Source organism: Sinorhizobium sp. CB7, from assembly GCF_041357635.1.
GTDB lineage: Bacteria > Pseudomonadota > Alphaproteobacteria > Rhizobiales > Rhizobiaceae > Rhizobium.
Map to the genome: position 1 here is coordinate 1 of NZ_JAULLL010000025.1, position 55838 is coordinate 55838.

56 protein-coding genes and 2 pseudogenes (1 of these 58 running past the window's edge) are annotated in these 55838 nt (G+C 61.5%); 20 read left to right on the plus strand and 38 right to left on the minus strand.

The window, feature by feature from the left end; translation table 11 throughout:
* Window positions 1-478: 478 nt before the first annotated feature.
* The 4 genes from AAE029_RS31945 to AAE029_RS31960 all read left to right on the plus strand — a co-directional run bounded on the left by AAE029_RS31945 (window position 479) and on the right by AAE029_RS31960 (window position 3208).
* Window positions 479-928, plus strand: coding sequence for an ester cyclase (locus tag AAE029_RS31945; RefSeq protein WP_371076951.1), 450 nt, complete (start codon window positions 479-481; stop codon window positions 926-928).
* Between the two features lie 176 nt (window positions 929-1104).
* Window positions 1105-2196, plus strand: coding sequence for a bifunctional DNA-binding transcriptional regulator/O6-methylguanine-DNA methyltransferase Ada (gene ada, locus AAE029_RS31950; protein WP_371076952.1), 1092 nt, complete (start codon window positions 1105-1107; stop codon window positions 2194-2196).
* A 66-nt stretch (window positions 2197-2262) separates the two neighbouring features.
* Window positions 2263-2514, plus strand: a complete 252-nt coding sequence (locus AAE029_RS31955; RefSeq protein WP_371076953.1) for a hypothetical protein — start codon at window positions 2263-2265, stop codon at window positions 2512-2514.
* 175 nt (window positions 2515-2689) lie between these two features.
* Window positions 2690-3208: a methylated-DNA--[protein]-cysteine S-methyltransferase gene (locus AAE029_RS31960; protein ID WP_371076954.1), complete on the plus strand. Its 519-nt coding sequence runs from the start codon at window positions 2690-2692 to the stop codon at window positions 3206-3208.
* A 188-nt stretch (window positions 3209-3396) separates the two neighbouring features.
* On the opposite strand, the gene AAE029_RS31965 is transcribed toward AAE029_RS31960, so the two are convergent.
* The 9 genes from AAE029_RS31965 to AAE029_RS32005 form a co-directional block, all read right to left on the minus strand.
* Window positions 3397-3663: a hypothetical protein gene (locus tag AAE029_RS31965; RefSeq protein WP_371076955.1), complete on the minus strand. Its 267-nt coding sequence runs from the start codon at window positions 3661-3663 to the stop codon at window positions 3397-3399.
* 18 nt (window positions 3664-3681) lie between these two features.
* The gene (locus AAE029_RS31970; protein ID WP_371076956.1) at window positions 3682-4377 is read right to left on the minus strand and encodes a hypothetical protein; all 696 of its coding nucleotides are present in this window, start codon (window positions 4375-4377) and stop codon (window positions 3682-3684) included.
* Between the two features lie 55 nt (window positions 4378-4432).
* Window positions 4433-5830, minus strand: coding sequence for an APC family permease (locus AAE029_RS31975; protein ID WP_371076957.1), 1398 nt, complete (start codon window positions 5828-5830; stop codon window positions 4433-4435).
* 10 nt (window positions 5831-5840) lie between these two features.
* Entirely contained in the window at window positions 5841-6008 is a 168-nt protein-coding gene (locus AAE029_RS31980; RefSeq protein ID WP_371077041.1) for a hypothetical protein, read from the minus strand.
* A 9-nt stretch (window positions 6009-6017) separates the two neighbouring features.
* Window positions 6018-6398, minus strand: a complete 381-nt coding sequence (locus AAE029_RS31985; RefSeq protein WP_371076958.1) for a hypothetical protein — start codon at window positions 6396-6398, stop codon at window positions 6018-6020.
* A 14-nt stretch (window positions 6399-6412) separates the two neighbouring features.
* Entirely contained in the window at window positions 6413-6724 is a 312-nt protein-coding gene (locus tag AAE029_RS31990; RefSeq protein WP_371076959.1) for a hypothetical protein, read from the minus strand.
* Window positions 6725-6864: 140 nt separating this feature from the next.
* A complete protein-coding gene (locus AAE029_RS31995; protein WP_371077034.1) occupies window positions 6865-7704 on the minus strand; it encodes a DUF3313 domain-containing protein in 840 nt (279 codons plus the stop codon).
* A gap of 345 nt (window positions 7705-8049) precedes the next feature.
* Entirely contained in the window at window positions 8050-9387 is a 1338-nt protein-coding gene (locus AAE029_RS32000; RefSeq protein WP_371076960.1) for a sensor histidine kinase, read from the minus strand.
* On the minus strand, window positions 9387-10058 hold the full coding sequence (locus AAE029_RS32005) for a response regulator transcription factor (RefSeq protein ID WP_371076961.1): 672 nt from the start codon (window positions 10056-10058) through the stop codon (window positions 9387-9389). Before AAE029_RS32005 ends, AAE029_RS32000 begins: the two co-directional genes overlap by 1 nt.
* Window positions 10059-10928: 870 nt before the next feature.
* On the opposite strand from AAE029_RS32005, the gene AAE029_RS32010 reads away from it, so the two are divergent.
* Window positions 10929-11105: a hypothetical protein gene (locus AAE029_RS32010; RefSeq protein ID WP_371076962.1), complete on the plus strand. Its 177-nt coding sequence runs from the start codon at window positions 10929-10931 to the stop codon at window positions 11103-11105.
* A gap of 64 nt (window positions 11106-11169) precedes the next feature.
* Window positions 11170-11544 (plus strand): VOC family protein, encoded by a 375-nt coding sequence (locus AAE029_RS32015; RefSeq protein ID WP_371076963.1) that lies wholly within the window; start codon window positions 11170-11172, stop codon window positions 11542-11544.
* A gap of 290 nt (window positions 11545-11834) precedes the next feature.
* On the opposite strand, the gene AAE029_RS32020 is transcribed toward AAE029_RS32015, so the two are convergent.
* A complete protein-coding gene (locus AAE029_RS32020) occupies window positions 11835-14234 on the minus strand; it encodes a PIG-L family deacetylase (protein WP_371076964.1) in 2400 nt (799 codons plus the stop codon).
* Window positions 14235-14325: 91 nt separating this feature from the next.
* Complete coding sequence (locus AAE029_RS32025; RefSeq protein WP_371076965.1) at window positions 14326-15546, minus strand: ROK family protein; 1221 nt, start codon at window positions 15544-15546, stop codon at window positions 14326-14328.
* Window positions 15547-15819: 273 nt separating this feature from the next.
* On the opposite strand from AAE029_RS32025, the gene AAE029_RS32030 reads away from it, so the two are divergent.
* The 6 genes from AAE029_RS32030 (at window position 15820) to AAE029_RS32055 (ending at window position 22145) form a co-directional block, all read left to right on the plus strand.
* The gene (locus tag AAE029_RS32030) at window positions 15820-17076 is read left to right on the plus strand and encodes an extracellular solute-binding protein (RefSeq protein WP_371076966.1); all 1257 of its coding nucleotides are present in this window, start codon (window positions 15820-15822) and stop codon (window positions 17074-17076) included.
* An 83-nt stretch (window positions 17077-17159) separates the two neighbouring features.
* On the plus strand, window positions 17160-18032 hold the full coding sequence (locus AAE029_RS32035) for a carbohydrate ABC transporter permease (RefSeq protein ID WP_371077035.1): 873 nt from the start codon (window positions 17160-17162) through the stop codon (window positions 18030-18032).
* A gap of 5 nt (window positions 18033-18037) precedes the next feature.
* A complete protein-coding gene (locus tag AAE029_RS32040) occupies window positions 18038-18883 on the plus strand; it encodes a carbohydrate ABC transporter permease (protein WP_371077036.1) in 846 nt (281 codons plus the stop codon).
* Between the two features lie 4 nt (window positions 18884-18887).
* On the plus strand, window positions 18888-20402 hold the full coding sequence (gene argH, locus AAE029_RS32045) for an argininosuccinate lyase (RefSeq protein WP_371076967.1): 1515 nt from the start codon (window positions 18888-18890) through the stop codon (window positions 20400-20402).
* The gene (locus tag AAE029_RS32050) at window positions 20402-21436 is read left to right on the plus strand and encodes an ABC transporter ATP-binding protein (protein ID WP_371076968.1); all 1035 of its coding nucleotides are present in this window, start codon (window positions 20402-20404) and stop codon (window positions 21434-21436) included. Before argH ends, AAE029_RS32050 begins: the two co-directional genes overlap by 1 nt.
* A 133-nt stretch (window positions 21437-21569) precedes the next feature.
* The gene (locus tag AAE029_RS32055) at window positions 21570-22145 is read left to right on the plus strand and encodes a DNA-3-methyladenine glycosylase I (protein WP_371076969.1); all 576 of its coding nucleotides are present in this window, start codon (window positions 21570-21572) and stop codon (window positions 22143-22145) included.
* Window positions 22146-22206: 61 nt separating this feature from the next.
* On the opposite strand, the gene glmM is transcribed toward AAE029_RS32055, so the two are convergent.
* From glmM to ybgC, 10 genes are all read right to left on the minus strand, one after another.
* Complete coding sequence (gene glmM, locus AAE029_RS32060) at window positions 22207-23559, minus strand: phosphoglucosamine mutase (protein WP_371076970.1); 1353 nt, start codon at window positions 23557-23559, stop codon at window positions 22207-22209.
* A 234-nt stretch (window positions 23560-23793) separates the two neighbouring features.
* Window positions 23794-25734, minus strand: coding sequence for an ATP-dependent zinc metalloprotease FtsH (gene ftsH / locus AAE029_RS32065; RefSeq protein WP_371076971.1), 1941 nt, complete (start codon window positions 25732-25734; stop codon window positions 23794-23796).
* Between the two features lie 125 nt (window positions 25735-25859).
* On the minus strand, window positions 25860-27188 hold the full coding sequence (tilS, locus tag AAE029_RS32070) for a tRNA lysidine(34) synthetase TilS (RefSeq protein WP_371076972.1): 1329 nt from the start codon (window positions 27186-27188) through the stop codon (window positions 25860-25862).
* 10 nt (window positions 27189-27198) lie between these two features.
* Window positions 27199-28230 carry a tol-pal system protein YbgF gene (gene ybgF, locus AAE029_RS32075; RefSeq protein ID WP_371076973.1) on the minus strand — a complete coding sequence of 344 codons (1032 nt, stop codon included), beginning with the start codon at window positions 28228-28230 and terminating at the stop codon, window positions 27199-27201.
* Window positions 28231-28389: 159 nt separating this feature from the next.
* Window positions 28390-28893 (minus strand): peptidoglycan-associated lipoprotein Pal, encoded by a 504-nt coding sequence (gene pal, locus AAE029_RS32080; RefSeq protein ID WP_371077037.1) that lies wholly within the window; start codon window positions 28891-28893, stop codon window positions 28390-28392.
* Between the two features lie 194 nt (window positions 28894-29087).
* Entirely contained in the window at window positions 29088-30398 is a 1311-nt protein-coding gene (tolB, locus tag AAE029_RS32085; protein WP_371076974.1) for a Tol-Pal system beta propeller repeat protein TolB, read from the minus strand.
* 20 nt (window positions 30399-30418) lie between these two features.
* Window positions 30419-31540 carry a hypothetical protein gene (locus tag AAE029_RS32090; protein ID WP_371076975.1) on the minus strand — a complete coding sequence of 374 codons (1122 nt, stop codon included), beginning with the start codon at window positions 31538-31540 and terminating at the stop codon, window positions 30419-30421.
* Between the two features lie 9 nt (window positions 31541-31549).
* Window positions 31550-31999, minus strand: a complete 450-nt coding sequence (gene tolR / locus AAE029_RS32095) for a protein TolR (RefSeq protein ID WP_371076976.1) — start codon at window positions 31997-31999, stop codon at window positions 31550-31552.
* A 27-nt stretch (window positions 32000-32026) separates the two neighbouring features.
* Window positions 32027-32746: a protein TolQ gene (gene tolQ, locus AAE029_RS32100; protein ID WP_371076977.1), complete on the minus strand. Its 720-nt coding sequence runs from the start codon at window positions 32744-32746 to the stop codon at window positions 32027-32029.
* Window positions 32747-33306: 560 nt separating this feature from the next.
* Window positions 33307-33765: a tol-pal system-associated acyl-CoA thioesterase gene (gene ybgC, locus AAE029_RS32105; RefSeq protein ID WP_371076978.1), complete on the minus strand. Its 459-nt coding sequence runs from the start codon at window positions 33763-33765 to the stop codon at window positions 33307-33309.
* 116 nt (window positions 33766-33881) lie between these two features.
* On the opposite strand from ybgC, the gene AAE029_RS32110 reads away from it, so the two are divergent.
* Genes AAE029_RS32110 through AAE029_RS32120 form a run of 3 tightly spaced genes read left to right on the plus strand, consistent with a single transcriptional unit; the run spans window position 33882 to window position 36852 of the window.
* A complete protein-coding gene (locus AAE029_RS32110) occupies window positions 33882-35102 on the plus strand; it encodes an NAD-dependent epimerase/dehydratase family protein (protein WP_371076979.1) in 1221 nt (406 codons plus the stop codon).
* Complete coding sequence (locus AAE029_RS32115) at window positions 35102-35965, plus strand: glycosyltransferase (RefSeq protein WP_371077038.1); 864 nt, start codon at window positions 35102-35104, stop codon at window positions 35963-35965. Before AAE029_RS32110 ends, AAE029_RS32115 begins: the two co-directional genes overlap by 1 nt.
* Complete coding sequence (locus AAE029_RS32120; RefSeq protein ID WP_371076980.1) at window positions 35962-36852, plus strand: NAD-dependent epimerase/dehydratase family protein; 891 nt, start codon at window positions 35962-35964, stop codon at window positions 36850-36852. Before AAE029_RS32115 ends, AAE029_RS32120 begins: the two co-directional genes overlap by 4 nt.
* A 234-nt stretch (window positions 36853-37086) precedes the next feature.
* On the opposite strand, the gene AAE029_RS32125 is transcribed toward AAE029_RS32120, so the two are convergent.
* Window positions 37087-37647, minus strand: a complete 561-nt coding sequence (locus AAE029_RS32125; RefSeq protein WP_371076981.1) for a DinB family protein — start codon at window positions 37645-37647, stop codon at window positions 37087-37089.
* A gap of 157 nt (window positions 37648-37804) precedes the next feature.
* Here AAE029_RS32125 and AAE029_RS32130 point away from each other — a divergent pair, with 157 nt between their 5' ends.
* The gene (locus AAE029_RS32130) at window positions 37805-38698 is read left to right on the plus strand and encodes a LysR family transcriptional regulator (protein WP_371076982.1); all 894 of its coding nucleotides are present in this window, start codon (window positions 37805-37807) and stop codon (window positions 38696-38698) included.
* Here AAE029_RS32130 and AAE029_RS32135 read toward each other — a convergent pair whose 3' ends face one another.
* The 3 genes and pseudogenes from AAE029_RS32135 to AAE029_RS32145 form a co-directional block, all read right to left on the minus strand.
* Window positions 38699-39436, minus strand: coding sequence for an SDR family oxidoreductase (locus tag AAE029_RS32135; RefSeq protein WP_371076983.1), 738 nt, complete (start codon window positions 39434-39436; stop codon window positions 38699-38701). It lies immediately after the preceding gene.
* Between the two features lie 223 nt (window positions 39437-39659).
* Entirely contained in the window at window positions 39660-40076 is a 417-nt protein-coding gene (locus AAE029_RS32140; protein WP_371076984.1) for a nuclear transport factor 2 family protein, read from the minus strand.
* A 155-nt stretch (window positions 40077-40231) separates the two neighbouring features.
* A pseudogene (locus tag AAE029_RS32145) lies at window positions 40232-41124 on the minus strand (alanine--tRNA ligase-related protein).
* A gap of 255 nt (window positions 41125-41379) precedes the next feature.
* On the opposite strand from AAE029_RS32145, the gene AAE029_RS32150 reads away from it, so the two are divergent.
* Window positions 41380-42231, plus strand: coding sequence for a class I SAM-dependent methyltransferase (locus AAE029_RS32150; RefSeq protein WP_371076985.1), 852 nt, complete (start codon window positions 41380-41382; stop codon window positions 42229-42231).
* A gap of 44 nt (window positions 42232-42275) precedes the next feature.
* On the opposite strand, the gene AAE029_RS32155 is transcribed toward AAE029_RS32150, so the two are convergent.
* The 9 genes and pseudogenes from AAE029_RS32155 to ruvC all read right to left on the minus strand — a co-directional run bounded on the left by AAE029_RS32155 (window position 42276) and on the right by ruvC (window position 47129).
* Entirely contained in the window at window positions 42276-42848 is a 573-nt protein-coding gene (locus AAE029_RS32155; protein ID WP_371076986.1) for a DUF1643 domain-containing protein, read from the minus strand.
* 6 nt (window positions 42849-42854) lie between these two features.
* A pseudogene (locus AAE029_RS32160) lies at window positions 42855-43756 on the minus strand (metallophosphoesterase).
* Entirely contained in the window at window positions 43757-44797 is a 1041-nt protein-coding gene (gene ruvB, locus AAE029_RS32165) for a Holliday junction branch migration DNA helicase RuvB (RefSeq protein WP_371076987.1), read from the minus strand.
* Entirely contained in the window at window positions 44794-44964 is a 171-nt protein-coding gene (locus AAE029_RS32170) for a hypothetical protein (RefSeq protein ID WP_371076988.1), read from the minus strand. Before AAE029_RS32170 ends, ruvB begins: the two co-directional genes overlap by 4 nt.
* The gene (locus AAE029_RS32175; protein WP_371076989.1) at window positions 44961-45221 is read right to left on the minus strand and encodes an AbrB/MazE/SpoVT family DNA-binding domain-containing protein; all 261 of its coding nucleotides are present in this window, start codon (window positions 45219-45221) and stop codon (window positions 44961-44963) included. The genes AAE029_RS32170 and AAE029_RS32175 overlap by 4 nt, the downstream gene beginning before the upstream one ends.
* Window positions 45222-45275: 54 nt before the next feature.
* Window positions 45276-45890: a Holliday junction branch migration protein RuvA gene (gene ruvA, locus AAE029_RS32180; protein ID WP_371076990.1), complete on the minus strand. Its 615-nt coding sequence runs from the start codon at window positions 45888-45890 to the stop codon at window positions 45276-45278.
* A gap of 12 nt (window positions 45891-45902) precedes the next feature.
* Window positions 45903-46316: a type II toxin-antitoxin system VapC family toxin gene (locus tag AAE029_RS32185; protein WP_371076991.1), complete on the minus strand. Its 414-nt coding sequence runs from the start codon at window positions 46314-46316 to the stop codon at window positions 45903-45905.
* Window positions 46316-46564: an AbrB/MazE/SpoVT family DNA-binding domain-containing protein gene (locus AAE029_RS32190; RefSeq protein WP_371076992.1), complete on the minus strand. Its 249-nt coding sequence runs from the start codon at window positions 46562-46564 to the stop codon at window positions 46316-46318. Before AAE029_RS32190 ends, AAE029_RS32185 begins: the two co-directional genes overlap by 1 nt.
* Window positions 46565-46619: 55 nt before the next feature.
* Complete coding sequence (ruvC, locus tag AAE029_RS32195; protein ID WP_371076993.1) at window positions 46620-47129, minus strand: crossover junction endodeoxyribonuclease RuvC; 510 nt, start codon at window positions 47127-47129, stop codon at window positions 46620-46622.
* A gap of 180 nt (window positions 47130-47309) precedes the next feature.
* Between ruvC and AAE029_RS32200 the strand changes: the two genes are divergently transcribed.
* Window positions 47310-49625: a methyl-accepting chemotaxis protein gene (locus tag AAE029_RS32200; RefSeq protein ID WP_371076994.1), complete on the plus strand. Its 2316-nt coding sequence runs from the start codon at window positions 47310-47312 to the stop codon at window positions 49623-49625.
* A gap of 56 nt (window positions 49626-49681) precedes the next feature.
* Here the strand turns inward: AAE029_RS32200 and AAE029_RS32205 are convergent, their stop codons facing one another.
* Window positions 49682-50524 carry an oxidoreductase gene (locus tag AAE029_RS32205; protein WP_371076995.1) on the minus strand — a complete coding sequence of 281 codons (843 nt, stop codon included), beginning with the start codon at window positions 50522-50524 and terminating at the stop codon, window positions 49682-49684.
* An 88-nt stretch (window positions 50525-50612) separates the two neighbouring features.
* Here AAE029_RS32205 and AAE029_RS32210 point away from each other — a divergent pair, with 88 nt between their 5' ends.
* Both AAE029_RS32210 and AAE029_RS32215 read left to right on the plus strand, forming a co-directional pair.
* On the plus strand, window positions 50613-51014 hold the full coding sequence (locus AAE029_RS32210; RefSeq protein WP_371076996.1) for a winged helix-turn-helix transcriptional regulator: 402 nt from the start codon (window positions 50613-50615) through the stop codon (window positions 51012-51014).
* A 90-nt stretch (window positions 51015-51104) separates the two neighbouring features.
* Window positions 51105-52103, plus strand: coding sequence for an LLM class flavin-dependent oxidoreductase (locus tag AAE029_RS32215; RefSeq protein WP_371076997.1), 999 nt, complete (start codon window positions 51105-51107; stop codon window positions 52101-52103).
* A 267-nt stretch (window positions 52104-52370) separates the two neighbouring features.
* Here AAE029_RS32215 and AAE029_RS32220 read toward each other — a convergent pair whose 3' ends face one another.
* From AAE029_RS32220 to AAE029_RS32230, 3 genes are all read right to left on the minus strand, one after another.
* Entirely contained in the window at window positions 52371-52997 is a 627-nt protein-coding gene (locus tag AAE029_RS32220) for a peroxiredoxin (protein ID WP_371076998.1), read from the minus strand.
* A gap of 121 nt (window positions 52998-53118) precedes the next feature.
* On the minus strand, window positions 53119-55110 hold the full coding sequence (fhuB, locus tag AAE029_RS32225) for a Fe(3+)-hydroxamate ABC transporter permease FhuB (protein WP_371077039.1): 1992 nt from the start codon (window positions 55108-55110) through the stop codon (window positions 53119-53121).
* Window positions 55103-55838: the 3' portion of an ABC transporter substrate-binding protein gene (locus AAE029_RS32230; RefSeq protein ID WP_371076999.1), read on the minus strand. Its footprint extends 140 nt past the window's final position; 736 of the gene's 876 nt are visible here — the last part of the coding sequence; the start codon falls outside the window, past its right edge — the gene reads right to left on this strand; it ends in the stop codon at window positions 55103-55105. Before AAE029_RS32230 ends, fhuB begins: the two co-directional genes overlap by 8 nt.

Below are 55838 nucleotides of genomic sequence, written 5' to 3' on the forward strand. Positions count from 1 at the left end.
GCGGTAATCGGAGCACGGGCGGCTCTCACCCAGCATAAACTGACTTGATGAGGGAGACGGGGCGACGGCGGCGCCAAACAACCAACGATCCTGGAAATGGTGGGATTGCCCTGTAGGCCACCCCTCACGGAAATCCCGACCTCACTGATCAGCACGGACAACCTCCTGAGAGTCCACAGCAAGCGGACGCCAACGGTGTGCGGTTTTCGGGCAACATTCGGTTCGAGTGCATGTTTTGCCCAGGTCCGAAATGGGCCCAGCAGCAGTCGCACCAGCTGCGCTGAACAACAATGTAACCTCCGCCAACACGGCATCAGCATTGGTATCTCCACTGCTTCGGGAGGCGCGTCGCAACACTCGGTTTTTGATTCCAGGGTAAGAACCGGAGTTCGAGAAGACTGCCTCGCGCCTAATCCTTTGCTCAGGTCATCGAGCAGTTTCGATGATCCTCCCGAACAAGATCAAGAGGACCAATTCCATGAGCAAGGAAGAAGATAACAAGGCCATCGTCATTCGCTGGTTCACCGAATTCTGGGGCAAGGACGTCAACCTTGCCGTCGTGGACGAGATCGCAGCGCCGGACATGCTGCTCAAATATTCGCTGCATGAACCTCGCCGCGGTCATGAGGATATCAAGGCATTCATGACCGATTTCCGTGCCGCATTCCCCGATCTCAACTTCTGGGGCACAGCCGATCTGATCGCCGAGGGCGACTACGTCGTCGGTCAGTGGGAGGGCGGCGGCACCCATACGGGTCCGGCCTTCGATGACTTCCTGATCGGCGGTCTGTCGGCTGCGACCGGCCGCAGGATGCATTTCACCGGCACTACCGTGCTGAAGGTTATCGACGGCAAGATCGTCGAGGAGATCGGTCTCGACGACGGCGTGACCGCGCTGACCCAGCTTGGGCTGATCAAGGCCGCCTGATCGACGTGGCCGCCACCTGTCGACCCCGGCAGGTGGCGGTTCGCCCTTCGGCCATTCTTCACGTCGCTCCGGCAGAAATCGGGTGGCCGGCAATCGGATTTAGAGGCAAAGATCGGAGTGTGCCGGACAGAAATTTCCGGCACGATCGCCTCAACACCATATGAGAAGCGTAAGACATGACCACTGCGCTCGCCATAACACGGAAAGCTGCCATCTCGTCGGTAGCCGACGATCCTCGCTGGGGACGCATCATCGCGCGTGACAAGACGGCCGACGAGCACTTTTGGTATTCGGTTTCGACGACGGGCGTCTATTGCCGGCCATCCTGCCCTTCCCGTATCGCCAATCCCAGGAACGTTCAGCTCCATGACACGCTTGAAAGCGCCAGAGCGACCGGTTTCCGCCCTTGCAGGCGCTGCAATCCGGATGGGCCCTCGATCGAATGCGAGAATGCGGCTCTGGTCGCGAAGGCATGTCGGATCATCGAGGAGAGCGAGGAGGAACCCTTGCTCGAGGAACTGGCCGATGCGGTCGGCCGCAGCCCCAGCTATTTCCATCGTGTGTTCAAGGCCGCCACCGGGCTGACGCCGAAGGACTATGCGGCCGCCGACAGGGCGAAGAAGGTCCGACGGGGACTGGCCTCCGGCAACACCGTCACCGAAGCGATCTATGACGCCGGCTTCAATTCCAGCGGACGCTTCTATGAAAAATCGACGGGCATGCTGGGCATGACGCCATCGCAGTATCGCGCCGGCGGTGCCAATGAGGAGATCAAGTTCGCCGTCGGGCAGACGTCGCTCGGCGCCATCCTCGTCGCGTCGAGCAGGAAGGGCGTGGCGTCGATCCTGCTCGGAGACGACCCGGACGAACTTGTCCGCAATCTTCAGGACCGTTTTCCGAAAGCGCGCCTGGTCGGCGCCGACCGAGACTACGAGGCCTTGGTGGCTCGGGTCGTCGGTTTCGTCGAGACACCGGGGATCGGCCTCGACCTTCCACTCGATGTCCGCGGCACGGCCTTTCAGCAGCGTGTCTGGCAGGCGCTCCAGGAGATCCCGGTCGGCGAGACGGTTTCCTATGCCGAAATCGCCCGGCGCATCGGATCGCCGAAGGCCATGCGTGCGGTTGCCGGCGCCTGTGCGGCAAACAAGTTTGCCGTCGCCATCCCCTGCCATCGCGTCGTCCGCAATGATGGTGCCCTTTCGGGCTACGCCTGGGGCGTCGAGCGCAAGCGCGTTCTCATCGACCGGGAGGCTTCGCAAAGCACATGAACATTGCCGCCGTCCTGCGGCTGTGAGCCGCGTGTCGGCCAACCAGGACAAGGAACGTTTCATACAATGTTTTCGCGCGGCGGATTCGATGCGAAGAGGAGGCGGCGAAGACTTCGCGGCGCTGACGCCACATCCGGCGCCGTTGCCAGGCCCTTGCACGCCGATCCCGCCAAAGCGCTGGTGATGGCCTGCTTCGATCAAATCGTTGCGGACGGCTTTGCGGAATGGATGATGCTCGACAATGGGGATATCCAGCTCCGCTTCAATACCGGAGAGACGTTCGTGCTGACGGAGACGGTGATCATCCGTCTGGCATAATCAAAATCACAATCCGATGGAAATTGCCGGGTGTGAAACCTCAGCCATGTTGCGCGACCTAAGGTCATCAGTGTGCCAGCGGCGCTGCTGTTTTCGATTTGAAAGCAAGGATCGGATCGGCCTCACCATCACGGGCTTCTATTGTCTCGGCATGAACCAGTTCAAGGAGCCGAAAATGCGCGAAATCATCCGCTTTGCATGGGGGATCAGTTCCCTCGGCGACTTCATCGTCGCCATGTCCGAAAGGGGGATCGTCGCCCTCGAATTCAGCTCGAACCGCACTGCCATGGAGGACGCATTGCGCGTCCGCTTCCCAGAGGCCGACGTCATCGACGCCCAGGAAGCATTGAACAGTATCGTCGAAAAATTGGCCCGGACGATCGAGGAGCCGCATTTCGATCCTGCTCTTCCGCTCGATCTGCGCGGCACACCTTATGAAGTCGAGGTCTGGTCGATGCTGCGAACCATACCTATTGGCGAAACGACCAGTTACGGCGCCCTCGCGGCCAGGCTGGGCACGCGTGACGCGCGCCAGGTAACAGAGGCGATCGCCTGCAACCCCGTTGCAATCCTCGTGCCCTGTCATCGGGTCATCAAGAAGGACGGCTCGATCTCCGGCTATCGCTGGGGTTTCAAGCGCAAGCGCGAACTGCTGGCACGTGAGCAGCGGCTCAATTGCCTCCAACCTGTCTGAGAGCGGCATGTTAAGCAGCATGGCTCGTCGCGGACGGAGCAAGGTCGCGATGCTTGCACTGCTCCGTCCGTCCTGTCAGCCTCGAGCAGCCACCATGCTCACTGCTACGCGGCAGCGACGCCATTCCCGACAGGCTCTCAGTGAGACCAATACGTCGATGATGAAGTCCACTGGCCCACTGCCGTCGTTCAGCGCTTGAGATGGGCATTCAACGCCCGGACGTACCCGCGGCGATACGCGTCGGGGATAGAAAGAGCCCAGATGAAAAGACCACCAGCGTGACGCCCGATGAATGATTGCTCGTTCGTGGTCGTCGCATAGGTGAGCATGGCAAACAGGAGGACGAAGAACGCGAAGGCAAGTCCGCGCCGCGGCTCACCGACAACGACATGCCCGGCGCCTGGTAGAAGCACCGCAACCGCCAGCACGAGGTAGGGTTTCATCGGTTTGGGCATCGATTTCCCGTTCCTAAGTTAAGCTGCCTCTGTCGTCCGCGCCGGCTCGGTTTCCGGCAGGACTGCCGCCAGCGCGCGGGCAATTGCGATCGCCGTTCCCATATCCTCGGCAGGAACCGATGCGATGGGAAAACGGGATTGGCGCAGGAAGAGATGCGCTGGCCGTTCGCCCTGCGCGGCCTGGCGAATGATGCGAACACCGTTTGGGCTGATCACCGCCTCCTTGACAAGAGAATCGGCGAACAAGGTACTGAAATGGAGTAGCACCCGCTCTGTCTGCCACGGCGCGGCGGAGCCGTCGCCGCGCACCAGGACCGATGCCATGGCGTCAGGTGGTGTCATCCATTCAGGCATGTCATGCACAAGTGAATAGTATTCCGCTCCAGTGGGGCGGGCCAATGCACCGATTACCGGCCGATGACGCGGCGCGGGCTCATATAGGGTCAGTCTGAGCCAGAGTTGCGGCAACCGCCGGGGGATCATGCTGTCCGGGACCAGTTCGATCTTCACAAGCCTGCCGTCGGGAATGCATCCCGAGGCGGTCGGAAATCCGTCGGGCCCGGTCGTGATTCTGGCGCCGGCAAGCAGGCCCTCGGCTTCGTCGAGAAGCCGCCGGCGCAAGGCCATGGCATGCCGGTGCTCGCGAACACCGCCAAGGCAGAGCCACACGCACATCGCCATCGATAGGATCAGCAAGGCGATTCCGGTGGTCATCCCGATCGAACCTCCGCTTTACATCTCGTCGACAGCCGCTCCGCCGGAAATCGCATCAATATCCCTGCGGCTTCGGCCACGGCATTGTGAACTGGTCGCCGCGGCGTACATAGCGGTAGCGCCGGAAATGAAACCAGAGCGATGCAACGATATAGAAGCAAATCATTGCGATGAGCTGCGTGCCGTAGCCGAGGAACACCGCGAAATAGGCCGTGGCGCAGAGCAGTAATAGCACGATGGTCGGCAGCGGATGCAGCGGATGCACATAGCCGCGCTTGATCGAGCCAAGCGGCCATTTGTTGCGGAACATCACCATGTTGAAGGTCATGAAGGTGTAGCCGAGCAGGCCCGACAGGATGGAGAAAGTGACGACCTGGTCGAGGGGCGCGCCCAGCGCAAAGATCAGCGCGATTGGCACCAGGAAGACGATCGAGCGATACGGCGTGCGGTAGACCGGATGGACCGCGCCGAACCATACCGGCAGATAACGGTCACGGCCCATGGAGAACCAGGCCCGCGACGCATCGTTGATGCAACCGTTCGCAGAGGCAAGCGTCGAGAAGATCGTGCCGATGAAGAGCAGCACCATCAAGCCGCGGCTACCGGTGACGCGCGCGGCGTCGAAGAGCGGTGTACCGGCCTGGCCGAGATATTCCCAGGGGATCAGGCCGGAGCAGACATACCAGGTCATGGTCGCCGCTATCAGCAGCGTCATGATGCCGGCCATGGTGCCATAGGGCAGCGAACGGGCGGGAGAGCGGACTTCTTCCGCCGCCTGGCAGGTACCCTCGATACCGAGATAGTACCAGAGCCCGAAATGAACGGAGGCGACAATGCCTATCCAGCCGTAGGGAAGCGCATCTGTCGTGACCGCCGAAAAGTCGAGCGGAACGCTCGAGGCGCCCATCTGCACCACAACGAACAGGATCACGATGGCGAGGAAGGCGATGGCGGTGATGACGAGATTGAAATTGAGCGTTGCCAGCACGCCGCGATAATTCAGCCACGCCAGAAACATGATGGAAAGGATGATGAAGGGTTGTTGGTGGAGGCCCGAGTGACCCTGAATTCCGGCGACCGTGTCGAGCAGGAAGCCTATGGTTATCGCATTGCCGGCTTCGAGCATCGTATAGGCCATGACGAGGAACAGGCCGACATTGAAGGCCATCAGCGGCCCGACAATGTGCTTGGCCTGGGCATATTGCCCGCCGGCAGCGGCAACCGTCGAGGTCACTTCCGAGTCGATCATGGCAACGCAGGTATAGAGAAGTCCGGCAAGCCAGCAGGCGACAAGACCGGCGATCATGCCGCCCTTGCCGATGGAGAAGTTCCAGCCCATGTATTCACCGACCAGAACAATGCCGACGCCGAGCGCCCAGATATGGGCCGGGCCGAGAACGCGCAGCAATTGAAGCCGCTGGGACTGGCCCGTGGTAGGATTCGCATCTGCCATGAAAGCCCCCTCAGATCGTATGACGTTCGGCTGCCGCCTCGATTTCGCCTTCGCGTGACGAGGTCAGCAGATCATTGTCGTAGGTCATGTCGATGCCCACCATGTCGTAGAGCATGAGCCCGCCGAAAAGCACGGAAAGCGCCCATGCCGCGTATTCCAGGATCGTCCAGATATCCATGCCGCGCCCCTATTTCTTGGAACCGAACCGCTCTTCGATGACCTCCCGATATTCCTTATCGGAAAGCCGGACGACGAGAATGAAATAGCCGATGACGAGCGCCGCCATGGTGATGAGCGCGGTCCAGCTGAAGGAATAGTCGAACCGCGCCGTGATGATGTCATTGGCCGAAGCCGGGTCCGCAATGCCGAGTGCGGCCCACTGCTGCTGCTCCGTGACGTTCTGGCCAAGCGCTTCCCAGGTCGGGTTGGCGATTGGGGCAGGCGTTTTGGCGGCGCCGGCGAGCCCGAGGTAGAGGGGGACATAAAGTGCGCCGACCGTCAGGACGAGAAGCGTGATGACGTCGAAAACCTGCGCCACAAGACTCTGTTTGGGCGGTTGATAGGCCATAATTGTCTCCCTCTTCAGCGCCGGCGTCGACGCATCTCGTCGAGATGCTTCAGGTCGAGGCCATAAATGAAGTGCTTGTCGTCGGCGTAGTGGCGCAGCATGGCGACAATGGCTGCGGTATTGAAAATCAGAACCAGGCCGCAGGTGATGGCCAATATGGCGCGAAGGGCCGGAACCGAGATGAACGGCCATATAGTGAACAATGCGAACAGCAGAGTGCACCAGAGGACGACAACGAAAGTTATGAGACCGAGCCGGTCGCGTGCGTGCATCCTGTCGATGCGCTCGGTCAACAGCGCATCGAGGCCTTCCTCAGCCGATGTCATATGTCCTCCCATGCCCGCAAGGGGCCGATCGTACTTGCCTCCCAGGCAAATTACTTTCTCAAAAGGAATATAACAGGGCGATAGTGCTGTCAATTCGAAAGCGTAGCGGCTCGACGCTACGCCTTCGCGCGTATGATCGGTCAGTGTGTCACAGCCGGCTTGGCCTTCTTCTCGGTCCATTCAGGCGGCGCACCGTAATTGGATGCCACGGCCCCCATTATTCCGGGCGCTCGACCAAAGGCGTCGCAGGCGGCGTATTTCGGTTTTCCGCCGAGCCACGATTGCATCCGCTGCCTCGACGGGACCGAGATGTCCAATCCTTCCGGCTCTTTGCCGACAATGAGCATTCGGGAAAAGTCGCTTCCAAACTTCGAAGCCAGGCTATAGGCGTCCCCGACCTCTGAAACGCGGGGTTTGTTCTGGATCGAGTTCGCCCCGCGAGCCCATAGCATTGCCGCGCGCTGCGTGCCGCCGCTGTCAACTGCCTCCGCCTCGACGGCAAGTCCGCCGAGGCCGACGGGCAGGCGCGGCACACTGACGGGCAAGACAAAGCCAGTACCGACGCTTACGGCGGTTGCTACCCCGGCCGCCGTCTTGTTCGTCGGAACGATGTCGGTCACGACGGACCGGATCGTCAGGTCCGCCGGCTCGCCGGCCGCGACCATCTGGTACTTGTCGCTGAGCGCGACACAGAGCGCCCGATCCAGCGCATTCGACACCAGCGAGCGGTCGGCTTCCGATTTGACGCGCGATGCGGCGCTGAACGCGAAGGTTGTCGGCACGATGCTGACCGTTTTCACCGCGGCGAGACCCTGCCCATCGACGTAAATGCGCGACTTGGACAACTTTCCCTTGGATGCGCCAAGATTGTTGTAGGAAGTGAGTGTCCCGCCTTCCTTCAGGGACACCGAGGTACATCCGGTCGCCGCCAAGGCCAGGGGCAATGCTATACATAAAGATCTCAGCGGAAAGTTTGGCAGGCTTTTGAAAAATTGGAGAAATGAATCATTCGATGGATTGCTGCGCACGCTTTGGCCTCCGTTACGGATGTCCTAGAGCGGGATGCCGAAAAGTGTGTGCGGTTTTCGGGCGACATCCCGCTCTAACTTTTTGATTGAGAGAGCCGGATGATTTCAGGTCGAATCGACCTGAAATCATCCGGCTCGGGCGACAGTGCAAGGGAAGGATTGCGGCAACATTACGGGCCGTTTCGATATGGATGATGCCGATATGCAGCACCCGCTACCGAACCTAAGGACGTGTCACGAGATGGCGCGGCGAGAGAGGCGCCGGCTTCGATTCGAATTGGCGAGGAATTTTCCTTGTCAGAGCTGGATCGCCACTTGCGTCCCGGTCAAGTCGCTTCTGATGCTGACTTGACCGCCGTGATTTGCGACGATCTGCTTCACCAGGCTCAAACCAAGACCTGCGCCTCTGCTCTTGGGGGTAACGCGATAGAATGGCTCAAAAACCAGCTCCCGATGTTCAGCCGGTATGCCGGGCCCTTCATCGGCCACGCTGATCTCACCGTCGGCCGAGACCGAGATCGTGATCATTCCGGCATTGCCGCCGTGGTCGATCGCATTGCGAATCAGATTGCTGATCGCTCTCGGTAGAGCGGAGGGGCTGCCTTTGCGTTCGAGGCTTGCCACCTCGCTTTGAAAGGAAATCTGGTACCCGGCCGCGATCGCCAGCGGCGCGAGGTCGGCAACGGTCGTTCGTGCGATTTCGACGAGATCGACAGTCTCATTGAGGCCGGTCGCCTGGTCGTTGCGCTCAAAATCGAGGAGCTGTTCGGCCGTCTCGGCCAGACGCGCCACGTCATCAAGCAATCGCCTGCGCTCCTGGCCCTCGGCCATCCCATCGATCCGCGTCTGCATGATGGCGATCGGAGTTCTGAGCTCATGAGCCGCATCGATCAGGAAGCGCTGGCGTTTCCTGAATTCGTTTTCGAGCCGTTCGAGTGTCCCGTTGAACGCAATCACCAGCGGAGCGACCTCCTTGGGGATGCCGTCCACCGGAAGGCGTGCGCCGTGTCGACGCGGTTCGATCTCCGACGCCTTGTCGGCGACATCGCTCACCCTTGCGAGCGCGCGCCTGACGATGCGTGGAACGGCAAGGAAGATCGCAGGCAGGGCAACGGCGATCAAGGAGATATAGATCGGGTAAGTGCTGACCAGAATGGTAAGAATGGGCCAGCCTTTGTCAGCGAAGCCGCCGAACAGAATTCGGATCTCACCCACCCCAGTCTCCGTGTTTTCGACCGAGGCAATTTCATTCGTACTGGTCGATCCCCGGATGTCCGCGGATCGGAACAGGTGCGCCAGGTGCGTGAGATCACCATAGGGGGCGGGTGGGCTGCCATAGGATACCAAGGCGCCGTCGGTCGTGGCCACGACATACCAGAGCCCGCTGTTCTGCTCCTTGAGCGACGTCAGCTTCGGCGTATCGCGGAGTTGAAACCTTCCTTGCGGATCGCGTTCCACTGCCTCCGCCATCACGGCCCTGATCTTGTGCTCCATGGCGACGTTCGGGGAGAGGAGCATGGAGCCGTAGATGCAAAGCCCGATGATCACGGCGGCAATCACCGCGAGGATGACAAGACTGAGCTGCCAGCTCAGCCTCCACCAAAGTGACGGATTCGATCTGTTCGCCGCGCGCATTATTCTTCCTTCAGGAGATATCCGACGCCCCGGATGTTGTGGACCGCGACGCCGGCGCCGGCATCCAGCAGTCGCTTGCGTAGCCTGGAGATATGCGCATCGAGCGCGTTCGACTGGATTTCTTCTTCGTAATTGTAGACCGCCTCTTCAAGCGTCGATCGAAGGACGGTTTTGTCCTTCCGCTTGGCGAGTGCCGCCAGAACGAGAAGTTCGCGTCTCGGCAGATCGAGCGGGACAGATTCGACGGTCACGCTCAAATGCAGGGGATCGATCACCATTCGGCCCACCTTGATCTGAAGTTCCGCCAGGCTTGGCGGTCGCCTGAGAACAGCCCGCAAGCGAGCCATCAGCTCTTCGACAAGAAAGGGCTTGCCGAGATAATCGTCAGCACCCCGGTCAAGACCTTCGACACGCTCCATCGGCTCATTGCGCGCCGTCAGCACGATGATCGGCGTCTCCGTGCCCGTCCGCCTCAACTGCGGGATGAAGGCCAATCCCTCGCCATCGGGCAAGCGACGGTCCAACAGGATTGCATCGTAAACATTCTGGCGCGTCAATTCGACCGCATCGGCGAGATGCATCGTGTGGTCGGTGACGATGCCATGTTTGCTCAGCGCCACCGACAGCGCATCCGCCAGTTCCTTCTCATCCTCTATCAGTAGAATTCTCATCGCCTTCCCGTTTTCCGCTTTCTCTCTCTTTGTTTCCACTACCAGGGTTGCAGCAGCATTGCGGAGCTTGAAAGGCAGAGAGGGATGCCGAAAAGTGTGCGCGGTTTTCGGGCGACATCCCGCTCTCGCTTTTGATGCTGAGCCGGATGACTTCAGGTCGATTCGACCTGAAATCATCGGGCTCTAGCGCAGGTAATGCTGCCGCAATTGTCCAAGCCTAGCAAACAACACATCAGCCCGCCGGACGTCGACATCGACGGTTCGCAAAAGTGAGCTTCTGTTTGCCTGGAAAGAAGGATTGGTTGTTATGGCTTTAAAATGGACGAAGAGATTGGCCAAGACGGGCCTCGCCATTGCGGCTGCGGGCAGCGGCGGGCTCATCAGTTCCACGATCCTGACCCTTGTCGTAATGCCTGTCATCTTATCCTATATAGACAGTATGACGCGCTGGTTTTCTCGAACGATGCAGACGCGACAATCGGGTGAGAACCTATCCCGAACCTCGTCACAGGGGCGTAGAGCAGCACGATGATTCATCTCAAATCTATTCTTCGTCTCCTGGCCAGCTATGCTCCAACGGCCATCATACTGGGTTCGCTTTTGGGAGGACCGCTCCTTATCCTGCTCGTAGAGTTTCGATGAAAGTACGAAAGGCGTTTTTCATTCGCGGCGATCTCGTCGCGGCCGAGTCCAGCTCCTTTCACGTGCAGCCAGCATCAGGCTTAATCTTCGTCCGCTTGGGGCCATTACTGACCGGAAATCATTTCCGCTTCGCGCGCCACAACCGGTCATTGCCGATACCGCAAAGCTCTCTATCTTGCTGAGCAACCGTCGCTTCGATTGGAAATCCGCATAACCACGGAGGCTCTAGTGAAGGATTACTTGCCCTATCTGGTCGGTGGGTTGGCAGGGTTGCTGGCGGCCTTCCTCCTGTCCAGCCTGTTGACCCTGAGGGGGACACCACAACTCATCCTTTTCGCATTGCTGCCGGCAATTGGCGGTGCAGTGGTTGAGCGTATTTCCCAACTGCGGTCGCGCAACTCGTGAAGCGTGACGCAGCCTTCGTCATTTCCTGTCGATGATCGTTTGAAAAAGTTTGGAGAGCGGATGTATGGGGCGGCTGAAAGAAATCGTCATCGACTGCGATGTTCCCTCGCGCGTCGCCCGGTTCTGGGCCCAGGTGCTCGACGATTACGAAATAGCGCCCTATGACGACGCTGAACTGGCCCGCCTTGCCGCTCTGGGACTCACACCCGAGACCGATCCTACTGTGATGGTCGAAGGGCCCGGCACCCGCCTCTGCTTCCAACTTCGTCCGGGAGAGCGCCCCGCCCGCAACCGCCTTCATGTCGATGTCGCGGCCACCGATCGAGCGAAGGAGGTGGCGCGGCTCTTATCCCTCGGTGCGACCTTCGTGCGCGAAATGGACAGCTACACCGTCCTAAACGATCCGGAAGGCAACAATTTCTGTGTGACGTCTGAATAGACCGCTTCGGGGCCGATAGAAGCCAAGTTCATTGGTCTCCTCCGCAAAGGTATATCTGGCGACCTATAAAGCCCTCGCAAAGTGCTCAACGATGCAGTCGGTGGCGCGGCCGCAGATCACTTTCCGAATGTCGACATTTGCCTATTCCAACATGCCGCAGATCGATGAGCCAGCGCAATCCGCTGGCGACGGGTATTCGGATGTTTGTCCAATTTGGACCGAAAGCTGCTATTGGTGGCATTTGCCATCCAATTGCGTATTTTTATGGATCGAGCGTGCCGCTATCCCTTTCAGGCAGGCTGGACGAGGTTGGCCATCAGCCTGAAGGCGCCAGGAACCAGCTTGTCCAGCTGGTGATGGAGCACGAGGCTCGTATGCGTATGCCGGCCCTTGCCGATCCGGGCCGACAGAAGTGCGCCCTGCAGCGATTGCTCGTCGGGGTCGTGCATGGAGAGTAGCGGCCGATAGGCGTCATCCCAGCTCGAGGCGAAGTAAAGGCCGCGTTCTTTGTCCCACCCCGCCCAATCTTCGAGGCCGATCCGGTTCGGCCCCTGAAGCAGCGGGTGTTCCGGCTCACGCATGGTCACGGCGGCATTGGGATCGGTCACGCGCCAACGGACGGAAGGGGAACCGATCTGGAGCGGAAGGGGCGGCGTGCCCTGCTGGTCCCACCCGTCGCCCGGCCGATGATAGAGCGTCAGGAGATGGCCGCCTTCCTCGACGAAGCGGTGGAGGCGCAATGTTGCGGCAGCAAGATCCTTGCGGATGCCGAAGGCGAAAATTCCGACGACGATGGTGCTGAAACGGGACAGCTCTCCGGCGAGTCCTCGCTCGTCGAGCTCCTCGACGTCGAACCCCATGCGCGCGAGCCACAGGCCGACGCGGTCGGCGCCGCCGCTGACATAGCCGATCTTCGCGCCCTCCGGCAGCTTCAGATCGAGGGCAAGAACGCTGAGCAGTTCCGGCTCGCGGAAGCCGGTCCGCCCGATATGCGTGTAGGCGATCGGCAGGATTCGCATGCAGCGTTGTCCGTCGACGATCGGCGTGATCGTGACCAGACCGGGCGCAATGATTGCAGGAGCGGACAGACGATAGGTGCCCTGACTTCCCTGAACGGCCCATCCGGCCGGCGTCTCGAAACCTATCTCTTCGGCGGAGCTTTGCGCCTTGAATTCCCAGCTGCGCACATTGCCCGACGATGAAACGATGACGGCATTGGGCGAGAGCGTGAGCGCGTGGGTGGGAGCGATCGTCAAAGGCTCCTCCAGATCGACCGCCGCCCTGACAAGACGACCCCCGATACGGACGCCGATCTCGACGAAGGCGTCGCCGTTGCCGCCAAGGCTCGACCATGCCGGCGCATATTGCCGGGTGGACGGAGCGTCCGATGCGGCGGAAAGCGTGAACGCTACCTCATGCTCCAATGCCCCCCGCCGCGTCGCCGAAACGCCTGCCGGCAATCGAACACTCGCATGTTCAAGCTCCGCGTCACCCTGTCCCAGTCCGTAGACCCTCAGCAAGCCGGTCATTCCCGGCGCAAGCGTGGCGGGCTCAGACGCAGCCCGCAGGGAGATCCGCTCCGCTTCGATCAGCGCGGCGTCGATCTCCGCAAGCTTTCGCTCCAGGCGATGGCCATGGGCTTCCAGGAAACCGGCAGGTGCACCGGCGAGAGCAGCCTCGACGTCCGTTGCGGCGCGCAGAAGCGCGCCTGTGATGGCCGTCCGATCGGGAAAATTGGCGATTGCCTCGCAGATCGCGGCATCGGCGCGCGTCAGCGCCTCCGCGGCGGCCCGCGGCAATGCCTTGTCCTGCGCCAGCCCGGCGAGCGTCGCGGGAAGGTTGTCGACGATCGAGGCTTCCGGCCCGTTGCCATGCGGACCATGCTTCAGATGAAGCGGCCAGGCCGTCCGCGGGACATCCCGCCAGCGACCCATGCCTTGCGAGGCATGATAATAGCGCGACCATTCGCCGATGTGATCGTAGCTGGCGCCCGTCACAGGTTCGAGACCACTGGCTCCCAGGGCAAGCGTTGCGGCTGGTGGCGGCAGTTCGTCGTCATAGGTGCCGCCGCCACCGGACCATGCCGGCAGATAGAATTTGGAGACCCGCCAGGGCTTCAGGCCTTGATCCAGATGCTCGGGGTGCGCGGCGGGATCGGCGGCGAGATCGAGGGCCGTCTCGGCCGCCCGCGTCATGGCGCGGTGATGGCCGTGCTGGCCCGGAACATCGAGGAAAGTTGGCAGGACGATATCGGGCCGCTCCGCGCGATAGGCGCGGACCAGCCTTTCCACGATGCGCTCTTCCCCCCATCGCGCAAAGGTCTGGTCGCCGTTCTTGGAAAAGCCGAAATCGTGGATCGGATCGTCCGGACCATGGCCCAGCCAATGGATATCAGCATCGAGTTCGCGGGCCGCCTCCTCCATCTCGCGGCTGCGCAGGATGCCGAGCGCACCGAGCCGCTCCGGCCCAAGCGCATTCTGCCCGCCCTCCCCGCGCGTCGAACAGGCGACGATAACGCGAAAGCCGAGCGCGAGACGAAGATAGGCAAGCAGGCTGTTGTGCTCATCGTCAGGATGAGCGCCCGTATTCATCATCGTCACCGTCGAATTGAGCCGCGAGAGTGCACGGTGAAGCCTCACCAGCAATGAGCTTTGCTTCTGCTTTTCTATGCGTTCGCGATCGGTCAGCATGGGTCCTCCATCGGAGCAATTCCAGGAAAAGTGCGACGCGGTTTTCCGCTCGGAATTGCGCAAAAAACAAAAGTTAGAGCAATACGAGGCTTCAGGCGGCGCTGTCGGCAATGACTGTCGGTGAAATCTCAAGCTTGGGTGTAACGACCTCGAAGAGCGGCAGTGCAGCGGCGCCGAGCGCCGCCGTCAACTGTCCCGCCTGGCCGCGGATGACGCGCGGCAAGGCGCGCGCTCTCCGGCTGGCCACCGAGACGGGCAATTCTTGCATGGCAGCGACGATATCGTCGATCACGGCATCCGGCAGAGCCCCTCCAAGAATGACCGTCTCGGGATCGATGACGTTTTCGAGCATGGCGACCATGGGCGAAAGGCAGTCGGCGGTCTCCGCTATCCATTCCCGCAACACGGGATCGCCATCCCTGTGCAGCGCTTCGATCATCGAGAAATCCACATTGCGATGGCCCGCCAGGGCAAGCTTTTCCCTCAGCGCATGAAGCGAGGCGTAGCCCTCCAGGCAGCCATGCTGACCGCAAGCACAGGGCTTTCCGCGGGGCGCGACCACGACATGGCCGATTTCGCCGGCATTGCCGAACGCGCCGCGGAAAAGCAGGCCATCATGGATCTGCCCCAGGCCGACACCGACCCCGAAATAGATCATGCAGAAATTCGAGATCGCCCGACCGGCGCCGAAGAGACGCTCGCCGACGGCTGCGGCATTGGCGTCGTTCTCCACGATCACCGTCTCGCCGCTCGCCTCGCTGAGCACGGCAACGGGATTGGTCACACTCCAGCCGGGCAAAGTCGTCGGGCCGACGGAGCTCATGCCTTCGATCTCGAAGGGGCCCGGCATGACGACGCCGGTGCCGAGGAGCTTCAGGGGAAAGCGCCTCTTCATCTCGGCGATCTGCCTTGCGAAGAGCGGCACGATATGCGCCGGTCCGGCATCCGCCACCGGCGTGATCGCCTTCGACCGTATCTGCCCGGAAAGATCGAGCACGGTGGTAACCATGTGGTCGGCGGCGATCTCCACGCCGATGGTGATCGCACCGTCCGGATTGACGGCAAACTGGATCGGCGGCTGACCGCGACCGGAACGCCGCCGACCGATTTCCATCAGGAACTTTTCACTGACGAGCTCATCGACGATGTTGGCGACCGCCGGAGCGGTCAGATGCGAGAGCTTGGCAATATGCATGCGGCCGAGCGAGCCATGCATGCGCACGAGGTCCAGTACGACCCGGCGGTTGTGATCGCGGCTCCGCTCGGGATTCTTGCCGATCGCGATCTGCTGCTTGCCGGATTGCCGCGCCATATCCTTCCCTCACGCCTAGACCGGTATGGATAGCGCCACTTTCCGCAACCTCGCAATAGAATAATTAAACTAAATTATCTTATTGACAAACTCTCCCGCCCGAAGGAGCCTGAGAGGATCGCAAACATGCGATGCCGAGGGGAGGAGCGCCTGCGGGCGGAACTCACTTTCCCGGAAAATCAAATCGGGGCACCGGGGTCTTGCCGGTAGCTCTGGGGAACCGAATGAGCCCGAGTGGCGGAGAACCGCCTTCCGCGGGAATGGAGGGATATTATGCGTCGTGGAATTTTCTTCGCCGGCCTTTTTGCCGGCATCAGCATGGTCGCGGTCAACAGCGCGCAGGCCGTCGAAATCGAATATTGGCAGTATGTCTATGACACGCGCGTCAAGGCGATGGACCAGCTCATCGCGAATTTTGAAAAGGCCAACCCGGACATTACCGTCAAGCAGACCACTTTCCCCTATGCCGACTACCAGACGCGTGTGGTTGCGGCCAACCTTGCCGGCAAGGGTCCGGATGTGATGCAGCTATTCTATGGCTGGCTCGACCAGTTCATCGCCGGCAGCCTCGTCCAGCCGCTGCCGAAAGATGCCTTCCCGCACGACAAGATCGAAAGCGAATTCTTCCCGATCGTCAGCGCCATGAAGCGCGGCGATGATTATTACGGCCTGCCCACCGCAGTGCGTTCACTCGCGCTCTTCTACAACAAGAAGCTTTTCCAGGAAGCGGGTCTCGACCCGAATAACCCGCCCAAGACGATCGATGAATTCGTCACCGCGGCCGAAAAGACCGCCAAACACGATGCCAGCGGCAACCTGACCATTGCCGGCACGACGCTCGACATGGCTGGGCAGGACCATCAGTGGTGGCGCGAAGTGCTGATCCGCCAGAATGGCGGCGAGCCCTATTCGCCGGACTATTCCAAGGTCACCTACAACAGCGATGCCGGTCTGAAAGCGCTGAAATTCTATACGAGCCTGCAGACCGAGAAGAAGGTCGGGAAGGTTGGCTTCATGGACGAGGGCCAGGCCGCGTTCCGTGCCGGCATGGCCGCCATGACGATCGACGGAACCTTCCGCCTCGGTTCGTTCAAGAGCATCAAGGATTTCGAATGGGGCGTCACCGAACTGCCGGCCAGTGCCGATGGTGTGCGCTCGAACTATGCGAGCTACTTCGCCAATGCGATCGGCGCAAAAGTCGAAGGCGAGAAGCTGGAGGCCGCCAAGAAGTTCCTCACCTACGTCACGTCGCCGGAAGCCATGCAGATATGGCTGCAGACGGTCGGCGAACTGCCGGCGCGCCGTTCCGCCGCCATGACGGAAGCGAACATGGCCGATCCGGTCTATGGCCCCTTCCTGAAAGCACTCGATTACGCGCATACCACACTCTTCGTCGACGAGGCCGGCCAGCGCCAGACCGCGATCGACATGGCCAACCGCGTCCTTCTCGAAGGCCAGTCGCCGGAGGATTCGCTTGCCCAGGCCGCAGCTGCCGAGCAGGAGATCATTGACAACGCCAAGAGCAAATAGGCCTTGCCATGAGCTCCGCATCCGCGAACACGGAAGGGACGGCCTCGAGCCGCCCCGCCGCATCCTCCTGGGATCGGCTTTCGATGCGCCACAAGCGCCTCGTCTGGGTCTGGACGTTTCTGGCGCTGCCGATCCTGTTCTATTGCGTCATCCGCTTCTATCCGACGCTGCAAGCCTTCTACCTGTCCTTCACCAACTGGAACCTGCTGAAGCCGCCGAAATTCATCGGCTTTGCCAACTATGTGAAGCTCTATAACGATCCGCAGTTCTGGAAGGTTTTCCGCAATACGTTCACCTATCTGATTATCGGCACGCCGCTGAGCCTCCTCATCTCCTTCACCGTCGCCTTCCATCTCGATCGCGTGCGTTTCATGCATGGGCTGATCCGGGCCCTCTATTTCCTGCCGTTTCTGACAACCGCAGCAGCGATGGCCTGGGTATGGCGCTGGTTCTATCAGCCGCCTCCGATCGGCGTCATCAATAACGTTCTCGGCCTCATCGGACTGCCACAGCAGCAATTCATCCGTTCCGTCGATCAGGCGCTGCCATCGATCATGGTGACAGCGATCTGGGCCGGGCTCGGCTTTCAGATCATCATTTTCATGGCCGGCCTGCGCGCCATTCCCTCGACCTATTACGAGGCCGCGCGCATCGACGGCCTCGGCGAATGGCCGATCCTCTGGAAGATCACGCTGCCGCTTTTGAAGCCGACCACTGTCTTCCTCGTCGTCTTCTCCTCGATCGGCTTCCTGCGCATCTTCGACCAGGTCTACAATATGACGACCAACGACCCCGGCGGGCCGCTGGGTTCGACCAAGCCGCTTGTGCTGATGATCTATCAGACCGCATTCTCCTCCTACAATATGGGCTATGCGGCCGCACAGACGGTCGTGCTCTTCGCGATCCTCCTGATCGTCTCGCTGCTTCAGCTCTGGATATTGAGGGAGCGCAAATGACCGCCATGACCGAAACAGCGGTGCCACTGCCGAAGGCCAATATCCGCCCGGGCCGCATCATAGCCTGGACGCTGCTTTTCATCGGCGGACTGATCATGATCACGCCGCTGCTCTTCATGTTCTCGACCTCGCTGAAAACGGCGGACCAGGTCTATGACCTGCGCCTGATCCCGGCTGCGCCGACGCTGCAGAACTACATCGCGGTCCTCTCCGACGGCCGCTTCCTGCACTGGTTCCTGAATTCGGCGATCGTCGCCTGCACGGTGACGCTCTCGAACGTCTTCTTCGACAGCCTTGTCGGCTATACGCTTGCCAAATTCGAGTTCCGCGGCCGCTACCTCATCTTTCTCGCGATCTTGTCGACCTTGATGATCCCGACCGAAATGCTGGTCATTCCCTGGTACCTGATGTCGAGCCAGCTCGGTTGGCTGGACAGCTACTGGGGCATCATGTTCCCCGGCATGATGACGGCCTTCGGCACCTTCCTGATGAAACAGTTTTTCGAAACGGTTCCGAATGATTTCCTGGAGGCTGCACGCATCGACGGGCTCAACGAGTTCCAGATCTGGTGGAAGGTGGCGATGCCGCTCGTGACGCCGGCTCTCTCGGCGCTTGCCATCTTCACCTTCCTCGGCAACTGGACGGCCTTCTTCTGGCCGCTTATCGTCGTCACCAGCCGCGAGCTCTATACGCTTCCGGTCGGGCTTTCGAGCTTTGCCGTCGAGCAATCCATCCAATGGGAAATGATCATGACCGGCGCCGCTCTTGCGACATTGCCGACGCTCGTCGTCTTCCTGGTGCTGCAACGCTACATCGTGCGTGGCGTCATGCTGGCCGGCCTGAAGGGATAATCGCATGACCGATACCGATCCACGCCTCTCCGACGACAGCGTCTTCCCTGATCCCGTTTATAAGGAAACCGTGCTGCGTCCGCTCTTCGACGGCGCCAAGACCCATCATGTCGACGGCTTCCGCCGGATCGACCGCGCCCATCTCGTCATGCTGGTCGAGACCGGCATTCTCGACAAAAGCCAGGGAGCACAGATCGCTAGCGCCCTGGACGCGATCGACCGCGACATCGATCCCTCGAAGCTTGTCTACACCGGCGAGGTCGAGGATTTCTTCTTCCTCATCGAGAAGGAACTGAAGGCCCGGATCGGCGCGGACGTCGCGGGTCGTCTGCACACCGCCCGCTCACGCAACGACATCGACCACACGCTTTTCAAGCTTGGCCTCAGGGAGCGTATCGATGCGCTGATGGTCAAGGGGCGCGTCCTGCTCTCCGCCCTCATCGAGACGGCCGAGCGGAAAAAAACGACCCTGATCGTCGCCTATACCCATGGCCAGCCGGCGCAGCCGACGACATTCGGCCACTATCTTTCAGCTGCGATCGAAGTCCTGATCCGCGACATCGAGCGCTTTTCCGAGGCACGCCGGATCGTCGATCTGAGCCCAATGGGTGCCGCGGCGATCACCACCTCCGGCTTCCCGATCGACCGCGCCCGCGTCGCCGAGCTGCTCGGCTTCTCCGCGCCCTTGCGCAATTCCTACAGCTGCATCGCAGCTGTCGATTATACGACCGCCACCTACAGCGCGATCGAGCTGATGTTCCTGCATCTCGGACGCCTCATCCAGGATTTCCAGTTCTGGACGAGCTTCGAGGTCGGGCAGATCTACGTGCCGAATGCGCTGGTGCAGATCTCGTCGATCATGCCGCAGAAGCGCAACCCCGTGCCGATCGAGCATATGCGGCATCTGGCGAGCCAGACCTTCGGGCGCGCCCGCACCGTGCTCGACGTCATGCACAACACGCCTTTCACCGATATGAACGACAGCGAAGGCGAGACCCAGTCGATGGGCTACGAAGCCTTCCAATCCGCCGGCCGCGTTCTCGATCTCATGGCAGCCTTCGTCGCCTCGATCCGCATCGATCCCGAGCGCGTCGCCGGCAATATTCGCCGTTCCTGCATCACCATCACTGAGCTTGCCGATTCTCTGGTCCGGCTCGAAGGGCTGTCGTTCCGACAGGCGCACGAGATCGCCGCATCCGTCGCAAGGGCGGTGGTCGCAAGGCAAGCCGGACTTTCGGATGACGGCTACGATCCCTTCCTCGAGGCTTTCCAGGGCGCGGTCGGACGAAAGCCTGCAATAGATCGGCGAAACTTCGCCGAGATCGTCTCGCCTGAACACTTCGTCGCCGTGCGTGCGCGTTTCGGCGGGCCGGCTCCGGAGCCAATGGCGGACGCACTGGCCGCCTATCGCGAGAAGGCAGCAGCACTCGCCCGCGAGGCGGACGAAAATGCCGCGCGGGAAGCAGAAGCGGCGCATGAACTGCAAACCAGATTCAAGGCACTGATGGGAGCGGTCTGATGGCGAATATCGAACTGCAGGGCCTCGTCAAACGCTACGGCAAGACGGCTGTCGTCCACGGCATCGACCTCGCCATTGCCGATGGCGAATTCGTCGTCTTCGTCGGCCCCTCCGGCTGCGGCAAATCGACGACGCTCAGAATGATCGCGGGACTGGAAGACATTTCCGGCGGCACGCTGAAGATCGGTGGCGACATCGTAAACGAACGTGAGCCGAAGCAGCGCAACATTGCCATGGTTTTCCAGAATTACGCCATCTATCCGCATCTGAGCGTCAGGCAGAACATCGGCTTCGGCCTCTATACGTCCAAGCTGCCCCAGGCCGAGAAGGACAAGCGTATCGACGAGACGGCCGAGATCCTTGGCCTGACGGACTATCTTTCACGCCGCCCCGCCGCCCTATCCGGCGGTCAGCGCCAGCGCGTCGCCATCGGTCGCGCCATGGTGCGCAATCCCTCGGCCTTCCTTTTCGATGAACCGCTTTCCAATCTCGATGCACAATTGCGCGCGCAGATGCGCATCGAGATCAAGCGGCTGCATCAGCGGCTCGGCACCACCATCGTCTACGTCACGCATGACCAGATCGAAGCCATGACGATGGCCGATCGGATCGTGGTTATGCGCGACGGTCGCATCCTGCAGTCGGGAACACCGATGGATATCTACGAAAACCCCGTTGATATCTTCACGGCGCGCTTCATCGGCAGCCCCTCGATGAATCTCGTTCCCGGGATGTGGAACGGAACCCGCGCCGAAATCGGCCAGAACCGGGAACACATGATCGGCGTGCGGCCGCATGATCTCGTCATCGACGGTGTGGCGGACGGCGGCCTGTCGCTTTCGGGAATCGCCACCGTCGTGGAACCGCTCGGCGCCGAGACGCTGGTGCATTTCGACGTCGCCGGCACATCCGTGATCGCCACGGCGCCCGGTAAAATGATACCTTCCATCGGCAGCGAAGTCCGCGCGCACGCCGCACCCGGCTCGCTCTATATCTTCGATGCAAGATCGGAAAAGGCCCTGGGCCGTCATTAGAGCAATTCCAGGAAAAGTGCGAAGCGGTTTTCCGTCCGGAATTGCGTAAAAACAAAGGGTTAGAGCGGTTCTGCGCTTCCATGAAAAGCTGAAACGCTCTAGTGATGACAATGGGTTCTGCGGAGGTTACGCCATGACGGAGTATCATCGCTGCAGCTGGGCGGAGGGTGATCCGCTGATGCGTCCCTATCACGACGAGGAGTGGGGCGTGCCGGAGCGCGATTCCCGCATGCTGTGGGAAGTGCTGATGCTGGAAGGATTTCAGGCCGGCCTCTCCTGGATCACAGTCCTCAAGAAACGCGAGGCCTTCCGCGCCGCCTTTGCCGGCTTCGACCCCAGGAAGGTCGCCGAGTTCGGCGAGGCGGATGTCGAGCGCCTGATGGCAGACCCCGGCATCGTCCGCGCCCGGGCAAAGATCAAAGCGACGATCCAAGGCGCCAGGATCTACTGCGAGATGGAGGATCGCGGCGAAAGCTTCAGCGATTTCTGCTGGTCCTTCACCGATGGCAACGTGATGAAGAACGACGGGCAAAGCTGGGTCGCATCCTCACCGCTTTCCGAACGGGTCTCGAAGGAATTGAAACGCCGTGGCTTCAAGTTCGTCGGCCCGACGATTGTCTATGCCTGGATGCAGGCCGTCGGCATCGTCAACGACCATTCCAGCGGCTGCTTCCGCCGCGCCGAGGTCGAGGAAGCAAAATCCGCATAGGGTCTTAATGAAAGCCGGTGCGAAGGCACCGGCCCGTTAGTTACGGACGTCCATCCAGGAATCAGGCTGCTGTCCGGACGTTGGAGATCAGCCCGATGAGATCGTTGACGATGCGCTCGATCTGGCTGCGATCGTCGCCCTCCGCCATGACGCGGATCAGTGGTTCCGTGCCGGAGGGGCGGATGACCAGCCGGCCATTGCGCGAAAGCTCGCTCTCGGCATCGGCGATCGCCTGCTGGACGTGAGTGTCTTCGAGCGGCTTGCCGCCGGTAATGCGGACATTGCGCAGGAGCTGCGGCACCGGCTCGAAGCGGCGGCAGACTTCGCTGACCGTCTTGCCGGTGCGCTTGACGGCGGCAAGGATCTGCAGCGCCGCGACAAGCCCGTCTCCGGTCGTGCCATAGTCCGAAAGGACGATGTGGCCGGACTGCTCGCCGCCGACATTGAAGTTGTGCTGGCGCATATGCTCGACCACGTAGCGGTCGCCGACCCTCGTGCGGGCGAGGATCATGCCCTTCTCTTCGAGGAAGCGCTCCAGGCCGAGATTGGACATGACCGTCGCAACGATCCCGTTGCCGCGAAGTTGCTGGTTTTCCGCCCAAGTCTCGGCGATCACAGCCATGAGCTGATCGCCGTCGACAATCGTGCCGGTCTCATCGACGATGATGACGCGGTCGGCGTCGCCGTCGAGCGCAATCCCGATATCGGCGCGCACCTCATCCACCTTCTTCTGCAGCGCGACGGGATTGGTCGAGCCGCAATTCAAATTGATGTTGGTGCCGTTCGGATCGTTGCCAATCGTCACAACGTCGGCGCCGAGTTCCCAGAGCACGGCCGGCGCCACCTTGTAGGCCGCCCCGTTGGCGCAATCGACTGCGACGCGCAGGCCCTGCAGCGTGACGTCGCGCGGCAGAGTGCGCTTGACGTGCTCCAGATAACGGTAGATGTCGCCGTCGACGCGCTTGGCGCGGCCGATTTCCTCTGGCTTGGCGAGCTGCCCGGACATGTCCTTGTCGACCAGGTCCTCGATCTGCAACTCGATGTCATCGGAAAGCTTATAGCCATCGGGGCCGAAAAGCTTAATGCCGTTGTCCTGATAGGGATTGTGCGAAGCGGAAATCATCACACCGATATCGCAGCGCAGGGAACGGGTGAGCATGGCGACGGCGGGCGTCGGGATGGGACCGAGCAGAAACACATCCAGCCCGGCGGCGGTAAACCCTGCAACCAGGGCGTTCTCCAGCATGTATCCCGAAAGGCGCGTATCCTTGCCGATGACCACGCGATGGCGATGGGCGCCGTTACGGAAGATCGTCCCCGCCGCAATACCGACCCGCATGGCGAGGTCTGGCGTCATTGGAAAGATGTTGGATTGCCCCCGGATGCCGTCCGTCCCGAAATAACGTCTTTTCATTTGTACTCCCGCGATTCCCGCGCGCCACCACCCGGCCGCGCGATGCGTAAACAAGCCCGATACACGGACTCACATAGGGACATTCACAATCCCGCTTGATAGCGGCATGCCACAAATTGCGGTTCGCATCACGTCAATTAACAAGAAAAATGATTATATCCCGTTACTAATATGTAAAAGACCAGCTTCCGGTCGGGGAAGCTGGTCTTTGGTTTCTGGCCTCGTCCAATAGTATCAGCGCGGCTGAGGCTCGAAGCCCCCTTCCGGCTCGTCGCCCTTGGCCACAGAACCGTCCTTCTTGACGCCGGCCTTGGGAACAGCCGAGCCGCGGCTCGGAGGCGTATCGTCGCCGAGATCTCGCGAAGGCTTCTCGCCGCGGATCAGAGCCTTGATCTCTTCGCCCGTCAGGGTTTCGTATTCGAGCAGCCCTTCGGCAAGCGCCACGAAGTCGTCGTGCTTCTCCGTCAGGATGTCGCGCGCCTGCCGGTAGGCCTGGTCGATCAGGCGGCGAACCTCATTGTCGATCTTCTGTGCGGTTGCTTCCGAAACATTCTTCGATTGCGAAACCGAATGGCCGAGGAAGACCTCCTGCTGGTTCTCGCCATAGGCGACCTGCCCGAGTTCGTCGGAGAAGCCCCATTGCGTGACCATGGCGCGGGCAAGCTTGGTCGCCTGCTCGATGTCGGAGGATGCACCGGAGGTGATGTTCTCCTTGCCGAAGGTCAGCTCTTCGGCGACACGGCCGCCCATCATGATGCAGAGGCGCGAGATCATCCACTTGTAGCTCATCGAATAGCGGTCGCCTTCGGGAAGCTGCATGACCATGCCGAGCGCCCGGCCACGCGGTATGATCGTGGCCTTATGCAGCGGGTCGGCGACGGCAACGTTCAGCGCCGTGATCGCGTGGCCCGCCTCGTGATAAGCCGTGAGCTTCTTTTCCGCCTCGGTCATGGCCGAGGAACGGCGCTCGGCGCCCATCATGATCTTGTCCTTGGCGTCCTCGAATTCCTGCATGGTGACGAGGCGCTTGTTGCGGCGCGCCGCCATCAGGGCTGCCTCGTTGACAAGGTTCATCAGGTCGGCACCGGAGAATCCGGGCGTGCCGCGGGCAAGCGTCTTGAGATCGACATTCGGCGCCAGCGGAACATTGCGGGCATGCACCTTCAGGATCCGCTCGCGGCCGACGATGTCAGGATTCGGAACGACAACCTGCCGGTCAAAACGGCCCGGACGCAAGAGCGCCGGATCGAGAACGTCGGGACGGTTGGTCGCCGCGATCAGAATGATGCCTTCGTTTGCCTCGAAGCCGTCCATCTCGACCAGCAGCTGGTTGAGCGTCTGTTCGCGCTCATCGTTGCCGCCGCCGAGTCCGGCACCGCGATGGCGGCCAACGGCGTCGATTTCATCGATGAAGATGATGCAGGGCGCGTTCTTCTTCGCCTGCTCGAACATGTCACGGACACGGCTTGCGCCGACACCGACGAACATTTCGACGAAGTCGGAGCCGGATATGGTGAAGAAGGGCACATTGGCCTCGCCGGCGATCGCGCGGGCAAGCAGTGTCTTACCGGTACCCGGAGGGCCGACAAGCAGCACGCCGCGCGGAATGCGTCCGCCGAGGCGCTGGAACTTCTGCGGGTCCCGCAGGAACTCCACGATTTCCTCGAGGTCCTGCTTGGCCTCGTCGACGCCTGCGACATCGTCAAAGGTGACACGGCCATGCGCCTCCGTCAGAAGCTTGGCCTTGGACTTGCCGAAGCCCATGGCGCCGCGCGAGCCGCCCTGCATCTGCCGCATGAAGAATAGCCAGACGCCGAGAATCAGAAGCATCGGCAGAAGGGTGCCGAGATAGCTCAGGAAACCGGAGGAACCATCCGTTTCCGGACGGCCGGTGATCGTCACGTTCTTCGACTGCAGCCGCTCGAGCAGAGCGTCGTCGACGACAGGCGCATAGGTCTGGAATGTGGTGCCGTTTTCAACATAGTTGCCGAACAGGCGATTGCCCGTCACGGTCACATCGCGCACGCGACCAGAGTCAACCTCACGCAGGAACTGCGAATAGGGAATCTCACGGGAGCTCGTCTGCGCCGGCGCGGTCTGGAACATGCTGAACAGGGCAATCAGCAGCAGCGCTATGATTGCCCACAAGGCGAAATTACGTAAATTAGGGTTCATCGAACTCCCCAGCACTGGAACAGCTCACCTTCTGGCGGCTGCTATACTTGCCCCTTAACATAGGGTTACGCCATGCCATTGCCAAGGCAAACCACACTGTCAAATGCGTTTTCCGTCAATAACGCCTAAAGCGGCAAGGTCAAATAACTCTTTCTTGCGAAGACGGCCGCAACGCTATTTGCGAAGGTGAGGTCAAATCGTGTCAAAAAACGGTCGAACGGCGCCAGAACCGGCATGACCGCGACTTGTCCTTCCATCTGCGCGGAAATTTCGGCTCCCATCGCGTCCAGGATCTTCGGCTGGACAGCGGCTGCGCGCTGACGGATGCCCTTCGGAAGCGTCGCAAAAAGCGCTCCCGCTGACTCATCTCCGTCCCCGGCCTCGACACGAATGGCTGCCGCCGAACCGTTGACGATCTCGAAGCGGCCATCCCAGATGCCGCTTTGTTCGGGCTTGAGAAGAAGCGGCAAAATACTCCGGCGCTCGCGCATCAGATAAAGCCCGTTGCGCCTTAGATCGAAGACGACCCTGCCCGCCGTCATCCGCCCGGGCGTCCCCGCGGCTATAAAGGCAAGAATGCGTTGAAGTGCGTCCCGCCCCGGCGGAAAAGCCTGCCCGCCCAGGACGGCAACAAGATGCCCGAGCGCATAGGAAAGAAGTGCAGGATGGGCGACAAGCGCCTCCGGCGACAGATGGCCGACAATGCCGCCATGGAGCGTGAAGGCGGCCTCCAGCCATTCGGCGGCGGCGGTCGATAGCCGCAAGCGACGCTCGCCGCCTTCGATCGGATCCGCCGGGCTCCCCTCCTCAGCGAGCTTCCTTCGCGTGCGCACGCGCTCGTACTTCAGGTCCTCGTTGCTCGGATCTTCGATCCAGGAAATGTCCTTCTTTTGCAGAGCGGCGCGGATGGCGGCGCGGCGGCAGGAAAGAAACGGCCGCAGCACCCAGATCCGCCGATCGAAGAGGACCGCATCGGCAATGCCGACGCCGGCGCTTATCCCGCGCGTCGCGCGCATGGCAAACGTCTCCTCCTGGTCGTCGCGGGTATGCGCAGTGACGACGAGGTCGGCGCCAAGTTCCCGCGCCGCATCGGCAAGAAGGTCGTAACGGGCCTCCCGCGCGGCGGCCATGATGCCGGTTGCCGGCTTTTGTCCCTGCCAGAGACGGGTAACATGCTCAATACCGAGGCCGGCACAAAGGGCGGCGACCTGACGCGCCTCATCGGCGGAATCGGCGCGCAGGCCGTGATCGACGGTCGCGGCGCAAAGGGAAAGGCCGGGCTGGCTATGATCCTGGAGAAAAGAGGCGAGTGCGACGAGAAGCCCGGTGGAATCGCTGCCGCCCGAAACGGCGACGAGAATGCGCGCGGGTGTCTTCAGCGATGTCAGGAAAAGGCCGGCTGCCGCCTCAGGAGAGATGATCTCAGGGGAAATGATATGATGAACGGGAGTCAAGGCTGGCCGTTCAGCAGGCCAGACGCTTCTGCTCACTGGAAACCTTGGTGATGACGGCGCGCGAGGCCTTCGGATAGCGCCGCGTCACTTCCTTGAGCGTGGCGCAGGCCGTGTCCTTGTTGTCGAGGGCGGCAAGCGACATGCCGAGCTTCAGGAGCATCTCCGGCGCCTTTTCGGAGGTGCCGTATTTCTGGTGGGCATTGAGGAAGGTCTTGGCGGCCTCGTTGAACTTGCCCTGCGAGTAGAGCGCCTCGCCGAGCCAGAAATTGGCGTCGGCCGCACGCGTGCTCTTCGGATAGGAGGCAATGAACTGGCCGAACTCCTGCTCGGCGAGCGCGTAATCGCCGGAAAGCACATGGCCATAGGCCGCCTTGTAGGTGTCGTTCTCATTGCCGAGCGACGCAGTCTGCTGCGGCGCTCCCTGCTCGCTGCCCGAAAGCGGGCGGCTGGCATTGGACTGGCTGTTTCTGGTTGCACCGATGGTGTTGCCGCTCTGGTCCAACTCGATGGAGCCGAGTTCGGATGGGGGCTGGCCGAGCCCCTCCTCCTTCTGTACGTCATTGGAAGGCGCCGTCTCCATGTCCTGCGGCGCCTGGATGACTCTCGCGACATCGTCACCCTGCTGTCCGCCCGCCGGAGGCGGCACGTCGGCCTCGCTCTTGCGGGTGCCTGCCGGCGTCGCCTTGCCGCCTTTTTCGAGCTGCTGGAAGCGGAATTCATTATCCTCCTGCGTCTTGCGCAACTGCTCCTGCATCTGGAGGAGCTGATAGCTCATCTCCTCGATGCGGCCGTTGAGCTGGCGCATCTGCTCTTCCATCTGCTGAAGGCGCATCTCGGCGTCACTGCTCTGCACCTTGATAACCGGTCGGTCAAAATTTCCGCCCTGGCCCTGCGGAATTTCGACGGAGGGGCTTTCGAGGGGCCGGTCCTGAGCCGGCTTCCCGCCCAGATGCAGGCCGAAGATCGACAGCGCATAGGCCGTTCGTTCAGTACCCGCTATGGTCGCCAGACAAAGCATGCCTGCCACGACTAGTTTTCTCATATGGTTCGTCCTGTCCCTGTGATTCTTCGCGCGCGACGCGCAACAGGAGATTTTTCCAATTGCCTCCAAAAAGCAACGGAGTCTGGCCAAAGTGTGTTCAAAAAGAAAAGGCGGCCTCCGGAGAGGCCGCCTTCTGAATTCCTGAAAATTTCGCAGCGATCAGCTGCCGGCGCCACCGAGAACCGTGACGGCGCGGCGATTCTGCGACCAGCAGGAAATATCGTCGCAGACGGCGACCGGACGTTCCTTGCCGTAGGAAATCGTCTTCATGCGACCTGCCGGGACGCCGCGCGAAGCGAGATAGTCCTTGGTGGCGGCCGCACGGCGTGCGCCGAGAGCGAGGTTGTATTCGCGCGTGCCGCGTTCGTCGGCATGGCCTTCAACAGTGATCTGGTAGTTCGGATAGCGGGCGAGCCACTGTGCCTGACGGTCGAGCGTCTGGGCCGCATCGGCGCGAATCGACGACGAGTCCGTATCGAAGAAGATGCGGTCACCGACATTGACGGTGAAGTCCTGCTGCGAACCGGGCGTTGCGGCGCCACCAAGGCCGAGCTCTCCGGCGCTGTTCGGCATATTCTTCTTGGAGGCGCAGCCGGCCAGGGCCAGTCCGGCGACAAGTGCGATCATGACGGGATTACGGACAAAAGACTGCATGCGGCCCATGGCCTGAGTTGTGGTATGGCTCAACGCCGGTCTCCTTGCGAACTTCATAAGAGCAAACTTCATTAGGGTTGCTGGACTGTAACCGCGCTCGGTTAACCTGCCTTCAACAATTATGGTTAACAAAATTTTATCTTGTCCCTGAATCGCTCAATTTTCAGCACTTTGCGGCGACAAAGAGGCAAGCCTGTGAACAACTATTCCATCAGCGGAGACCATGCCGGGTCGGAAGCGTAGCCGGGCGTCTTGACGAGCTGTTCGTTGTAGCCGGTCAGATCGATCGAGTAGAGCTGCGGACCGCCCGCGCCGGCCGCCTGGCGGAAGAACATGATGACGCGCCCGTTCGGAGCCCAGGTCGGCCCTTCGTTATGGAAGCCCGTGGTCAGGATGCGCTCGCCGGTGCCGTCAGGCTTCATCACGCCGATCGAGAACTTGCCGCCGGCCTGCTTGGTGAAGGCGATGAGATCGCCGCGCGGCGACCAGACGGGCGTCGAATAGTTGCCGTCGCCGAAGGAAATGCGGGTCTGGCCGGAGCCGTCGGCGTTCATGACGTAGATCTGCGGATGGCCGCCGCGGTCGCTCTCGAAGGCGATGCGCCTGCCGTCAGGCGAATAGGAGGGCGAGGTGTCAATCGCCGCCGTCGAGGTCAGCCGCGTCGTCGTGCGCGAGCGCAGATCCATCGTATAGATGTTGGCGTTGCCTTCCTGCTGCAGGCTCATGATGACGCGCTGGCCGTCCGGCGAGAAGCGCGGCGAGAAGGTCATGCCCGGGAAGTTACCGACCACTTCGCGTTGCCCGGTTTCGAGCTGCAGCAGGTAGACGCGCGGCTGCTGGTTGGCGAAGGACATGTAGGTGACTTCCTGCCGGCTCGGCGAGAAGCGCGGCGTCAGCACGAGGTCGCTGCCATCGGTCAGCGTACGCACGTTGAAGCCATCCTGGTCCATGATGGCGAGCTGGCGCTTGCGGGCGGTCTTCGGGCCGCTCTCGGAAACGAAGACGACGCGCGTATCGAAATAACCCTCTTCGCCGGTAATCTGCTTGTAGATCGCATCGGCGATGATATGGGCGACGCGGCGCCAGTTCTCCGGCTGCGTATAGAATTGCTGGCCGGTCATCTGCGAGCCGCCGAAAGTATCCCAGAGGCGGAACTCGGCGCGAAGACGCCCGTCGCCTTCCTGGCTGACGCGGCCGGTCACCAGCGCCTGCGCATTGATGACCTTCCAGTCCTCGAAGCGCGGCTGGCTGTCCGGATTGGAAATCTTCTCGATGAAGGCCTTCCTGTCGATCGGCGCGAACAGGCCGGAACGCTGCAGGTCGGCAGCGACAACCTGCGAGATCTGCGCGCCGAGGTCGCCGTTTGAAATGAAGTCAGTGATGGCGATCGGCAGCGGTTCGATATTGCCCTTGTTGATGTTGAGTTCTACCACCGCGCTCGCGGGTGTCGCGATAGCCGCGGCCATCATGCCTGTCAGCATGAGAAGGACGCGGATCAGGGAACACTTAGTCATATCTGCCAGGCCTTTCGGGATTACATTGCGAGATCGCTGGCGTCGAAATGAACGATCATCTCATGCCAGGTATCGAATTTAGCGGGGTCAAGTTTGAACGGCGCGGATTTCAACACGGCGCGTTTGGCTCCGCCGGAAAGGGCGCTCTTGGTACCGTCATTGGCGTCACCTGAAATTTCTACTTGTGGATCGCCGATGATCGCGCCGCTCTGGTCGAGTTCAAACTTTACCGTCACCTGTACCTTATCCATATCCGTCAAGCCGGGCAGAATGTTCCAGTTGCCTCGAATAAGGCTGCGCAGTCCCTCCATCTCGTCAGCACTGAGCTTCTGCCCGCCTGTGCTCTTCTTGGCGCCGAGCGAGGCAACTTCGGTCGACCGCTTGGCGCCACCGTTTGACGGATCCTGCTTATTGAGAAGTGCGGCGATCTCGTCGGCATTGAAGTCGCTCTGCTTCGAAGACGCGGCCTTCGCCATGTCATGCTTCTGATCGTCTTTCTTCCGGTCGCTCGTCTTGTCGGCGACCTTCGGCTGATCCGGCTTCTTTTCCGGAGGCTTTTCCACCGGCTTCTGCTCCGGCGGCTTCACCTGCGGCTTGACCGCGGGAAGAGGAACATTTTCCGGGAGCGCCTCGGCATCCGGCTTTTCCTCAGGCTGGGCCTGCTCCTGCGGCTTCGTTTCCGGCTGGGGCGGCGTCGGTGTCACCTCAGGCTTGCTCTCCGGAATTGCGGCAACTTCTTTCGGGTCGGTGACATCCGTCTCTTCCTTGGATATTTCCTTGACCTCGTTCGGCACGGGATCGGTCTTGGGAAGAGGCTTCTCGGTGGCCTTCGGCGCCGCAGCGCTTTCGTTGTCGTTAGGCTTGGCGTTCGGCACCGGCGGTGTCTTCACGTCAACCTTGTTGTCGCCCATGTTCTCGGCTTTTTCGACTTCGGTCGGGCGCGTCGTCGGCTTCGGAGCCGGCTTCTCCTTGGGCGGTGCCTTCTGGTCGCCCTGAGCAGAGAGCGAATCAGCCGAAACGATATCGACCGGCATCGCCTCGGTGTCCTCGACCTTGAAAGACTCCGGCGCCCCAATAGTCACCAGTGCCCAGGTGAGCACCAGGCCGTGCAGAACAGCAGATGTGACGACGCTGGACCTCATCTTTCTTCGCTACTGGTCCTTCTTCTGCTGCGTCACCAGGCCGATATTCTTGTAGCCCGCCTCTTGGATGCGGGCCATGACGTCGGCGATCACGCCGTAGGGCGCGGTCGCATCGCCGCGCACGAAGATGCGCTCGTTATAGCCGGTCGTCGCGATCGCCTGCAGCTTGCCGGCCACTTCCGCGACCGGGATCGGCGTTTCCTGCAGGTAGACCTCGCCGTCCGCCTTCACCGAAATGGTGATCGGTTGCGTATCGGCGTTGAGGGCCTTGGCCTGGGTTTGCGGCAGGTCGATCGGCACGCCGACCGTCATCATCGGTGCCGCCACCATGAAGATGATGAGCAGCACCAGCATGACGTCGACGAGCGGCGTCACGTTGATCTCGGATACCAGCGCCTTCCGGCTGCCGCGACGACGACGCCCGCCGCCATCGCTATTGCCACCAACAGACATTCCCATGGGTTCTACTCCGGTTCCGTCCGTGACTTACTGCGCGGCCTGACGCGGCTGCAGCTTCTCGTCGATCTGGCGCGAAAGGATGGCGGAGAATTCGTCCGCGAAACCTTCCATGCGCGCCGAGAGCTTGGCCGCATCGGCAGAGAACTTGTTGTAGGCGATAACCGCCGGGATAGCGGCGACGAGGCCGATTGCCGTCGCAAGCAATGCTTCCGCGATACCGGGAGCAACCACCGCGAGGTTGGTCGACTTCGAACCGGCGATCGCCTGGAACGAGGTCATGATACCGACGACGGTACCGAAGAGGCCGATGAAGGGCCCCGCCGAGCCAATGGTCGCGAGCGAGCCGAGACGGGCGCTCAGAAATTCCGACTCACGCGCAAGCGTGACGTCCATGGCGCGGTCGATGCGCATCTGCAGGCCGATCGGCGAACGGGCGCCGCGCTCGAAGGATTTCTTCCATTCGCGCATGGCCGAGACGAAGATGGCGCTGAGACCCGTATTCGTGCGCTCGGAGAGCGTGCGATAGAGCTCTTCGAGCGACTGTCCGGACCAGAACACCTGCTCGAACTTGTCGAACTGCCGACGGGCTCTGCCGAAGGCCAGGTATTTGTCGATGACGATCGCCCATGTCCAGACCGATGCCGCGATAAGCCCGAGCATGACCAGTTTAACGACCAGGCCCGCTTGCATGAACAGCGACCAGAGGGTCACGTCGGCCGTTGCTGCTGCCAATCCAACTTGTTCCATAGATCCAAAATCCCCGAATCCAAACGCCCGGTGCAGGACCGGGCGGCATGAAGTGATTTCGCAAGAAATGTCCGGCAGCCGCCGCTGAACGCCCTGGTCAAGCCTCCAAGCTCTTGTGCCTTCTCTTGCCGTCAAATTTGGTCAAAGGAAGGCGTGCACCGCACAATCTGTGACTTAGTCACCATGACACTATTAAGAGTAATATGGTTAAGGGAAGGTTAGTGTCTCAATATGACAGGATTACAGTGGCGGATATTTTGGCCATGGAGTTGCTCGACCGGACCTTCTCCGGCGTCGGCGCGGCGCATGACTTGCAGCGCGAAAATTCCTTCACATGAAATTCAAGTTTTTACAAGCCTGCATTTTGAGCGGGTGTGATTTGCCCCTCACCCTAGCCCTCTCCCCGCAAGCGGGGCGAGGGGACGATCGAGCAAGTGGTTAGATCAATGCCTCAGTGAGGGACGACGGAGGCTTCAACTCCCCCTTCGCCCCGCCTGCGGGGAGAAGGTGGCCCGAAGGGTCGGATGAGGGGCTTTCGCCGCACATCAAAAAAACCCGTTTCAGGCCCCCGCTTCCGACGCTACCAGCATCTGCCGGGCGAGCGCCTCCGGCAGCCGGCGTGGGCGTCCCTTGGCGTTGATGACGGCAATGATAACCTTGGCGGCGATCAGCGGCGTATCGCCGCGGCGGATTTCCTGTGACAGCACCATCTTGGCGCCGCCTGCCTTTTCCGTCACCGTGCGGATTTCCAGGATGTCGTCCATCCGCGCGGGGCTGCGGAAATCGATCTCCATCCGATGGACGACGAAGACGAGACCCTCCTCGTCGGCGGTGATCAGTTCGCGTTGCTCGACGCCGAGACACCGTAGATAGTCGGTGCGACCGCGCTCGAGGAAGTGCAGATAGCGCGCGTGATAGACCAGCCCGGAAAAGTCGGTGTCCTCGTAATAGACCCGTTGCATCAGGCGATGGCCGCCTTCGGTCAACTCTCCCGAGATCGGAAATAGCGCACTGTTCATCTGTTTCTCCACTGTCGCCGCGTCTCTTTGGCGCAAGACTGATTGACAGGCAAGCGTTGAACAATTGTCATAATTCCTAATTATTCCCGACAGTGATACCGACAGGAGATGAAGTCATGAAGATTGCGGTAATGGGCGGCGACGGTTTCATCGGTTGGCCAACATCGCTGCATCTCTCCGACGCGGGTCACGAGATCCACATCCTCGACAATCTTTCCCGTCGCTGGATCGACACCGAACTCGGCGTGCAGTCATTGACGCCGATGGATTCCATCCAGGAGCGCACGCGCATCTGGCATGCAGAGACCGGCCGCCGCATCCATTTCAACCTGATCGACCTCGCCAAGGACTACGAGCTTCTGAAGAAGTGGCTCGCCGAGCACCGGCCGGATGCGATCGTCCATTTCGCCGAGCAGCGCGCCGCGCCCTACTCGATGAAGAGCGACCGCCACAAGAACTACACCGTCAACAACAATGTCAGCGCCACGCACAATCTGCTGAATGCGCTCGTCGAGCTCAATCTCGACGCCCATCTCGTCCATCTCGGCACCATGGGCGTCTACGGCTACTCGACCGTGGGGGCCGCCATTCCGGAGGGCTACCTGCCCGTCGGTATCGAGACCGAGGATGGCCGTACCGTGAGCCAGGAAATTCTTTATCCGGCTAATCCCGGCTCCATCTACCACATGACCAAGTGCCTCGATCAGCTGCTCTTCCAGTTCTATGCCAAAAATGACGGCCTCAGGATCACCGACCTGCATCAGGGCATCGTCTGGGGCACGCATACGGAGCAGACGCGCCGCCACACGCAGCTCATCAATCGCTTCGACTATGACGGCGACTATGGCACGGTGCTGAACCGTTTCCTGATCCAGGCGGCGATCGGCTATCCACTGACCGTGCACGGCACCGGCGGTCAGACCCGCGCCTTCATCCACATCCAGGATTCGGTGCGCTGCATCGAGCTGGCGCTGAAGAACCCGCCGGCACGCGGCACCCGCGTCGAGATCTTCAACCAGATGACGGAAACGCATCGCGTGCGCGATCTTGCCGAAATGATCGCGAAGATGAGCGGGTCGGACATCGTCTGGCTGCCCAACCCGCGCAAGGAGGCGGCGGAAAACGAGCTCGTCGTGAAGAATGCGAAATTCCTTGATCTCGGCCTCAATCCGACCACCCTGCAGGCGGGCCTGCTCAGCGAGATCGTTGACGTCGCCCGGAAATACGCCTATCGCGTCGATCGTTCGCGTGTGCCTGCCGTCTCTGCCTGGACGAAGGACATCGCCGCGACGATCAATCACGATCCCGAAGGCAAACGTTTGAAATCCGTGTCATGATGATTGGCAGCGAAATGCTTGAAGGCGTTCGCGCCCGCACCAGCCCGCAGGCGCGACAGGCCTTCGTCACCCTTGTCACCAATGGCGACTATGCCACGGGAGCGCTGGCGCTCGCCCGCTCGATCTTCCTGACGGCGACCAGAGCCGATGTCGTCGTGCTCTATACCGGTGGCGTCGACGACGCTGATCTGATGCCGCTCGAAGCGCTTGGCTGCCGGATGGTCGAAGTCGGACACCTGCCGCTGTCAGACGAATTCAACGAGCGCCACGCGCGCGGCAATCTGCATGGCCTTGCCCCCTTCACCAAGGGCCGCAAGCCGGTCTTCCATTCGCCGCTCGACAATTTCTGCAAGCTCAGGCTCTGGCAATTGATCGAATACGATACCTGCGTCTTCATCGACGCCGATGCGCTCGTGCTCAGGAACGTCGACCGGCTCTTCGACTATCCTGAATTTTCGGCCGCACCCAACGTCTACGAAAGCCTTGCCGACTTCCACCGGATGAATTCCGGCGTCTTCGTCGCCAAGCCCTCGCTTTCGACCTTCAAGACGATGCTGCGCTCCCTCGACCAGCCGGGCGCCTTCTGGCGGCGGACGGACCAGACCTTCCTCCAGACCTTCTTCCCGGATTGGCACGGCCTGCCGATCTTCATGAACATGCTGCAATATGTCTGGTTCAATATGCCGGAACTCTGGGACTGGCAGAGCATATCCATCCTGCACTACCAGTATGAGAAGCCCTGGGAGAAGGATCATCCGAAGGCCGAGCGGCTGCAGCCATTGATTGATCTCTGGCACCGCTTCCACGCCGGCAAGGACGTGCCGGATGTCGCAAGTTTCATTAATCCGAAAGAGGCCGCATGAGGATACTGGTATCCGGGGGAACGGGCCTCGTCGGACGCTATATCGTCGAGGACCTGCTTTCCGCCGGCTATCAGGTGACGGTGGGCGGCCGTAATGCGCCCTCGCCCGTCCTCTTTTCGCATCCCGTCCAGTTCGTACCCCTGTCGCTCGACCCTGGCATCGACCAGATCGCCGCTTTCGACGAGGCCTATTTCTTCGTGCACGCCGCCTTCGATCACCTGCCCGGAAAATACCGCGGCGGTGAGGGCGGCGATCCCGACGGCTTCCGTCGCCTCAACCTCGAAGGCTCGGTCAAGCTCTTCGAGACGGCCAAGCGCGCCGGCACCCGCCGCTCGGTCTTTCTTTCCAGCCGCGCAGTCTATGGCGAACAGCCGCCAGGCACGATGCTCGCCGAGACGACAGCGCCGAAGCCGGAAACGCTCTACGGACAGGTGAAGCTCGACGCCGAAAGGGCGCTCGCGGACCTCGCCGCCCCCGGCTTTGCCACCGCCAGCCTCAGGCTGACCGGCGTCTACGGCGATCTGCGCCCCAACAAGTGGGGCGATCTTTTCGCCGATTATCTTGCCGGCCGGCAGGTGCCGTCGCGCGCCGGGACCGAAGTGCACGGCCGCGATGCGGCCCGCGCGGTGCGGCTGATGCTGGAAACAGAAAGCGCCCGCATCAGCGGCGAGGTCTTCAACGTTTCGGACATCCTCACCGACACGCACGATATCCTGGCCGTGATCCGGCGGGAGGCAGCCTGTCCGCATCCCCTTCCAGCGCCTGCCGACCGCGCTCGCGTGAACGTCATGGCGACGGAAAAAATCTCCGCCCTCGGCTGGACCGGAGGCGGGCTGGAGTTGCTTAAGGAAACGCTTTCCGCCCTTGCTCGGGACCTGCGACCTTAGAGACGGATGTCGCTGAAAGGGCCCCTCACCCTAGCCCTCTCCCCGCAAGCGGGGCGAGGGAACGATCGAGCAAGCGGCGCCTACGAACCAACCGCCGCCGTGAGGGACGACGGAGGGCGCGACTCCCCCTTCGCCCCGCCTGCGGGGAGAAGGTGCCCGAAGGGCAGATGAGGGGCTTTCACCGCACTCCAATTTCGATCCATAACGTCGGATTCGTTGAGAGTTTTCCCCACCCTAACCCATGATCTTTTCTTCGCTCCAGCCCATTGCCGCGAGTTCCTCGGTGCGGAATCTGCCATCGTCGGCGACAATGAATTCGTCGAGCTGCGGCGGCTTCACGGTGGTTCCGGCCATCATGGCATGAACCTGCCCGCGATGATGCGTCTGATGCTGGAACAGGTGGCCGAGCACATCCTCCCTCCGCTCCTCCTGGATGCGGCTGATGCGGTTCAGCGCCACGGTGGCGGAAAGCTTCTCCGGTGTCAGCGCCTCGCAGACCGCGACCAGCCGCCGGTCGACCTTGGCCTGCTCGGCGGCGAGGGCGTCGATCGTCTCGCATGGTTCTTCCACCGCCCAGGCCTTCGGCCCGAGCGTACCGCCCTCCAATCCGTCGACATAGAACCAGTCGACCGTCAGGATATGGTTGAGCGTTGCCTTGATGGAGGGAAAGAAACTGGTGCGCGGCGCTTCGAATTCGCCCTCGCGCAGGCGGGCGCAGGCCTGATGCAGGCGAAAATTCGCAAGCGCATTGTTATAGGCAAGCTTGCGAAATGCGCGGCAAGGATCGGACAGCATGGCTGATCTCCCCAATTCGGAAGCCGATAAGGTTAGCCCCGGCGACCTCCTGCGGCAAGGCGCTTGACGTGAAGTCCCGGCTGATGGGAGAACTCGAAACAGGAGCGCTCCACCTATCGCCCATGGCTTTCGACTGGCGCCGTTTGGATTGGCAGCAATGCATCTTCGACAGCTCAAAACCTTCCTTGCCGTAGCGCGGACCGGCAACGTGACACGGGCGGCGGCCGAGCTTCATCTGTCGCAATCGGCCGTAAGCGACCAGCTCCAGGCACTGGAAACCGATCTCGCCGCCACCCTGTTCGAGCGCTCGAACCGCGGTCTGACGCTGACCACGGCCGGAGACACGCTCAGGACCTATGCCGTCGAACTTCTGGCATTGGCGGAAGATGCACGTTCCGCGGTCGCCGATGCCGCCGGTGCGACGGGCGCGACGCTTACCATCGGAGCACTGGAAACCATCGCCGCGGCGAGGCTTCCGGCATTCATGGCCGCCTTTAGCCGCAGCCATCCGGCAATATTCCTGCAGGTGAAGATCGCCGGAAGCGGCGAACTACGCAGAAAAATCGAGGATGGCGAAATCGATCTCGGATTTGCCTTCTCAAACGGGACACGCTCGAATCGGCTGGTCAGCGTCAGGATCGCCGACGAACCGCTGGTCCTGATCACGCCGCCTGGAGGAAAATCGGCGCGCCGCCCGGCGCCCACCGTGGACGATCTTACATCGGAACCCTTCATCGCCACCGAAACCGGATGCGTCTATCGCCACCTGTTCGACCGGGCTTTCGCCGAGGCGGAAATCGCTCCGCCCAGGCTTGTTGCTGAAGTCGACAGTATCGGCACGATCTGCCGCCTGGTGGCAAATGGGGCCGGCAACGGCCTTGTCCCGCGTCTTGCGGCCGCCGAAGCCGTAGAGCGCGGCGACGTGGTCGAGAAGCCATGGCCGGGGGGCATCCAGCGGGCCGCCCTTCACATGATCTGGCGCCGCAGACGCGTTCAGCCCCCGGGGCTCAGATCCCTGATCGATGCGGCAAAAGTCGGGCTGGAAAGCTAGCTAGATCAGGCGGTGGCCGCCTTCGACGTGCAGGACGGTTCCTGTCGTAAAGCCGTTGCTCATCAGGAAGGCGATTGCATCCGCAATGTCATCCGCCTGCCCTATCCGGCCGACCGGAAGTCTTTTGGCCATCGCCTCCAGCCGCTCATCCTTGGCATCGCCGGCCACGAACGTCCAGATCGGCGTATCCACCCATCCCGGCGACACGGCGTTCACCCGGATAGGCGCGAGCTCCACAGCGAGCGCCCGCACCAACCCTTCAAGGGCCGCATTGATGGTGGCGACCGCAGCACCCCTTGCCAGCGGCCGATAGGCGGCAATGCCGGAGGTAAACGTGATGGAGCCCGATCGCGAAAGCCGCGGCACGCCATGCTTCGCAAGCAGGATGGGTCCGAGGACCTTGCTTTCCAGCGCGCGCTGCACGGCCGCCAAGGCAAGGTCTGGAAGAAGCTCGTAAGCACCGTCGATGTCTGCGGCAGTGCTGACGATGTGATCGAGCTCACCGACCTCACCGAACAACCGCGCGACCTGCTCCTCCTTGGAAATATCCGCCGCGCATATCCGCACGCGTTCCGGATCCGGCAGCCTGTTCCTTGCCGCGGACAACCGCTCGCCGCTGCGGCCGACGATCGTCACCTCGGCGCCTTCCTTGAGCATGCGCGCGGCAAGCGCCTCGCCCATGCCCGAGCTGCCGCCTGCGATAAGGACTCTCTTCGTTACGCCCGTTGCATGATTCATCTTCTGTCTCCACTGTCGTTAGCGCATAGCCCCGAAAATCGGAATCGATTTTCGGAAAGGTCTATGCGCCGATTCAAAGTTGTAGAGCGTCCTTAGCGCGTCCAATCGGACGCGCGGCGCTCTACGACGGAGCAGAAGCACACAACGTTCGGGGCAAGGGAAACGGGAAGTATCGATAGCATCATCGGATTTTCCGATGATGTAGGACAGTCAGCCGGTCCCGTCAGGTGTCGAACAGACCGATCGTATCCGCCACCAGCAGCGTATCGACGAATTCGAGATAGTCGACCACCAGCCCGTTTCGGAAGGTCAGCTTGTCCAGAAGCTCGGTGGGCGTCACCTCGCCGGACGGAATGAAGCGGATCTCTCCCGTGCGGTGAACGAAGACAGTGTCTCCGTCGACATGAAGGCTGGTGATCCTGACGTTGGAAAGATCCCAGGTGTCGACCAGCGTCGTCACCGCTTCACGTAAGGCGGCCTGCCCGTCGACCTGCTGTGTTATCGAGCCGAGTTTGTCGCTTCCGGCGATCCGGAAGCGGCAGGCCGGATCGAAGAGTGCCATCATGGCATCGATGTCGCCCTTGTCTCGGGCCCGATAGAACTCACGAATGGTATTTTCGAGTTGCTCTCGATCACTCATGGCAGATCTCCCCCTTTGCCGCACAGTCTGCGCCCGGATGGGGAGCGATGCAATCGGTTGCAGCCGGAGGCCGGTCAGTCGCGGCACACCCACTTCTGCGTCGTTCCGCCGGAAAGGCCCCACTCCGGATTGGAGTGAGGCTATTGCAGAAAGCGTCAGTCTATGTCTGACCTGCCGGCCGTGAGAGCCTCGTCGGTCGCATCGATGCTATCCAACTCCGTGACGTCGATGCCGTGTGTGTCAAACCACCATTGCGCCGGCTTGTCGGGATGCCGAGGCTTCAATCGGGTATATCGCTCGCGCAGCCGTTCCTGCCGCCGAAGCTCGTCCCTGAAGAACGGATGATCGAGATGACCGCCGGAAACCGCCAGTCGCCGCAGTAGTTTCCGCAGCACATAGCCCTGCTCCTTGTTTCCCGGGCGATAGCCGCTGGCGATGATGGTCTCGATCGCCTCGACCAGGATCGTTTCAGGACTTGCGGGCGGCGTGCCGTTGACCAGCATGTCCAGACGCTCGAGCCCGAACCCGGCGTCGATGCAGGTTCCAAGCGGGTTGACGATGTTCCCGATCTCGACGCCATTCCGGTAGAACTCCGTGCAATAACCCTCGACGTTCCCGTCGCTCCAGGTGCATTCCGGGTCCGCAACGATGGGAGCCGATCGCGGTAGAGCGGCTCCCAATCTGAGAGCTTGTCGGGATGGATCGTCACGTGATCGGGCCGGGCGCCGATCCGGTCGAGAAACGCGAGCCAGAGATCGATTGCTTCGCTCACCGTCATCTGCCGGAAGGAGAAGAGCCCAACCATGTTGAAGTGGAGAAAATGCGTGCCGTCTCCGATCTCATCGAGATCGCCAAGCCGCAGGCAAGGCTGAAGATTGGCAAAGGTCCCGCAATAGGCGGGGTCGGAGAAAAGCGGCTTGAACTGCTGCATTCCGGCACTACAGAAGAGGGTAGTGCTATCAAAGGGCCGAACCGACCGGCTCAGCGAGAAATCAATACCACGATCCTGACAGAAATCCTGGTACTGGCGGATCAGGCGTCCCGCGATGACATAGGCAACCTCCTATTGTTTGAAGACGCCTTAAAGTAGTGATCGGTGCTCCCGATTGCAAGCTCGCTTGACCGGCTGCCGCCGCCGTCATACGCTTCCGCAGGCCATGCTCATGACTAGATGCGCCGCGCGTTAAATTGCACGCGTCAAGGGCGCTCTATCACTTTGAATCCGCGCATGATCCTTTCTGAAAATCGATTCCGATTTCGGGATCATGCGCCAGGAAAGGCAGTCACGAGAGGAGGCGCGGCCATGGATATGTCGAGCAGCAGTCAGGTCAGAAATGATGTGCCGTATATTCTCGCACATTCAGAACGCGAAATAGCACGTCTCAAGCATCAGGCAGATATCATCAATCCAATCACGAAACGGATCCTTCTTTCAGCCGGAATAGGTTCCGGCATGCGCGTTCTCGATGTTGGCTGCGGCGGAGGCGACGTGACCTGCCTCGTCTCCGAGATGGTCGGCAACAAGGGCAGGGTCGTCGGCGTGGATCGCTCGCCCGAAGCGGTGGACGCCGCCAGGCGTCGCGCGGCGGCTCACAGCCTTCACAACGTCAGCTTCCTTGAAGGCGATCCCGCAATGCTTGCCTTCGACCGCCCCTTCGATGCGGTGATCGGCCGTTACGTGCTGATGTTCCAGTCCAACCCGACGATCATGCTGCGAGCGCTGGTCCGCCATCTTCAGCCCGGAGGACTGATCGTGTTCCACGAGCCGGACTGGGCCGGCTGCACGTCCAGTCCGCCGGCGCCGATCTACGATCAATGCTGCCGCTGGATCGTGGAGACCTTCCGGCGCTGCGGGATCGAAACCCGCATGGGCATCAAGCTCGAATCGGCCTTTCGCGCGGCTGGCCTCGCCGCGCCCGCCATGCATTTGGAGGCGGTCGTCGGGGGAACCAGGGGCGGTTCGGATTGGCTGCACCAGACGGTCGAACTCGTCGCCACCATGCTGCCGGACATGGAGAAGCAAGGTGTCGTAACGGCAGCCGAGGTCGACATCGACACGCTCGAAGAGCGGATGCAGCACGAAATCGCAACCGACAGCGTGATCGTGAGCCGCTTCGAGGTCGGCGCCTGGTCGCATATTGCGCCCATGCACTGATCGGTGCGCGGACAAGCAATAGGTGCCGCCTCGCCCGGCGGGAGTTATCCACGCCACTCCACCAAAGGTGCCTCGCCCGGGACATAAAGCGAATGTCTCGGGCTTCCATCCCGGTTTGTGCCGAAACACATGAGCCGATGCCCGGCAGCCCTCAGATGATCCGCGACCATCCGACCGTAGGGCGCAAGCACCTTGTCCAGCCGGCCATGGCAGAGGATGATTAGCTCCGCCCTCGCCGCCTCCTCCAGGATCACCGCGAGGTTGCGCTCGGAAGCCGGCACGACACCGAACTTGCGAAAGTCGGATGGAAAGGTCGCGCGGTAGTCGACGGTATTGCACTTCACCAGGCCGTCAAAGCCTTCGCGCTCGGCAAAGCGCCAATCACGCGTCAGCGTCGGGTCGTCGACATCGGCCGCCGCTGCACTCGGATTCATCCCGATCGATAGCATGAAACGGGTCGGGAACGCCGGCCCTTTCCAGCGGCGAAGCCGGGGCCGGTAGCAATTCATCGGTCCCCAGAATTCGGCATCGCCGCTGACACCCGCCGGCAGCGAGACCATTCGCCTGCCGCCGGGATCGTGATCGATCGCTTCGAACACCGATGGATCCTGTCGCATGGCGGCCTATCCGAGATCGATCACCACGATTTCCGGCGGGCAGCCGAAGCGGACGGGAGCGATCGAACAGCCGAGTCCGCCGGAAATGATAATATCCCTGCCGTCCTCCACGACATGGCCATAGGCGTAGCGGTCGCCGTAGCGAGAGGGAACCATCGGCGCATAATCGAGCAGGCGGACCTGTCCGCCATGGGTGTCCCGGAGAGCGTCAGCGATACCCGCTTCGGCACGTCGGGGAAGATGTCCGGCTCGTGCGCGAGCAGGATCACCGGCGCGTCGTCCGTCACTTGCGCCAGCGTTCCATCAAGGTCGGCGAGCCCCGTCGTGCGTGTCCGGTTCCATTTCCTGCCGGGCAGCAGTGCGAGCTGGTCCTCCAGACCCGCCAGCCAGAAACCATAACCGTCCTTTTCCAGGCGAACGGAGCGGTTGGAGTAAACCGGGATACCGACGGCTTTCAGCGCCCTGTGGCCGAAGGTTTCGCCGCCGCCATTCGCCTGTGCCGTTCTGTCCTCCCACCAATCATGATTGCCCATGACGGCATGAACGCCGAGCGGCGCCTTCAGCGTGGAAAGCGCCTCGGACCATTCGCTGGAATGAACATATCGGGTAACAAGATTCATGCCGGAGACATAGTCGCCGAGCAGCAGGATGACATCACCGCCGAGCGCATTAGCGCGGGCGCAGACGGAACGGATGCGATCGGCCGACATCCAGGGTTCGCAGGCGTGAAAATCGGCAAGCACGACGAGGCGGAGATTGAGACCGGGAGTCCAGCCCGGCGGTGTCAGCCTGTATCGGGTGATGTCGAGCCGCCCGAGCGGCTCGTAGGCGAAGGCGTAGCCGCAAAGCGTCGCGAAACTTGCGACGCTGCCACCCAGAAGCTTCAGGACGCCGCGCCGCGTGATCACTCAATCATCCTCCTGGAACAGGCGGAACTGCGCGGCCTCCAGGTCCTTGGGCGGCTGCATGCCGAGATGCTTCCACGCGTTTGCGGTCAGCATCCGGCCGCGCGGCGTGCGCTGGATGAAGCCCTGCTGGATCATGTAAGGCTCGATGATATCCTCGATCGCGTCGCGCGGCTCGGAGAGACCGGCTGCGATCGTCTCGATGCCAACAGGGCCGCCGCCGAAATTGACCGCGATCATGTTGAGATAGCGCTTGTCGAGCTGGTCGAGGCCCATATTGTCGACCAAGAGGCGGGTCAACGCCTCATCCGCGATCTCGCGCGTCACCGCTTCGGCCTTTGCCACTTCCGCGAAGTCGCGCACGCGGCGCAAAAGGCGCCCGGCGATACGCGGCGTGCCGCGGGCGCGCCTTGCGATCTCGCGCGCGCCGTCGTCGGTCATCGGCAGACCCATCAGCCGCGCGCCGCGGCGCACGATCAGCTCCAGTTCCTCGACGGTGTAGAAGCTGAGGCGCACGGGAATGCCGAAACGGTCGCGCAGCGGCGTGGTCAGCAGCCCCAAGCGGGTGGTGGCGGCAACGAGCGTGAATTTCGACAGGTCGATCTTGACCGAACGCGCCGCCGGACCTTCCCCGATGATGAGATCGAGCTGGAAATCCTCCATGGCCGGATAGAGAATTTCCTCGACAGCCGGATTGAGCCGGTGGATCTCATCGATGAAGAGCACGTCGCGCTCTTCGAGATTGGTGAGAAGTGCGGCCAGATCCCCGGCCTTGGCGATGACAGGCCCGGAGGTCGAGCGGAAGTTGACGCCGAGCTCCTTTGCCATGATCTGCGCCAGCGTCGTCTTGCCGAGCCCGGGCGGGCCGACGAAGAGCACATGGTCCAGCGCCTCGCCGCGGTTCCTGGCGGCCTCGATGAAAACCTTGAGATTGGCGCGCGCCTCTGCCTGGCCGGTGAATTCGTCCAGCGACTGGGGACGCAGGGTGAGATCCAGGTCTTCGCCGCGCTTTTCCGACGATATCAATCTGGCGGCTTCGCTCATGTCAGAAGTTCCATTCCGGGAATATGCTTTGCGGCCTTCTCATCGAAGGTCATGGTGGAGGCACAACCCGCGTTGCGGTTGCGCAATGCTATGAAGATATCGGCGAATTCGCCCTGCGACACCGCCATTTCGGGGGCTTTCTCGATATTGGTATCAATCCAATTCATTTCTTGCCCATAACACGATCGGCGATGGCTTTGCCGATGACTTCATCCATCTCCTCGATCGAAATCGCGGCCCGGCTTGGATCGTGGAATTTTCCTATAAGATCGATCGCCCGCTTGTTCTTAGCCTTCATGATGATCTCACCATTGCGGTTCACGTAGCGGATCTTATCGCCGGGCTTCAGCTTCAGGATCTCGCGGACCTCGGCCGGCACGATTGTCTGCCCCTCGGAGGCCATCGTTCCGTAATAAATACTCATGCCTTTTCCTCCTTACAATTCGAGGAAGGTAAGAAAAATAATTTTTGCAAGGAATCATCGCGCCAATTCCTTCAACCCGAGCCGGATCAGCTTTGCGCTGTCTGCCCCCTCGCCGGCCGTCTTCACCGCCGCCGCCACGGCATTGGCCGCCTGATCGCGCGAATAGCCGAGATTGGTCAGCGCCGAGACCGCGTCGGCGACCGGCGCCGAAGCCACGCCCTCGCCGATCTCCTGCTTGAGGGCAATGTTGATGGCCTCGCCGGCATAGGCAGGAGCCTTGTTCTTCAATTCGGTGACGATGCGCATCGCAACCTTCGGCCCGACGCCGGGCGCCCGTGATACCGCCGTGCGGTCCTGCAACGCGATCGCATTGGCAAGTTCCGGCGGGGTCAGCGTCGAAAGCACGGCAAGCGCCACCTTTGCCCCGACCCCCTGCACGCTCTGCAGCAGGTTGAACCATTCGCGTTCCAGCACCGTCATGAAGCCGAAGAGCTTGAATTGGTCCTCGCGCACATAGGTCTCGATGAAAAGGACGCAGACCTCGCCGGCCGAGCCGAGCTTCGACAGCGTTCGCGCCGAACAGAAGGCGACATAGCAGACGCCGTGCACGTCGACCAACACATGGTCTTCGCCGATTTCCTCGATTGTGCCTTTGAGCTTGCCGATCATGAACAGGATCCGTCAGGGATGGGTTTCGGGGGTGATGAGACCAAGCATCGGAAAATAGCTGCGATACCGGGCGGGGTCCCGGGTCAGCAGGCGATAGCCTTTCACCGTTGCATGGGCACCAATATAGAAATCGGGAAGCGGCGACCGCTTCTCGCCGCCAGCTTTCCTATATTGCAGGAATGCCTGTCCGGCCGCATAGGCCGCCTCCCACGGCAAATCCTCCCGCTCGAAAGCAGTCGGCGCCATTGCGGCATCCAGCGCGCCAAGGGTGGCGAAGCCCGCCGCCATTTCCGCGTAGATCAGGGGATTGATAATCAAAGCGCCTTCGCGCCGTGCCTTCGCCAATTGCAGGAGCGACCAGTCCTCGTAATCGCTGCCGCGATGGAACACGTCGATCAGTACATTGGTGTCGACCAGGACCGGCATCAGTCACGCAGCATCTTGTAGAAAGCGTCGCCGTCCATATCGCCGAGAGACATCGACCCCTTGTGGCGACGGATATGATCGACGAAATCCTGCACGTCGCGTTCCCGTTCGTCATGGGAAGGTTCTACGCGCCGCAGCACCGCCTCTCCCTCCTTGAGCACGAATTCAACCTCGCTGCCCGTCTCGATATGAAGACTGGTGCGGATGTTTTTCGGGATCGTCACTTGGCCTTTTTCCGTCACGCGCATGGTAATACCTCTAAAGTAATACCTAAGCGCCCTGCGAGAACAAGTCAAGAACGAACTACCCGGCCAGTGCCTGTCGCATCCTGTTTGCCCCGCGATGATGCGCATGGCAGATGGCGATCGCGAGCGCATCGGCGGCGTCATTGCCCTTGAATTCGGCCTTGGGCATCAGGATTTTGAGCATCATGTGAATCTGCTGCTTCTCGCCGTGGCCGACGCCGATCACGGCTTTCTTGACGGCATTGGGCGCATATTCGGCAACCGGAAGCCCGGCGCGCGCCGGCACTAGCATGGCCACCCCGCGGGCCTGGCCGAGCTTCAGCGTTGCAACCGCATCCTTATTGACGAAAGTCTGCTCGACGGCAGCCTCGTTCGGCCTGTGACCGTGGACGATATCGGCGAGCCCGTCATGAAGCTGGCAAAGGCGTGAAGCGAGATCCATATCGCCATCCGAGGTCACGGTACCGGAGGCGACGAATCGCAATGAATTGCCTGATGTATCGATGATTCCCCAGCCGGTGCGCCGAAGTCCGGGATCGATACCGATGATGCGAATCGTATTTTGCATGGGAAAACCTAGCTGTTCTCAACAGCTACTGCCAGCAATATGTGAACAAAGCGAAAACGAAATTCGACTTTAGGCTTACATTTACTGGGATTTAAGGACATTGCCGAATTCTGATCCCCAAAATGTCGGGGCTTGCCGGTCGCCACGTCCGCCGGAGTTGGTTCAGAGGGATTCCTGTTCATGGCTCGAAGATTTCATTCTTTGTCCTTCAAGGTGATTGCAACCTTCATGTTGCTCACCGTCCTGTCGATTGGCGTCATCAACGTGCTGGCCTATCTCGCCACCAGCCGCATCTCTCACGAACAGGCGCTTAAGGCCAAAGAGAGCGTCCTTATCTTCCGTGGCGACATGCTGAAGGATCAGCTTGGCCAGATCGAAAACCAGGCCAATTCGATCGCGCGCATCGAAGCCCTGCAGATGGCGATCACGAGCCTGCGCAGCGGCTGGAAGACCATCGAGAAGAATTCGGGGAACGCGCGCACCGAGCTCAGGGACGTCTTCATCACGAAGAATCCCAATCCCGCCGATCAACGCGAAAAGCTGGTAAAGCCGGAAGGACCGAGCGGCTTCTACTATTCCAACCATGAGAAGACGCAGATCGAGGTCGCACGCGATCTGCAGGGTACCGCCTTCAGTGATCTGCTGATTGCCGACATGGACGGCTACGTCCTTTATTCCTACAAGAAGGGCGACGCCTTTGCGGAAAACCTGAAGACCGACCAGTGGAAGTCGACGGGCGCAGGCACGGCTTTCGCCAAGGCGGTCGAGAATGCCGGCAAGGCGACGGACGATTCCGCGCCGACGGCCTTCTCTGGCCTGACGATCGATGCGACAAGCGGCAGGTCGGCGATCTTCTATGCCGTTCCGATCATCAAGCTCGGCGCGCCGAAAGGCATCATCCTCTTCCAGGTCCGTGACGACATCCTTGCCGGCATTCTGGCCAAGGGCAATGTCGCCGGCAGTTCCGCACGCTCGGCCGTCATTTCCGCTGACGGTTCCGTCGTCGGCCTCGATCAGGCAGGGCGGCTTGCCAGGCTCGATCCCGCTCCCTTCGCCTTCTACAAGGATGCGCTCGCCGGAGACAGCATGACGGTTGCCGATTTCGAGCGCGCAGACGGGCCGGCGCGGGCCTATGCGCGGCCGATCGAATTCGCCGGCTCCCGTTTCCTGGTGGTCGAAAGCGTGCTGAAATCCGAACTCAATGCCGGCTCGCTGGAGATCGCGAAACTGCTGACGCTGATCGGCCTCGGCGTGCTGATCGTCACCGCGTTTGCGACCAGCGGCGTCATGAAGCTGCTGTTCTCGCCGCTCGTTCGCCTTGCCGGGATCACGCGCGACGTCGCCGACGGAAAGCTCGACAGCGAGATCGGCAGCCAGGATCGCCGCGACGAGATCGGCACGATGGCGAAGGCCCTGCAGAGCTTCCGCACCTCGCTGATCGAGCAGCGCGCCCTTGAGGCGGCGAATGCCGCGACACGCAATGAGGCCGAGCGCGAGCGTCAGAAGAATCTCGCCGAGCGCGAGGCTGAGGCAAGAAGCCTGCAGGAGGTGGTGGAAGCCCTTGACGATGGCTTGAATCATCTTGCCGGCGGCGACCTTTCCTTCCAGATCGATCGCCGCTTCCCGGAAGAGCTCGAAGGCCTGCGCATCAATTTCAACCAGGCGCTCGCAGCCCTCAGCGACACCATGACCTCGATCGGCGGCAACTCCATGGCCGTGCGCTCGGGTTCGGAAGAAATGCGCAACGGCGCCGACGAGCTCGCCGGGCGCACGGAACGCCAGGCCGCCTCGATCACGGAGACTGCCAACGCCATCGACGCCATCACCCAGTCGGTCCGCGTTCAGATGCAGCGCGCTGAGCAGGCCGGAAAGATCGCCCGCGATGCGCAGAGCGAGACGGAGGGTTCCGGCCGGATCATGCGCGACACCATCGCTGCGATGGAAGCGATCCAGGCCTCGTCGCGCCAGATCAACTCCATCATCACCGTCATCGACGACATCGCCTTCCAGACGAACCTGCTGGCGCTGAATGCCGGCGTCGAAGCTGCCCGCGCCGGCGAAACCGGCAAGGGCTTCGCGGTCGTTGCCCAGGAAGTGCGCGAGCTCGCCCAGCGCTCCTCGAGCGCAGCCAAGGAGATCGCCGACCTCTTAAAGAAATCAACACACGAGGTCGAGACCGGCGTCGCCTTGGTCGAGAAGGCAGGCAGCGCGCTTCAGGGTATCGGCGAACATGTCGAGGCGATCAACGGCCGGATCCGTGAGATGATGGAATCGACCCGCGAGGAAGCCGAGACGCTGCGCCAGATCAACACATCCGTCGCCGAACTCGATTCCATGACGCAGCAGAATGCCGCCATGGTCGAGGAGACGACAGCGGCGATCCATCGCCTCGCTTCGGAGGCAAGCGAAATGGACCGCCAGCTCGGTAATTTCCAACTCGCGGAAACACCGCACCAGCACACGGCTGAAATTCATCTCCTGCGACGCCATGGCTGACGCCACTCCTGCTGGCACGAAGGGACGGCTGAGGCGAGCGCGGCTGCCCTCTCATTTTACAGCTCGACACTGGCCTCGAAATCGGTGGAGAGGCTGAGATCACGCCATTTCTGATCGGCCTCCGCCTTGGCGCGATCGGCCTGTTCCACCGCACGAAAGGCATCGCTGCCCAGCAGCAGCCGAAGCGGCGGCTGATCGAGACCGGCCACATGCAGGATGACGGCGGCTGCCTTTCTGGGATCGCCGGGCTGCTTGCCATCATAGTCACGCTGATAGCGCACCATGGCCCCGACCGTCGCCGCATATTCCGGGCGTCCTTCGTTGAAACGGGTCGAGGACCCGGCGAAATCCGTGCGGAAACCACCCGGCTCGATGACCGTCACCTTGATGCCGAGCGGGCCGACCTCCTTCGCCAGCACTTCGGAAAAGCCTTCAATGCCCCACTTTGCCGCCGCGTAGGGAGCGCGCCCGACCGGGCCGATGCGACCGCCGACGGAGGAAAATTGGATAATATGCCCCGCCCCCTGCTCGCGCATCAGCGGCAGCGCCGCCTTGGTCAGGATGATCGTGCCGAAGAGATTGGTTTCGATCTGTGCCCTGAAATCGTCGAGGCTTGTATCCTCGATCGGGCCGACATTGCCGTAGCCGGCATTGTTGACGAGCACGTCGAGCCGGCCGAATGTCTCGACTGCCGTCTTGACCGCCACGCCGGCGGCCGCGGGGTCGGTGACATCGAGCGTGATGGCAAGTATCCGTTCGCCGTATTGCGCCTTCAGATCCTCGAGTTGCGAGGGAACACGCGCCGTCGCCACGAGGCGGTCCCCCGCAGCCAGCACCGCTTCGGCAAGCGCTCGCCCAAGACCGCGGGAACTGCCTGATATCAGCCAAACCTTCGTCATAAAACGCTCCTTCGTTTGTTTCATGACGCCATCTAGGGCTTATTGTTTCCAGTTGAAAGAAGGTACCTTTGAGATCTATACATTCCCTATGGTAACTTACATTCAAAATGATACCTTTGATTTCTGCGAGACCCTGAGCGACGAAGAGGACGCACTCGCCCGCGAGATGATGGAGCGCGCATCGGCAAAATGGCCGCTGCGCGTGCTGCATGTCCTTGCCGAGGCCAAGGGTCCGCTGCGCTTCTCCCGCCTGCTCGAACGCGTCGACGGCATCAGCCAGAAGGTACTGACACAGACGCTTCGCGCGCTCGAAAGGGATGGGCTGGTGACCCGCAAGCTCTATCCGCAGGTGCCGCCGCGCGTGGAATACACGCTGACGCCGCTCGGCGAGGAATTGCTGGTACAAGTGGTGACCCTCTGGCGCTGGATCGCCGGGCGCGTGCCGCAATTTGCCGCAGCGCGACGACAGGCGGAACTATCCTCCTGTTGATGCGAGATCTTGCGCTTGGAAAGGCGCCAGCGCGAACCTACATCAGCGGGCACGCCCCTTCGGCTCCGCGCCCCATCGATAGGTTTTCCCATGGTTCCCTTCTCCATCCTCGACCTTTCCCCCGTCGCCGAAGGCAGCGACATCCGCCAGTCCTTCGAAGGCTCCAGACGCATGGCGCAGAAGGCTGAGGAACTCGGCTATACCCGCTTTTGGCTCGCCGAGCACCACGGCATGCCGGGGGTCGCGAGCGCGGCAACGGCTGTCGTGATCGGTCATGTCGGTGCCGCGACCTCGCGCATCCGTGTCGGCTCTGGTGGCGTGATGCTGCCCAATCACTCGCCGCTGGTGATCGCCGAACAGTTCGGCACGCTGGAAGCGCTTTTCCCAGGCCGCGTCGATCTCGGCCTCGGCCGGGCGCCCGGCACCGACATGCGCACGGCCCAGGCGCTTCGGCGCAACATGGAGGATGGCGCCCACAGCTTTCCGAACGATGTCGTGGAACTGCAACGGCTTCTCGGCCCCGCCCAGGAAAACCAGGCGATCCTCGCCGTTCCCGGCAATAATGCCAATGTGCCGATCTGGCTGCTCGGCTCCAGCCTCTACAGCGCCCAGCTCGCCGCCATGCTGGGCCTGCCCTATGCCTTCGCCTCGCATTTCGCGCCGGACTCGCTGCTCGATGCCATCGCCATCTACCGCGACCGCTTCACGCCCTCGCAGGCGCTCGACAAACCCTATGTGATGGTCGGCGTCATGGGCGCCGCCGCTGAGACTGACGACGAAGCGCAGTATCACTTCACGTCGGCGCAGCAGCAGTTCGTCAACCTACGCCGCAACGTCCGCGGCCCGTTCCCGAAACCCGTGCGCAATATGGACGATTTCTGGACGCCGATGGAAAAGCTCAATGTCGAGCACACGCTACGCTACGCCGTCGTCGGCGCGCCGGATACCGCGGAAGCCAAGCTCTCCGGTTTCATCAACGAGACACAGGCCGACGAGGTCATCATCTCCATGCCGATCCACGACATCGAGGCGCGGCTGAAGTCGCTCGAACTCTTTGCTGGCCTGCCGTCGTTTGAGAAGGCGGCGTAGTCAAGGAGTCCAACTTGAAGATTGAACCGGAGACATGATCACAGTTCCGGTGCTGTTGATGCATCAGTGAGGGACGACGGAGGTCGCGACTCCCCCTTCGCCCCGCATGCGGGGAGAAGGCGCCCGAAGGGCGGATGAGGGGCTTTCACCGCACTCTATTTTGGCCCGCAACTATCGGATTCGGCGAGAGTTTTGCCCCTCACCCTAGCCCTCTCCCCGCACGCGGGGCGAGGGGACCGCTGTTCACCACGCGGCAATATCTCAATTCTAAAAAATACTCACATAGCGCAGATACGGCTTTACCCTCTTGATACCCTGTGGAAACATCAAGGGCGCCAGTTCATCGGAAATTGATGGTGCCACGATGACCGGATCGCCAGGCTTCCAGTTCACAGGCGTAACCACCCTGTAGGAATCCGACATCTGAATCCCGTCAACGACACGCAGGATCTCCCGGAAATTCCGGCCGATATTCGCAGGATAGGTGAGGATCAGGCGCACTCTTTTGTCCGGATCGATGATGAAGACCGACCGGACTGTAACCGCTGGGTCGCTGGCCGCGTGGACCATGCCGTAGAGATCCGCAACCCTTCGATCGGCATCCGCCAGAAGCGGGAAATTGAGGGCATGACCCTGTGTCTCCGCAATATCGGCCGCCCATCTTTCATGGGCTTCGAGCAGATCGACGGAAAGGCCGATCACCTTGACGTTCCGCCTGTCCCATTCGGCGCGCAGTCGCGCGACCTCACCGAGTTCGGTGGTGCAGACGGGCGTGAAATTCCTGGGGTGACTGAAGAGGATTCCCCAGGACTGGCCGAGCCAATCATGGAAATGGATCGGGCCCTCCGTGCTGTTCTGGGTGAAGTCCGGTGCTGTCTGTCCGAGCTGTAGCATCTGTACCTTCCTCCGTTACCGCGCAACATGGCGGTTTCGGGTTCCAGCTAGATGCGACGGCGGCTACAGGATTGTTTCAGGACCGCCGCTTGAGGTTGCAATCGCAATCTGCAATCAGCCATCAATGCGGGGTCTCCCTTCGGGTGAGCAACCAGACTAGATAGGGGCCGCCGATCAGGGCAGCGAAGAGCCCGACCGGCACCTGATAGGGATAGATGGCGACGCGGGACAGCCAGTCGGCCGCCGTGAGCACGCCTGCGCCGATCAGCATGCTGGCCGCAAGCTGGAAGCCGGGCGTCCGGAAGCCCACGAGCCTTGCAAGATGCGGCGCGATCAGTCCGGTGAGGCTCAGGGGCCCGACAAGGAAGGAGGCGATCGCCGTCATCAACGCAGCAATTGTCGCCAACGCCAGGCGGCTTAAGCGAACGGAAAGGCCGAGAGCGCAGGTTGCGCTGCCGCCAAGGGGCAGAATGCTCAGCCAGCGGCGGAGGAAAGGCAGGGGCGATGCCAGGATGGCGAGCGAAAGGATCGCCGTCCAGGCTTCGAAGGTGCCGGCTCGGTTCGTCGAGCCGGAGAGCCATGTCAGCAGGATATAGCCGCGCATGTCACCCTGGGCCAGCACCATGGTTATCACCGCCATGGAGAAGGCGCCGATGGCGATGCCCGCAAGCAGGAGCCGCTCCGGAGCAAACTGCGTGCGCGACGCGATCGCGATCATGATGAGGAAAGAGAGGAGCGCACCGATCGCCATGCCGAGGAGCATGACCACCGGGGAAGGAAAGCCGAAGAGGAAGAGCACCGCCGTCAATCCCGCTCCGCCGCCGGCGCTGACGCCGAGCACTTCCGGGCTCGCAATCGGGTTGCCGGTCACGCGCTGCATGATGAAGCCTGCGGCCGCGAGCATGGCGCCGGCACCGCCCGCGACCACGGTTCGCGGCAGGCGGAAGGGTAAAAGGTCGGCAAGGAGCGATCCGCCTGCGATCTGCCAGCCATCATTGCCGGGGGCGACGGTCAGTACGATCACGAGCAGGATCGCCAGTCCCAGGATCAGCAGCGCCAATGCGCCGACGGGCCTGCGAAGCTTTCTGAAAGAGGCTGCCGATTGTGCCGTGACGGTCGAAAAGGAATGGACGCGCGGCAGCAGGAAAAGCAGCATCGGACCACCGAACAGCGCCGTCGCCGCACCTGCCGGGGCAAGGTCCGAGAAACCGGGGCCGAAAAGCTGCATGACGCTATCGGTGAAGAAAAGCAGTCCAGCGCCGGTCAACGGTGCGGCAAGCATGATCTGCATTGCCGTCCGCGCGCCGGCAAGCCGCGCGACCGCCGGAGCCGCAAGACCGAGAAAACCGATAATGCCGACCTCTGCCGTAACCGAGGCCGAAAGCCAGACCGCGAGCACGACGGTCGCAAGACGGGTCGAAAAGAGCGCGAGACCGAGGCTTCTTGCGCCGCTGTCATCGAGCGCGAGAACCCGCAGCGGTCGCGTGAGCAGGAGAGCGGCGGCAAAGCCGACCAGGAGGCGCGGCGCGAGCGAAAGCACACCGTTCCAGTCCTGCTGGCTGAGCGAACCCGCGCCCCAGATATAGATCGACATCGCATATTCGCCGCGCGCCAGTATGACGGTGACGCTGAGCGCGGAAGCAATCAACGTCACCACCATGCCGCAAAGCGCGACGGTCACGGGGTCGAGCCCGCGGCGCCAGCTGAGCGCCAGGACCAGGGCAACGGCTCCAAGCCCGCCGCCGAAGGCGACAAGCTCACGGGAAAGACCGACCAGTAGCGGGGAGACGCTCATCGCGACGGTGAGCGCCAGTTCCGCGCCGGATGCGATGCCGAGCGTCGAAGCGTCGACGATCGGATTGCGCAGCACACGCTGCAGCAGCGCCCCCGAAAGCCCGAGTGCGGCGCCCGCAATCAGTGCCAGGACCGCGCGGGGCAGCATGCTGTCCCAGAGGAGGATGTGATCGAGGGCGACCGCCGCGACGCTGTCCGCTGGTACCCGCGGCCGCAGGAGGACAAGCAAGGCGAATGCGACAATGCAGGGAAGCGCAAGCGTCAGTATGCCGGCGACGGGCACACGGGACGCATCGGCCGGCCGGGGGTGGCTAACCATTCCATGCATGATTGAGCCCTTCCGCGAGAAGATCCGCAAAGCGCATGGCGGCCGGCAGGGCGCCATAGGGATTGATCGAACCGAGCGTCAGGACACGGCCTTTACGCACAGCGGGGAGCGCATTCCAGAAGGCGCTATCTGAAAGCGTCGCAAGCGCATCTTCCGGCTGCGGCGGGATCATGACGATCCAGGCGTCGGGCATGCCGGCGAGCGTTTCGATGCCGACCGGAGCCATGGCGGAATAGCTCGTAGCACGCTGCCAGGCATTGGTAAGACCGACCCGCTTCAGCACCGCGCCGAACATGCTGTCCGACCCAAAGACGCGGTAATGGCGGGCATCGCCGAGATTGATCGGGATGACCGGCCGACCGTCGCCTGCAGCGAAAACGGAGCGATAACGGTCCAGCTTCTGCGCCAGCCTTTCAGTGAGCTCAGCGGCGGCGGGCAATTGCAGCCGCTCACCGATGGCAAGCGTCGTCTGCCAGGCGAGCATGAATGGATCTTCGCCCTGCCTGTAGATCGCGTGGCTTGCGACCGGCGCGATGGTGCCCATCCGGGCATCGGCCCAGCCATAGAAATTGGAATTGAAGATCAGTTCGGGTTTAGCAAGGCGCAGAACCTCGAAATTTGGTGTGCCACGCAGGCCGAGGTCAGCGACTGTGTCTGGAACATCGGGCGTAACGGCGACCTGCCGGAACTGCCGCAGCTCCGTTCCGGCAACGACCTTC

What these genes read in the sequence shown, in the direction of transcription:
- ftsH (WP_371076971.1), bottom strand. Translation starts at nt 25,734, where the DNA reads ATGAACCCTAATTTACGTAATTTCGCCTTGTGGGCAATCATAGCGCTG.
- AAE029_RS31985 (WP_371076958.1), bottom strand. Translation starts at nt 6,398, where the DNA reads ATGGCCTATCAACCGCCCAAACAGAGTCTTGTGGCGCAGGTTTTCGAC.
- AAE029_RS32155 (WP_371076986.1), bottom strand. Translation starts at nt 42,848, where the DNA reads ATGCGACAGGATCCATCGGTGTTCGAAGCGATCGATCACGATCCCGGC.
- ybgF (WP_371076973.1), bottom strand. Translation starts at nt 28,230, where the DNA reads ATGAGAAAACTAGTCGTGGCAGGCATGCTTTGTCTGGCGACCATAGCG.
- AAE029_RS32200 (WP_371076994.1), top strand. Translation starts at nt 47,310, where the DNA reads ATGGCTCGAAGATTTCATTCTTTGTCCTTCAAGGTGATTGCAACCTTC.
- AAE029_RS32185 (WP_371076991.1), bottom strand. Translation starts at nt 46,316, where the DNA reads ATGCCGGTCCTGGTCGACACCAATGTACTGATCGACGTGTTCCATCGC.
- AAE029_RS32050 (WP_371076968.1), top strand. Translation starts at nt 20,402, where the DNA reads ATGGCGAATATCGAACTGCAGGGCCTCGTCAAACGCTACGGCAAGACG.
- AAE029_RS32110 (WP_371076979.1), top strand. Translation starts at nt 33,882, where the DNA reads ATGAAGATTGCGGTAATGGGCGGCGACGGTTTCATCGGTTGGCCAACA.
- AAE029_RS32150 (WP_371076985.1), top strand. Translation starts at nt 41,380, where the DNA reads ATGGATATGTCGAGCAGCAGTCAGGTCAGAAATGATGTGCCGTATATT.
- AAE029_RS31955 (WP_371076953.1), top strand. Translation starts at nt 2,263, where the DNA reads ATGTTTTCGCGCGGCGGATTCGATGCGAAGAGGAGGCGGCGAAGACTT.
- AAE029_RS32170 (WP_371076988.1), bottom strand. Translation starts at nt 44,964, where the DNA reads ATGAATTGGATTGATACCAATATCGAGAAAGCCCCCGAAATGGCGGTG.
- ruvC (WP_371076993.1), bottom strand. Translation starts at nt 47,129, where the DNA reads ATGCAAAATACGATTCGCATCATCGGTATCGATCCCGGACTTCGGCGC.
- AAE029_RS32040 (WP_371077036.1), top strand. Translation starts at nt 18,038, where the DNA reads ATGACCGAAACAGCGGTGCCACTGCCGAAGGCCAATATCCGCCCGGGC.
- AAE029_RS32215 (WP_371076997.1), top strand. Translation starts at nt 51,105, where the DNA reads ATGGTTCCCTTCTCCATCCTCGACCTTTCCCCCGTCGCCGAAGGCAGC.
- tolQ (WP_371076977.1), bottom strand. Translation starts at nt 32,746, where the DNA reads ATGGAACAAGTTGGATTGGCAGCAGCAACGGCCGACGTGACCCTCTGG.
- AAE029_RS31975 (WP_371076957.1), bottom strand. Translation starts at nt 5,830, where the DNA reads ATGGCAGATGCGAATCCTACCACGGGCCAGTCCCAGCGGCTTCAATTG.
- AAE029_RS32115 (WP_371077038.1), top strand. Translation starts at nt 35,102, where the DNA reads ATGATTGGCAGCGAAATGCTTGAAGGCGTTCGCGCCCGCACCAGCCCG.
- ybgC (WP_371076978.1), bottom strand. Translation starts at nt 33,765, where the DNA reads ATGAACAGTGCGCTATTTCCGATCTCGGGAGAGTTGACCGAAGGCGGC.
- AAE029_RS32210 (WP_371076996.1), top strand. Translation starts at nt 50,613, where the DNA reads ATGGTAACTTACATTCAAAATGATACCTTTGATTTCTGCGAGACCCTG.
- ada (WP_371076952.1), top strand. Translation starts at nt 1,105, where the DNA reads ATGACCACTGCGCTCGCCATAACACGGAAAGCTGCCATCTCGTCGGTA.
- AAE029_RS31990 (WP_371076959.1), bottom strand. Translation starts at nt 6,724, where the DNA reads ATGACATCGGCTGAGGAAGGCCTCGATGCGCTGTTGACCGAGCGCATC.
- AAE029_RS32190 (WP_371076992.1), bottom strand. Translation starts at nt 46,564, where the DNA reads ATGCGCGTGACGGAAAAAGGCCAAGTGACGATCCCGAAAAACATCCGC.
- AAE029_RS32175 (WP_371076989.1), bottom strand. Translation starts at nt 45,221, where the DNA reads ATGAGTATTTATTACGGAACGATGGCCTCCGAGGGGCAGACAATCGTG.
- fhuB (WP_371077039.1), bottom strand. Translation starts at nt 55,110, where the DNA reads ATGGTTAGCCACCCCCGGCCGGCCGATGCGTCCCGTGTGCCCGTCGCC.
- AAE029_RS32025 (WP_371076965.1), bottom strand. Translation starts at nt 15,546, where the DNA reads ATGGCGCGGCAATCCGGCAAGCAGCAGATCGCGATCGGCAAGAATCCC.
- AAE029_RS32140 (WP_371076984.1), bottom strand. Translation starts at nt 40,076, where the DNA reads ATGAGTGATCGAGAGCAACTCGAAAATACCATTCGTGAGTTCTATCGG.
- ruvA (WP_371076990.1), bottom strand. Translation starts at nt 45,890, where the DNA reads ATGATCGGCAAGCTCAAAGGCACAATCGAGGAAATCGGCGAAGACCAT.
- AAE029_RS32220 (WP_371076998.1), bottom strand. Translation starts at nt 52,997, where the DNA reads ATGCTACAGCTCGGACAGACAGCACCGGACTTCACCCAGAACAGCACG.
- AAE029_RS32055 (WP_371076969.1), top strand. Translation starts at nt 21,570, where the DNA reads ATGACGGAGTATCATCGCTGCAGCTGGGCGGAGGGTGATCCGCTGATG.
- AAE029_RS32205 (WP_371076995.1), bottom strand. Translation starts at nt 50,524, where the DNA reads ATGACGAAGGTTTGGCTGATATCAGGCAGTTCCCGCGGTCTTGGGCGA.
- AAE029_RS31980 (WP_371077041.1), bottom strand. Translation starts at nt 6,008, where the DNA reads ATGGATATCTGGACGATCCTGGAATACGCGGCATGGGCGCTTTCCGTG.
- AAE029_RS32130 (WP_371076982.1), top strand. Translation starts at nt 37,805, where the DNA reads ATGCATCTTCGACAGCTCAAAACCTTCCTTGCCGTAGCGCGGACCGGC.
- tolB (WP_371076974.1), bottom strand. Translation starts at nt 30,398, where the DNA reads ATGACTAAGTGTTCCCTGATCCGCGTCCTTCTCATGCTGACAGGCATG.
- AAE029_RS32035 (WP_371077035.1), top strand. Translation starts at nt 17,160, where the DNA reads ATGCGCCACAAGCGCCTCGTCTGGGTCTGGACGTTTCTGGCGCTGCCG.
- argH (WP_371076967.1), top strand. Translation starts at nt 18,888, where the DNA reads ATGACCGATACCGATCCACGCCTCTCCGACGACAGCGTCTTCCCTGAT.
- AAE029_RS31965 (WP_371076955.1), bottom strand. Translation starts at nt 3,663, where the DNA reads ATGCCCAAACCGATGAAACCCTACCTCGTGCTGGCGGTTGCGGTGCTT.
- AAE029_RS31970 (WP_371076956.1), bottom strand. Translation starts at nt 4,377, where the DNA reads ATGACCACCGGAATCGCCTTGCTGATCCTATCGATGGCGATGTGCGTG.
- AAE029_RS32090 (WP_371076975.1), bottom strand. Translation starts at nt 31,540, where the DNA reads ATGAGGTCCAGCGTCGTCACATCTGCTGTTCTGCACGGCCTGGTGCTC.
- AAE029_RS31960 (WP_371076954.1), top strand. Translation starts at nt 2,690, where the DNA reads ATGCGCGAAATCATCCGCTTTGCATGGGGGATCAGTTCCCTCGGCGAC.
- glmM (WP_371076970.1), bottom strand. Translation starts at nt 23,559, where the DNA reads ATGAAAAGACGTTATTTCGGGACGGACGGCATCCGGGGGCAATCCAAC.
- AAE029_RS32000 (WP_371076960.1), bottom strand. Translation starts at nt 9,387, where the DNA reads ATGCGCGCGGCGAACAGATCGAATCCGTCACTTTGGTGGAGGCTGAGC.
- ruvB (WP_371076987.1), bottom strand. Translation starts at nt 44,797, where the DNA reads ATGAGCGAAGCCGCCAGATTGATATCGTCGGAAAAGCGCGGCGAAGAC.
- AAE029_RS32020 (WP_371076964.1), bottom strand. Translation starts at nt 14,234, where the DNA reads ATGCTGACCGATCGCGAACGCATAGAAAAGCAGAAGCAAAGCTCATTG.
- AAE029_RS32125 (WP_371076981.1), bottom strand. Translation starts at nt 37,647, where the DNA reads ATGCTGTCCGATCCTTGCCGCGCATTTCGCAAGCTTGCCTATAACAAT.
- AAE029_RS31945 (WP_371076951.1), top strand. Translation starts at nt 479, where the DNA reads ATGAGCAAGGAAGAAGATAACAAGGCCATCGTCATTCGCTGGTTCACC.
- AAE029_RS32015 (WP_371076963.1), top strand. Translation starts at nt 11,170, where the DNA reads ATGGGGCGGCTGAAAGAAATCGTCATCGACTGCGATGTTCCCTCGCGC.
- AAE029_RS32135 (WP_371076983.1), bottom strand. Translation starts at nt 39,436, where the DNA reads ATGAATCATGCAACGGGCGTAACGAAGAGAGTCCTTATCGCAGGCGGC.
- AAE029_RS32120 (WP_371076980.1), top strand. Translation starts at nt 35,962, where the DNA reads ATGAGGATACTGGTATCCGGGGGAACGGGCCTCGTCGGACGCTATATC.
- pal (WP_371077037.1), bottom strand. Translation starts at nt 28,893, where the DNA reads ATGGGCCGCATGCAGTCTTTTGTCCGTAATCCCGTCATGATCGCACTT.
- tolR (WP_371076976.1), bottom strand. Translation starts at nt 31,999, where the DNA reads ATGGGAATGTCTGTTGGTGGCAATAGCGATGGCGGCGGGCGTCGTCGT.
- AAE029_RS32005 (WP_371076961.1), bottom strand. Translation starts at nt 10,058, where the DNA reads ATGAGAATTCTACTGATAGAGGATGAGAAGGAACTGGCGGATGCGCTG.
- AAE029_RS32030 (WP_371076966.1), top strand. Translation starts at nt 15,820, where the DNA reads ATGCGTCGTGGAATTTTCTTCGCCGGCCTTTTTGCCGGCATCAGCATG.